53 protein-coding genes, 1 rRNA gene and 2 pseudogenes (2 of these 56 running past the window's edge) are annotated in these 57,671 nt (G+C 38.9%); 5 read left to right on the top strand and 51 right to left on the bottom strand.

Translation table 11 applies throughout. From position 1 onward, the window contains the following. The 34 genes from BPR_RS20100 to BPR_RS15470 form a co-directional block, all read right to left on the bottom strand. A protein-coding gene (locus BPR_RS20100; RefSeq protein ID WP_013282449.1) for an HNH endonuclease crosses the window boundary here: on the bottom strand, positions 1–1,160 show its 5' portion. It extends 619 nt beyond the left edge of the window; only the first 1,160 of its 1,779 coding nucleotides appear in the window; the start codon lies at positions 1,158–1,160; its stop codon lies off the left edge, out of view. Positions 1,161–1,622: 462 nt separating this feature from the next. Beyond that, positions 1,623–1,979, bottom strand: coding sequence for a response regulator (locus BPR_RS15630; protein ID WP_242662263.1), 357 nt, complete (start codon positions 1,977–1,979; stop codon positions 1,623–1,625). Between the two features lie 246 nt (positions 1,980–2,225). Further along, on the bottom strand, positions 2,226–3,110 hold the full coding sequence (locus BPR_RS15625; RefSeq protein ID WP_013282447.1) for a DnaB-like helicase C-terminal domain-containing protein: 885 nt from the start codon (positions 3,108–3,110) through the stop codon (positions 2,226–2,228). 122 nt (positions 3,111–3,232) lie between these two features. Further along, on the bottom strand, positions 3,233–4,069 hold the full coding sequence (locus BPR_RS15620) for a hypothetical protein (protein ID WP_013282446.1): 837 nt from the start codon (positions 4,067–4,069) through the stop codon (positions 3,233–3,235). A 26-nt stretch (positions 4,070–4,095) separates the two neighbouring features. Next, entirely contained in the window at positions 4,096–4,668 is a 573-nt protein-coding gene (locus tag BPR_RS15615; RefSeq protein WP_013282445.1) for a hypothetical protein, read from the bottom strand. A 55-nt stretch (positions 4,669–4,723) separates the two neighbouring features. Beyond that, positions 4,724–5,758, bottom strand: a complete 1,035-nt coding sequence (locus BPR_RS15610; protein WP_013282444.1) for a hypothetical protein — start codon at positions 5,756–5,758, stop codon at positions 4,724–4,726. Between the two features lie 22 nt (positions 5,759–5,780). Next, positions 5,781–7,853: an AAA family ATPase gene (locus tag BPR_RS20095; RefSeq protein ID WP_013282443.1), complete on the bottom strand. Its 2,073-nt coding sequence runs from the start codon at positions 7,851–7,853 to the stop codon at positions 5,781–5,783. Continuing rightward, entirely contained in the window at positions 7,853–7,990 is a 138-nt protein-coding gene (locus BPR_RS20775; protein ID WP_154649889.1) for a hypothetical protein, read from the bottom strand. Before BPR_RS20775 ends, BPR_RS20095 begins: the two co-directional genes overlap by 1 nt. Before the next feature lie 51 nt (positions 7,991–8,041). Then, positions 8,042–8,269 carry a hypothetical protein gene (locus tag BPR_RS15600; RefSeq protein WP_042258320.1) on the bottom strand — a complete coding sequence of 76 codons (228 nt, stop codon included), beginning with the start codon at positions 8,267–8,269 and terminating at the stop codon, positions 8,042–8,044. Between the two features lie 138 nt (positions 8,270–8,407). Continuing rightward, positions 8,408–9,409: a helix-turn-helix transcriptional regulator gene (locus BPR_RS15595; RefSeq protein WP_013282441.1), complete on the bottom strand. Its 1,002-nt coding sequence runs from the start codon at positions 9,407–9,409 to the stop codon at positions 8,408–8,410. A gap of 40 nt (positions 9,410–9,449) precedes the next feature. Continuing rightward, positions 9,450–10,004, bottom strand: coding sequence for a hypothetical protein (locus tag BPR_RS15590; protein WP_013282440.1), 555 nt, complete (start codon positions 10,002–10,004; stop codon positions 9,450–9,452). Between the two features lie 23 nt (positions 10,005–10,027). Beyond that, entirely contained in the window at positions 10,028–11,515 is a 1,488-nt protein-coding gene (locus BPR_RS15585; protein ID WP_013282439.1) for a DUF2779 domain-containing protein, read from the bottom strand. 1 nt (position 11,516) lies between these two features. Next, positions 11,517–13,244 carry a PD-(D/E)XK nuclease family protein gene (locus tag BPR_RS15580; RefSeq protein ID WP_013282438.1) on the bottom strand — a complete coding sequence of 576 codons (1,728 nt, stop codon included), beginning with the start codon at positions 13,242–13,244 and terminating at the stop codon, positions 11,517–11,519. 273 nt (positions 13,245–13,517) lie between these two features. Beyond that, positions 13,518–14,795, bottom strand: a complete 1,278-nt coding sequence (locus BPR_RS15575) for an AAA family ATPase (RefSeq protein ID WP_013282437.1) — start codon at positions 14,793–14,795, stop codon at positions 13,518–13,520. A gap of 112 nt (positions 14,796–14,907) precedes the next feature. Beyond that, complete coding sequence (locus tag BPR_RS15570) at positions 14,908–17,091, bottom strand: MBL fold hydrolase (RefSeq protein ID WP_013282436.1); 2,184 nt, start codon at positions 17,089–17,091, stop codon at positions 14,908–14,910. A gap of 22 nt (positions 17,092–17,113) precedes the next feature. Next, positions 17,114–18,154, bottom strand: a complete 1,041-nt coding sequence (locus BPR_RS15565) for a helix-turn-helix transcriptional regulator (RefSeq protein ID WP_242662259.1) — start codon at positions 18,152–18,154, stop codon at positions 17,114–17,116. A gap of 71 nt (positions 18,155–18,225) precedes the next feature. Beyond that, on the bottom strand, positions 18,226–18,627 hold the full coding sequence (locus BPR_RS15560; RefSeq protein ID WP_042258317.1) for a hypothetical protein: 402 nt from the start codon (positions 18,625–18,627) through the stop codon (positions 18,226–18,228). 173 nt (positions 18,628–18,800) lie between these two features. Then, entirely contained in the window at positions 18,801–19,646 is an 846-nt protein-coding gene (locus BPR_RS20090; RefSeq protein WP_081441817.1) for a tyrosine-type recombinase/integrase, read from the bottom strand. 122 nt (positions 19,647–19,768) lie between these two features. Next, positions 19,769–20,845, bottom strand: coding sequence for a hypothetical protein (locus BPR_RS15550; RefSeq protein ID WP_013282432.1), 1,077 nt, complete (start codon positions 20,843–20,845; stop codon positions 19,769–19,771). A 24-nt stretch (positions 20,846–20,869) separates the two neighbouring features. Beyond that, positions 20,870–22,999, bottom strand: coding sequence for a glycosyl hydrolase 53 family protein (locus BPR_RS15545; protein WP_013282431.1), 2,130 nt, complete (start codon positions 22,997–22,999; stop codon positions 20,870–20,872). 505 nt (positions 23,000–23,504) lie between these two features. Continuing rightward, positions 23,505–24,623: an IS110 family RNA-guided transposase gene (locus tag BPR_RS15540; protein WP_013280040.1), complete on the bottom strand. Its 1,119-nt coding sequence runs from the start codon at positions 24,621–24,623 to the stop codon at positions 23,505–23,507. Between the two features lie 167 nt (positions 24,624–24,790). After that, positions 24,791–25,828, bottom strand: coding sequence for an alpha/beta hydrolase (locus BPR_RS15535; RefSeq protein ID WP_242662257.1), 1,038 nt, complete (start codon positions 25,826–25,828; stop codon positions 24,791–24,793). Between the two features lie 164 nt (positions 25,829–25,992). Beyond that, a complete protein-coding gene (locus tag BPR_RS15530; RefSeq protein ID WP_013282429.1) occupies positions 25,993–26,610 on the bottom strand; it encodes an RpiB/LacA/LacB family sugar-phosphate isomerase in 618 nt (205 codons plus the stop codon). A 27-nt stretch (positions 26,611–26,637) separates the two neighbouring features. Beyond that, positions 26,638–26,985: an NUDIX hydrolase gene (locus tag BPR_RS15525; RefSeq protein WP_013282428.1), complete on the bottom strand. Its 348-nt coding sequence runs from the start codon at positions 26,983–26,985 to the stop codon at positions 26,638–26,640. 95 nt (positions 26,986–27,080) lie between these two features. Next, on the bottom strand, positions 27,081–27,956 hold the full coding sequence (locus BPR_RS15520) for a CPBP family intramembrane glutamic endopeptidase (protein WP_013282427.1): 876 nt from the start codon (positions 27,954–27,956) through the stop codon (positions 27,081–27,083). Between the two features lie 184 nt (positions 27,957–28,140). Next, on the bottom strand, positions 28,141–28,611 hold the full coding sequence (gene tnpA / locus BPR_RS15515; protein WP_013279565.1) for an IS200/IS605 family transposase: 471 nt from the start codon (positions 28,609–28,611) through the stop codon (positions 28,141–28,143). Between the two features lie 178 nt (positions 28,612–28,789). Beyond that, the gene (locus BPR_RS15510) at positions 28,790–28,984 is read right to left on the bottom strand and encodes a hypothetical protein (RefSeq protein WP_013282426.1); all 195 of its coding nucleotides are present in this window, start codon (positions 28,982–28,984) and stop codon (positions 28,790–28,792) included. A gap of 14 nt (positions 28,985–28,998) precedes the next feature. Continuing rightward, positions 28,999–29,313 (bottom strand): hypothetical protein, encoded by a 315-nt coding sequence (locus BPR_RS15505; protein ID WP_013282425.1) that lies wholly within the window; start codon positions 29,311–29,313, stop codon positions 28,999–29,001. A gap of 72 nt (positions 29,314–29,385) precedes the next feature. Further along, positions 29,386–29,697: a hypothetical protein gene (locus BPR_RS15500; protein ID WP_013282424.1), complete on the bottom strand. Its 312-nt coding sequence runs from the start codon at positions 29,695–29,697 to the stop codon at positions 29,386–29,388. Next, positions 29,687–30,307 carry an alpha/beta hydrolase gene (locus BPR_RS15495; RefSeq protein WP_042258315.1) on the bottom strand — a complete coding sequence of 207 codons (621 nt, stop codon included), beginning with the start codon at positions 30,305–30,307 and terminating at the stop codon, positions 29,687–29,689. The genes BPR_RS15500 and BPR_RS15495 overlap by 11 nt, the downstream gene beginning before the upstream one ends. Further along, a complete protein-coding gene (locus BPR_RS15490) occupies positions 30,297–31,082 on the bottom strand; it encodes a CPBP family intramembrane glutamic endopeptidase (RefSeq protein WP_013282422.1) in 786 nt (261 codons plus the stop codon). The genes BPR_RS15495 and BPR_RS15490 overlap by 11 nt, the downstream gene beginning before the upstream one ends. A 226-nt stretch (positions 31,083–31,308) precedes the next feature. Next, the gene (locus tag BPR_RS15485; protein ID WP_013282420.1) at positions 31,309–31,998 is read right to left on the bottom strand and encodes a Type 1 glutamine amidotransferase-like domain-containing protein; all 690 of its coding nucleotides are present in this window, start codon (positions 31,996–31,998) and stop codon (positions 31,309–31,311) included. Positions 31,999–32,065: 67 nt separating this feature from the next. Then, positions 32,066–32,689, bottom strand: coding sequence for a DUF998 domain-containing protein (locus BPR_RS20085; RefSeq protein WP_198408593.1), 624 nt, complete (start codon positions 32,687–32,689; stop codon positions 32,066–32,068). Between the two features lie 82 nt (positions 32,690–32,771). Further along, positions 32,772–34,172, bottom strand: coding sequence for an RNA-guided endonuclease InsQ/TnpB family protein (locus tag BPR_RS15470; protein WP_013282418.1), 1,401 nt, complete (start codon positions 34,170–34,172; stop codon positions 32,772–32,774). A gap of 229 nt (positions 34,173–34,401) precedes the next feature. Between BPR_RS15470 and BPR_RS21650 the strand changes: the two genes are divergently transcribed. Beyond that, positions 34,402–34,593, top strand: coding sequence for a transposase (locus BPR_RS21650; RefSeq protein ID WP_408606969.1), 192 nt, complete (start codon positions 34,402–34,404; stop codon positions 34,591–34,593). 212 nt (positions 34,594–34,805) lie between these two features. On the opposite strand, the pseudogene BPR_RS21120 reads toward BPR_RS21650, so the two are convergent. Both BPR_RS21120 and BPR_RS21115 read right to left on the bottom strand, forming a co-directional pair. Beyond that, positions 34,806–35,105, bottom strand: a pseudogene (locus BPR_RS21120) (DUF234 domain-containing protein); the annotation flags it as partial. 59 nt (positions 35,106–35,164) lie between these two features. Further along, the gene (locus BPR_RS21115) at positions 35,165–35,458 is read right to left on the bottom strand and encodes an ATP-binding protein (RefSeq protein WP_330367365.1); all 294 of its coding nucleotides are present in this window, start codon (positions 35,456–35,458) and stop codon (positions 35,165–35,167) included. A 117-nt stretch (positions 35,459–35,575) separates the two neighbouring features. Between BPR_RS21115 and BPR_RS15460 the strand changes: the two genes are divergently transcribed. Then, on the top strand, positions 35,576–36,460 hold the full coding sequence (locus BPR_RS15460) for a tetratricopeptide repeat protein (protein WP_013282414.1): 885 nt from the start codon (positions 35,576–35,578) through the stop codon (positions 36,458–36,460). A gap of 42 nt (positions 36,461–36,502) precedes the next feature. Here BPR_RS15460 and BPR_RS15455 read toward each other — a convergent pair whose 3' ends face one another. From BPR_RS15455 to BPR_RS15410, 11 genes and pseudogenes are all read right to left on the bottom strand, one after another. After that, on the bottom strand, positions 36,503–37,423 hold the full coding sequence (locus tag BPR_RS15455) for a DMT family transporter (RefSeq protein WP_013282413.1): 921 nt from the start codon (positions 37,421–37,423) through the stop codon (positions 36,503–36,505). Positions 37,424–37,439: 16 nt separating this feature from the next. Then, positions 37,440–39,080, bottom strand: a complete 1,641-nt coding sequence (locus BPR_RS15450; protein WP_013282412.1) for an RsiV family protein — start codon at positions 39,078–39,080, stop codon at positions 37,440–37,442. 151 nt (positions 39,081–39,231) lie between these two features. Continuing rightward, entirely contained in the window at positions 39,232–39,420 is a 189-nt protein-coding gene (locus BPR_RS15445; protein WP_013282411.1) for a hypothetical protein, read from the bottom strand. A 72-nt stretch (positions 39,421–39,492) separates the two neighbouring features. After that, positions 39,493–41,028, bottom strand: coding sequence for a glutamate/gamma-aminobutyrate family transporter YjeM (gene yjeM, locus BPR_RS15440; protein ID WP_013282410.1), 1,536 nt, complete (start codon positions 41,026–41,028; stop codon positions 39,493–39,495). A gap of 137 nt (positions 41,029–41,165) precedes the next feature. Beyond that, entirely contained in the window at positions 41,166–41,705 is a 540-nt protein-coding gene (locus BPR_RS15435; RefSeq protein WP_242662256.1) for a macro domain-containing protein, read from the bottom strand. Positions 41,706–41,800: 95 nt separating this feature from the next. Beyond that, positions 41,801–41,968: pseudogene (locus BPR_RS15430) on the bottom strand (6,7-dimethyl-8-ribityllumazine synthase); the annotation flags it as partial. Positions 41,969–42,089: 121 nt separating this feature from the next. Beyond that, positions 42,090–42,221 carry a hypothetical protein gene (locus BPR_RS21500; protein ID WP_275450183.1) on the bottom strand — a complete coding sequence of 44 codons (132 nt, stop codon included), beginning with the start codon at positions 42,219–42,221 and terminating at the stop codon, positions 42,090–42,092. 20 nt (positions 42,222–42,241) lie between these two features. Then, positions 42,242–42,952, bottom strand: coding sequence for a sulfite exporter TauE/SafE family protein (locus BPR_RS15425; protein WP_013282408.1), 711 nt, complete (start codon positions 42,950–42,952; stop codon positions 42,242–42,244). 57 nt (positions 42,953–43,009) lie between these two features. After that, on the bottom strand, positions 43,010–43,438 hold the full coding sequence (locus BPR_RS15420) for a zinc ribbon domain-containing protein (protein WP_013282407.1): 429 nt from the start codon (positions 43,436–43,438) through the stop codon (positions 43,010–43,012). Positions 43,439–43,702: 264 nt separating this feature from the next. Further along, on the bottom strand, positions 43,703–45,895 hold the full coding sequence (locus BPR_RS15415) for an alpha-galactosidase (protein WP_013282406.1): 2,193 nt from the start codon (positions 45,893–45,895) through the stop codon (positions 43,703–43,705). A 133-nt stretch (positions 45,896–46,028) separates the two neighbouring features. Continuing rightward, the gene (locus BPR_RS15410) at positions 46,029–48,038 is read right to left on the bottom strand and encodes a GGDEF domain-containing protein (RefSeq protein ID WP_013282405.1); all 2,010 of its coding nucleotides are present in this window, start codon (positions 48,036–48,038) and stop codon (positions 46,029–46,031) included. A 197-nt stretch (positions 48,039–48,235) separates the two neighbouring features. Here BPR_RS15410 and BPR_RS15405 point away from each other — a divergent pair, with 197 nt between their 5' ends. Further along, positions 48,236–49,993, top strand: coding sequence for a flavocytochrome c (locus BPR_RS15405; protein WP_013282404.1), 1,758 nt, complete (start codon positions 48,236–48,238; stop codon positions 49,991–49,993). Between the two features lie 73 nt (positions 49,994–50,066). Here the strand turns inward: BPR_RS15405 and BPR_RS15400 are convergent, their stop codons facing one another. Continuing rightward, the gene (locus BPR_RS15400) at positions 50,067–52,223 is read right to left on the bottom strand and encodes an ATP-dependent helicase (protein WP_013282403.1); all 2,157 of its coding nucleotides are present in this window, start codon (positions 52,221–52,223) and stop codon (positions 50,067–50,069) included. A 56-nt stretch (positions 52,224–52,279) separates the two neighbouring features. Beyond that, complete coding sequence (locus tag BPR_RS15395; RefSeq protein ID WP_013282402.1) at positions 52,280–54,133, bottom strand: ABC-F family ATP-binding cassette domain-containing protein; 1,854 nt, start codon at positions 54,131–54,133, stop codon at positions 52,280–52,282. A gap of 181 nt (positions 54,134–54,314) precedes the next feature. Between BPR_RS15395 and BPR_RS15390 the strand changes: the two genes are divergently transcribed. Further along, positions 54,315–54,497 (top strand): hypothetical protein, encoded by a 183-nt coding sequence (locus tag BPR_RS15390; protein WP_042258309.1) that lies wholly within the window; start codon positions 54,315–54,317, stop codon positions 54,495–54,497. 5 nt (positions 54,498–54,502) lie between these two features. Here the strand turns inward: BPR_RS15390 and BPR_RS15385 are convergent, their stop codons facing one another. Further along, positions 54,503–56,005 carry a GH39 family glycosyl hydrolase gene (locus tag BPR_RS15385; RefSeq protein WP_013282401.1) on the bottom strand — a complete coding sequence of 501 codons (1,503 nt, stop codon included), beginning with the start codon at positions 56,003–56,005 and terminating at the stop codon, positions 54,503–54,505. 350 nt (positions 56,006–56,355) lie between these two features. Here BPR_RS15385 and BPR_RS15380 point away from each other — a divergent pair, with 350 nt between their 5' ends. Then, entirely contained in the window at positions 56,356–56,763 is a 408-nt protein-coding gene (locus tag BPR_RS15380; protein WP_026663115.1) for a hypothetical protein, read from the top strand. 201 nt (positions 56,764–56,964) lie between these two features. On the opposite strand, the gene BPR_RS15375 is transcribed toward BPR_RS15380, so the two are convergent. Continuing rightward, positions 56,965–57,671 (bottom strand): 23S ribosomal RNA (locus BPR_RS15375) (it continues 2,154 nt past the right edge of the window).

Here is a 57,671-nt window from a genome sequence, read left to right as displayed (position 1 = left end):
CCAAAGACTGTAGATGATACTTCTGCAGTAAATGGGGTGATGCTCTTTTTATATGCTCTTACATAATTGTATTCATCATTTGTTTCTGTTTCGTTCCTTGATACTCTTGTACCGAACAGTTTTGAGATGGATTCCGCCTTTTCTTCAATATACTCATTAAAGTCTTTGCGGGATTGTGTCAGATTATCACATGTTTCCTTTATCTTCGCAAAATCATCTGACGCATAATAATCGCTGATCTTCTTATCATCTTCAACGAGTTTTGTTACCTGATCAGATATTGAGGAGATAAAATTACCAATCATCTCCCACTCTTCACTTTCAAGCTCTTTTATTTTCTGTATACTATTGATGGTTCTGTCAAACAGACTCTGTATGAGCGTGTCGAGCTCGTTTGCCTTTGATTTAACTACAAGCTCTTCCTTTGCGCTATTCGCAAAATCAATGATCGCATTTACTTTTTCATAATACGATTTTTTCTTTTCCTCAAGAGCTTCTTTTTCCTGCTGTTTTAAGAATTTGTTATATTCACCTTTTGACATAAGGTATTCAGGATGAGCTGCTATCTCATTTAACCTTCCAAGTGAAACAGTCATCATGTTGTTTGCGACGTTGTTCCCTGAAGCTGTCACATAAGAAACCAGAACTTTATACTCGCTGCGGATAATTTTGATGTATCTTTCAAGTTCTTCCGCTACATAATCATATAGCCTGTTCTCTTTATAATCATTATTTTGGAGAAAATGCGAAATGCATTTTGAAATACGCATTCTTGTTGTGGCTTTTTCTTTAGCATTATCAAGAACATTTGTTTCCTTGAAATATTTGAGGTCTGTATAACTGTCAAGTGCCTGGCGGCTCTTTACAACTACTCTGTCATCATACTCAGATATAAAAGCGTCGATGCTGCTGATATTAAGTGTATTTTGCAGTTTACCCTTTATCTCATTAAGAAGTTCGCCCTGTTCTTTTTTGATCTTCTTTTCTGTGATAGACATATAAGCGCTGAGTACCAGAACGCCTATGATACCAATCATGAACAGATAAGGATTAACAAGTGCAATGCTGAGCACAAAAGATAATGCTGTTACTACTGCGATTATTAACACTGTCTTCTTGGCTTTTTCGTCGTAATATTTTAGCTTTCCTGTTTTAGCCATTTTTATTTTTATTACTCCCTTCAGTTTGTTATTATTTCAGCCAAGAAATAATTCGTGGTTGAATTTGTACATATGGATTTTATCAAGAAAAGGACAACTTGTGAACTACCCATCACCCTTGGGTGTAGTGGGTTTTACGCTCACAAATCTAAATCATGTCCTGTATCAAGCGCTCCATATCTACAATAGGAGAAACAAAAAACGCCTTTTGGATCATCACACTTGCACCGGAAATCATCAGAAAATAAGCTCCCAAACTGGAAGCAAGAACAGTAATAGATGTGTATTTTTCAGATAACCTTATGAAATACTCTTTAAACTCACTTTCTGCTTCCCACGGATTATCTGATTTATAGTCAAAGCCGAATGTATCATAATCTGGAAAAAACGACTTAAACTGCTCTTGTAAACGGGATTATGATTGACTGAACTTGTCAATAACAATTTTCAGAAAATTCCTGTTCATACTGATTTATGCCTTTCAAAATAGTCTTTTATCTGGGAAACCAGTTCAGTTTTACCGGCGCTCTTTAATATATAGCCTTCAGGCTTTAAGGTAAGAACCTTGGTTACGCTCTCTTTATCACCTTTCCCTGTAAGGAAAAATACGGGAAGGTTTGAGGTTCCAACCTCGCTTCTTATCATTTCAAGTACCTGCGGTCCGCTTGTCACAGGCATTTCAAAGTCAAGAAGAATAAGGTCAGGCCTGTTCTTGGCAATATAAGTTATAGCCTGCATCCCGGAGCTTACGATGGTAACTCTGTAGTCATCTGAAAGCCAGTCCTTTACCATCTTAAGAAAAGACGCATCATCATCCACCAAAAGAATATTTTTCTTTAAAGCCTGCGCTTCTTGAACATCAAGCTTTCTAACATCAGCTTCTTTTATAAAATGAAAGCCCAGATAAGGATACAGAGCCTTCCTACAATATTTTGGTTATCGTTTGGTTATCTCTTGGCTATCATTTGGGTATCATTTTTGAAAAGTGCCATTATAATGGCATCTTACGAATTTCCGCCATTATCCATGCAATCACTTCGTCAGCTTACCTTAAAACCTCAATTCTCAGTACCCCTTTTCTAAGTTGCAATATTTCAAGTACTGCGGCAACCATAAAAGATCAATCTCTCCAGTATGTCCACTAATATTTTTCGCTATAGAAATCTCAGCAACACCCTTTTTCTCTGTATCTCGGTCATAATACTCATCATAGTGCAAAAGAACTATGGTATCAGCATATCTATCAATAGGCCCATATTCTCTTAAATCCGTTTCTCGCGGTTTCTTATCCTCTCTTTGTTCTAGAGTATCAGGGAGATTCGATACCAATACAATTGGTATTTCTAATAAAATAGCAGCATCTCTAAGTGTTTTTACTATTTCCAAATATCTATCCTTCGGATCAGAAGCTCCATCTACTTCTATAGATTGCAATGAATCAACAAAAATGACCTGTACACCATAGCAGATGGCAAACTGACAAAAACAATTGTAGAGATCATCAAGATTAAACTTGTCCAAATACATACATGGCGATTCATATAATATATCTGCATCGCTTAATAAATCAGCCGCTTCATTGACCCTTCCCATCTCTGTTGCGTTCAGTGGCTCAGTTTCTATATGCTTTATTTCAACATGAGCTTCCATGGCAAGTAACATGTTAACCAATTTCTCCGATCCTTCGCGTGCCATAAAAAGCCCCACCTTCATCTCATTAGCAAGAGCTATATGTTGAACACAATTTAAGATAAAAGAAGTTTTTCCCATTGCCGGGCGTCCTGCAATAATCGTTAATTCTGCAGGACGAAATCCTCCTGTTAGTTTATCAAAATCCCTAAAACCGGTTTTACAAGATCCCTCCTTGGCCCTTGTTATTCTGTTTTCCAAATTAAATTTAACATTATCTTTTAATGTGTACTCCTCATATACAAGGCGTGGCTCACTCATTTATTTGTCCTCCAAAAACGAACATAATATCTAGTTCCAAAGATATACTAATCTATATGCCCTACATTTTTTTGTACATAAAAAAGAAGAGCTCTTCACTCTTCTTTCTAGGATTATCAGCATTATTCTTTTGTTCTGACAAGAAGTCCATCTTTACTAATATCTGAAACATCAAATCTTGTTTTCAAAAAGCCTTTATCAAATTTATTGGGAATAATTGCAAAAGGCTCTACCGCCAATGCTTCTATTCCCCCTTTTAACTCATCAAATGTTTTAGGTATATCCGAGTACTCCAGGAAGGTCTGAACAACATCCACAAATGGCAACTCCCAGATTTTCTTTGCCAGTTCAATCAATGTGTTGATTTTAGATTCAACATAATGAATTTTACCGTTCTCATATGACAATAAATCTTCCTCCGGTATTATGATTTCGAATGTGAATACATCCTCTTCAGGGCTGTTGCAGATATAGGATCTTGTCTCCTGATTTCCGTCATAATCAAACAGCAGCTGAATATAATCATCCTTTAAATCATCTGTTCCGTACGGCCTAACATAACTTTCTTCAAGTTTTTTCTGATTGGTTTTTATTATATTTTCATATGATACATCGGTATAATCCCAAAACCCGCTCACAAACCTGAAACCCTGCGATGTAAGGAGCTCATAAAAATCTCTTACTATACTAGGGTAGATACTGCTTCTGCTACACTCAATGGTCATTGAAAAATAGTCATGCGCTCCACGATAGTCGGCCTCATCTTCAGTGATAACAAAAATGGAGTCCAGTTTTTTCAAAAAATCATCTTCCTCAATGTTGTATAGCAAATTATTATCATTGACTGTATTTAACACCAACTGACCAAACCTCAAATCTGGGCATTTTTCCCAGTGTTGAGCAATCTTTTCTAAAAATGGTCTTATCCTGTTGGGATCTCTAATTTCGTTTTCTCTCATATTGTTTGTTTTTATTTATGCTTTTCTTAATTCTCAAAAGGAACACATGGGATATTCTTTATAATTGCCTTTCTTTCCTTACCATCGGTATGCGGATATGCAATTACAAGATTCTTTATGATTATTGTACCTGCCTGTTCTAATAAATCTATTTTTTCTTGCGTTGTTAGTAGAATTACTTGTCCTGCCTTCTTATGGGGAATGTACAACTCTCGAAAAGCATCCCAATCTCCGCTATCATTTCCTGTTGTCTTTACGCTACCAAGATCGGTCTTTAACCCCTTTATGTTGCATAAGGCAGTTGGACCGTGTTCATGTATAACAGAAAAAGCTGATTCTCTCCAAATCATAACCTTGTACTTGGTCCTTTTGAAATTAGGGTCTTTTGAAAGATAATCTGATATTACTTCACACAACTGTTGGGACTGCTCCTCAGTAAGTGCATCATCAATAATTATTGCCCCTGTTTCATGTGCAGCGCTATCCTCACTCCTAACAAGAGCACCTTCTACACGTTTTGACCATCCATACTCCGTACTCTGAGGCAGCCTACGATCAAGAATCTTCTTAAGATTACTAGTAAATGTTCGTATTGACATAACTGCATCCCTCCTATAAGAAAATCTCTATAAATTATATCATTATCTCAATAATTCAGTCTGTCTGAGGCTTCAAACCTGCAAGAATTAGCCCCTCATCTGTATACCAGTTCTTTAGCATTACATCTTCCGCGAACTCATCAATAATCACTTTCCTATATGTCGTTAGTAGCAAATCGAGGCTTATCTTGTCCTTTTTATAATTACTAAGCGCTTTCAGCAAACGGCGTTTTCTATCAAATGGGCCCCTATATAACTCCAAATCCATGTAATTAAACATAACTTCACTATATATGCGTCCATCATCATCCTGAAACTGCCCCCATGCGTTCATGTCCGTTTCGTCACCACTACGCCCTTCTTTATATGACCTTTTCCCTTTCTCATCAAGCCCTGCAATAAACCAAGGAGTAATACCTTCAAGCACAAATGGTCCTTCTTCAAATCGCTGACCTGGATAAACATCTTCATCGAACCGAACAACAACATCTCCCTTTTCAAATGGTACAGGAAAATCAAACCACATTCCGTTGAAAAAAAAGTTCTCTATGTCCTGCTCCTGATCATCATAAGCCAAAGCAAATACATCCATTATTTTTTTGCGATTATTATAATGAATTGTCACAGAAGCCCCTGCATTATCGATAACATCCCGAGTGACTCTGACTTCAACAAGATTATCGATTTCATCATCTTCTAAATCGTCTTCAACACAAGCCCAACAGATATCTGCAGAAGAGTAAAGATGTTCTCCTACAGTCCAATCACTATCCTGTCCAAATAGGTATCTATATGAATATGCTACATTAGAGCCTTCTTCATTGAATCTAGCAATCCTACAATTCTCCATATCCATATATTCTTTTAGTGCCTCATGAAGACTAGATCTGTAACTGCAATTGCACCTCTCTGGAACCTCACAGTCATCCATGTTCTCAATAATCCAGTTCCAAGCTGCCATTTTTTCTTCCAAGGTATGCTTTCTACTCTGATAAACCAACCAGCTAGCTTCCAAAGGATTACACTCATAGCCAATCTTCTTGAGATACTCTTTAATATCTCGAGAATTAACATAATCAAGAACGTCCATCTTTTACCTCCAACTAATTGAATTAACAGTCCACCGAAAAGCCTATTTTCTTTGTTTCCTTAGTGCATTTGCTGGCATTCACTTCAAAGTCTTCTGCTTTCATTTCATTCAGCAGATCTCTTTTTATCTTTTTCCCTTTGTTCTCCTTGAGGATTCTGCTAGCTTGTGCCATCTCTGCCTGTTCAAGCAATGTTCTAACAAATCTTCCATTGCCAAATTCTGGTTTAGTACATACTTCCAAAAATATATCTTGGCATTTCTTCTTTGCATCATCACTCAATGAATATCCCTTTTGTTTTGCCATCAGCTCCAGAATCTCGCATAACTCATCAGCATTATAGTCGGGAAAATCTACATGAAATGCTATTCTGCTTCGCAGGCCCTCATTTTTATCAAGAAATGACTTCATTTTTTCAGGATATCCCGCAAAAATTACTATTGTTTCCTCTCTATTATTTTCCATCTCCTGAACAATAGTATTTATAGCCTCGTCACCAAAAGTATTGCTATCATCGACCAATGAATAAGCCTCATCTATGAATAATACTCCACCTTTCGCTTCTCGAAATTTGGCCCGCACAGTTCTCGCAGTCCATCCTACATATTTCCCAACCAGATCTGCTCTTCCACACTCTATAAATGTGTCACTCTCCGTCACGCCTTCTTTGTACAGAATTTCAGCCAAGAGCCTTGCTACAGTAGTTTTCGCTGATCCTGGATTCCCCGTAAATATCATGTGCATAGACTGCTTATTATTATCTATGCCCATCTGACTTCGCATTTTACGTATTTTTTCAGCATCAATGATATTCCCAATTATCTTTTTGACCTCAGAAAGGCCAACCATTTTCATTAGTTTCTCATAAGCTTCTTCATGGCATTCATCTGCTTCTATGGCAACACATGAAACTTTCTTATATGCCTTATACCAGGTATTCTTAAGACTGTCCTTATATAGCGTATTAACTGCAACATATGCTTCTCCAACAGTAAACAGGTCTCCCTCCGAAAGAGATTGCTCAACATCCTCGTCCTGTGTTTTAAGCCCACGCCTTTTGCATTCTTCCTTTATAAAATCCTTTACAACGTTTCTGCTAGCACTGCCCTCTCTTAGCTCAACTATGTCCATATTCTCCTGCATCTTGCTAAGAAGAGGCTTGGAGAATCCTGGGTGATTTGTTAATTCAACAAAGATAAATAAAGTGTTTAATTGATATTTTTCTGCCTGTGCCGTGAAATAATCTATCACTTCGTGGTAGGAAGATGCATAATTCCCGTGATCTTCTTCTGACCCAGACATATCTATTACTACTGCACCACCCCTGGCATTACTAAAAATGTTTTCCACATCTTCTTCGTCATAGCACAGATTGGTTATTTCACTTATTCTGCTGATTCGTTTCCCTAATAACCGCTTGTTTGACTTCAATGAAAGTGTAAGCACGTTAATAATGTCATCAGCTGCAGCCTTATTCGATGCGATTACCTCATAATGAACGGGGTTCCCATAATACTTTTTCGTGTTATCCTCTGAATAAATTCTTTCAATCTCATCCATCAAAGATTTATCAGCCAGTATCTTAGTAGCTTTCCTCCTAGCTTCTTTTAATGATATCTTTTTGTCCTCAAGCATTTCCTCTTTGATCTTGTATTGATTGTTTCCAAAGTAATCTAGTCCAAGCTCTTCAATTATTTCATGCGCGGGTTTAAGAAGATCTTTACGAGTGCCTCCGTACAGCAATTTGCAAAAATCTTCTACAGCAAACTCGTTTTGCTCAGAATATTTGATGTTTACGACATCAAAGTTCTTGTAAATATATTCAGATAAGTATTTCTTTGCCCCCTGCAAGGAACCATGTTCCAGGTCAATCGCAAAAGCAACACACAAGGTATTATTAGTAACACAATGAACAAAAATCGACGTTGACTTATTAGAGGTACACTTTATCCCAAGTTCTTCATTCAAAGCAGCAACCCTTCTATAACACGCTTCCTTTTCTCCCGGAGTAGAAGAATCATATGTTAGTTTGCGGTCTTCATTTACAAAAGGAATGCTCGTAGATTCGTATGTTACTAACACATTATAAAAGTTCATCAATCTACCTCCTCTGAAATAGAATCAAACTCGATGTCAGTTCTTGCATAGACTTTTAGGTCTTCGAGATTCCTCGGAGTATAACCGGTAACAGAAATCGAAAAAGCCACACCATCTATATCCATGTATAATTGCATCTTTATCCTCCTTCAAAACATATACGATGCTATTCCTGTTTCACATCGAATCTACAGCAGCCTCCAGCAATACTCCGCATACTCACGCCAATCCTGCATAGTAGTTTCCGCAGTTATTATGAATTCAGCTCCTGCCACAGTTGGAACCACTTTCCAGGGGTATACTATGTCTTCCTCGGATTTGATTTCGTTAAATTTCCAATGGATATGCTCAACACGGCTTTTTGTCGATCTAACAACTCCGTTATTGTCAATCAGTTTGAACTCATCAGTTAACATATGCGTCCTCCTCATGCATGAAACATCTACATCAACTCTTCTTTACACCCTTATATTAGCAAGAGGACTGTGCATTTTTTTGTACATAAAAAGAGCCCCTCTCGAGGCTCTAATATAAATCAATTCCAGTACTTATCACTATTTGCGGTATTTATCATTCATTTTGCTTATTTCCTCAGCAAGCTCTTCCCTAAGTTTTTGAGGCGACAGAATCTCTACATATGGTCCATATTGAAGCGCCCAATAGAAAATGGCATATTCATTGCACCGGACCATTACCTCCAGATTATCATCAGAACTATTAAGAATCTTAAAGTCTTTTCCAAACCAATCTACAAGCGTATCCATCATCGTCGGAGTGGTCCTAATTGTAACATTAAGGCTATCTCCACAGAACATATAGATATGTTCTGCCATGTGCTTGGAAAGGTTCAGCTGTCCTTCAAGGCCAACAACATCCTTCTGTGACTTAACCTTATCCGCTTGCATGACTACATCCATCATCTTATCAATTCTGTAGTAAACAATATCATCATATTTATCAAGGTTGCCTAAAAGGTAATATCTTCCGCCAGAAGCCACCATCTGATACGGATTTACAAGATAATCTTTCCCTTGATCGTGTAGTTTAAAATCTGTTCCATACTTACAGTATCGGAACCTTATTTTTCTCTTTTCATCGATTGCTTCATCTATTGCACTAACGTTATATAAAACCTGCTTATTTTCTGTCCTGTTCATGGTGGGAGTCGGTTTCACATGTGAAACTCTCATGTCAAAGTAGATGTTTCCAAATGACTTCAGCTTTTCTATAAGCCTCTTTGCATAAGCATCTGAAATAGTCTTTGAGAATAAGACAGAGTCTATTAGCAGCCTTAATTCTGCATCCTCGAACTCACGCCCCAAAAGATAGTATCCCTCTCCTTCTTCCATGGATATTTCATAACCCATATCGAGCAAAGACATTACATTTGCTTTTATGGATCTACGGTCTACTTTCTCAACACCATAATCAGACTTTAGTATCCTCATTATGGCTTGCTGTGTAAGCGGATGCTCTTCATCAGAGTATCTTTGCAGCACATCAAGAATCAGGATATTAAGCATCTTTTTTGTTTCAGTCCCATATACTTTCAACATAAAACAAATCCCCTTCCAAAGGATATATTCTTAAATCTAATCATTCTTCTATCCTTTGAAATTCTTTTATCAGCTTTTTGTATTTGGCCGCATATTTTTTATATCGCGCTACTACCTGCTTCTTTGTATCAGCATTAAATCTATCACTTACATATTTTCCAAACCATTCATTAGAATCATCAACAATAAATGGCGCAATGTTTTTTATATAATCGCTTAAAACCAGTACAAGCAACTCCTTTTTCTCTTCGTCATCATGAGAGTATATTTCCTGGTAAAAATGTCCACATTCCCAGATTTTTGAAGAAATGCCATATTTTTCTTTGTAACGTTCATACTTAAGAGTTTGATCACATACATCATCAAATATTTTACTGATGTCATTAATCCCTTCTATCTTGCGATTTAAAATGCCTATTGGATCACTTAAATACCCTTTTAATTCATCACAGAAACATTCCAGTAAAAGTTCTGTAACCCACGTCCAAACCATTCTGTATCCATCATCTTGGCCAATCAATAATTCAAGCAAACTCAACTCATTTTTATAATGTGCGCGGATACGCATAGTTTTGTTTTCTCTTAGATCTGACATATGCCCTCCTTCATGTATCAATACTAATCACTAACAGCTTCTTTCAATTTCCCTAATACCTTTACCATTGCATAAGTATCAAGTCCGCAATACTTTAGCAGGTTGTTTCGTATCTCCTTGATCTCTTCAGGAGTATGTGCGGTCATAGTTGCAAAAGCGGCAGAAGCTTCCGAACCATTATGCACTCCATCAAGGTTGTGGTAGTCAAGCTCTGGATCCCCTGGACATAAAGCCGGTAACACATATTTGATTGAATAAGAACCTTGCATAGCATCGCAATAATAATGTCCCTTACTGAATGGAATCATCAGATCATGCATGTTCTCTCTAATATTCAATAAGTGTTCTTCCAGATCCGGAAATAAGTCTGCCAGCTTTTGAATAACGGTTCTTTCAAAAGACATGTTGTATGCCAGGCTACAAACATTCATTGGCATATCTTTACATAAGCTCTCAGCTAAAGCCCTCCTGGGATCAGTCCCCTCTTTTGCTAGAAATTCTTTATGTTCTAGCGTTCCGTCTTCCTGTTCAATATGTAGAGAATACTGGAATGGAATCTGAGCATAAGGAATTCCTCCTTCAAACTGTGGAACAGCTTCCTGATATGTCTCAAAATCCAGGTGGTAAATTGGATATGACAAGGTATTCAAGAATGCCTTTATTTCAGCCTTGTCTATATGGTCCGGCAAATTCAATACACTCGTCTCTACCTGCAGTTCCTGTCTGGAATTAAGCTCCGATTTATCTTTTAAAAGATCCTCATATGACACAATTCCCTTGTGATAAAGCTCATATTTCTTCTGTAATTGCAATCTGCTGATGTTAAACACAGATTTCTCCGGAATATGTCTGCTGCAATACTTCCAATATGCACAGTCGTATGGAGTCTGGCAGCAAATATCAATGTCTTTCGGGCGTTCATTAGAATCCATCACATATTCCCTGATGGCGGCAACATTCTGTTCTACAGCATCAAACCTAGTCTGAGCACTATATGTAAAATCTTCTACTGTAAATAAACCCTTAAGATCTATTTCGCCGTGTCTTACATATGTGTTGTCTATGTGCATATTGAAGACCTTTTTCACATTTATCCCGCATTTTGTGAGGACATAGTTCTGAAAGGCCATATCTTCCTCATATATTGGAGATACATGCGTTGAACTCTTTACTTCAACAATGTCCCATCCATCTCCGTCCTTATGTAGGATATCAACTGCACAGTATAGTCCATCATACAGAAAGCTGGCCTCAGCAATGTTTTCATTCCCTTCATCCATGAACTTACGTGTCTGATCACACATGGCCTGCTTGTCATAGGTGAATTCAACGAGTTTATATTCACCATAATATCCACGTGCTAAATCTCCAACCATAGTTCCATTTGCAAGAACAGTCTCCGGAAGGACATCCTCACCGACTTCAGGCTTATACTTATCCAGCCAAAGGATTTTGGGGCACTGGAAGCCTTTGCAATATTTTGATTTACTTAAACCTATAGTTTGTGACATATCAAGTTATCTCTTTAAACCCTTCGACGATGTACCCTTGTTCTTTAAGATGACCTATTAATGCATATATTTCATCTACTTGCCAGAATCTCCATACAAAAGCTTTTGTTCCGTCAGCTAGCTTTATCGCTAAATCATCATCATCTAGACACTTGGGGTCCTTAATGTCATATTTATATTTAAAATTCCTTTTTTTATTCGTTCCATCTGGTCTAAGATATGAGAAATATGCATTAGCAAAGTCATCAATATAGTCAATTTGGGTAACAGAAGCTGGCATTTTCGAGTTTATACGCCTAGAGGGCAAGTCTTTCACCGCTTTCTCATACATAAACATATCGCACTTCCAGCTACCGTTTTCATGATAATAATCATTTAATTCCTTGATAGCATCTTCCTGCCTTTTGACATCCGAACCAAGCGACTGAATATAGTCATTTACGATATCTCTAAAGAGCAGGCCTAAAGAGGGATGTTTATATGAAATATACTCTATATCTTCGCCCTTATGGTTATAGATAAATTTCCGAATAATCCTTGCTCCATTATCAGTCCTTACTAATTCTAATAAATCTTGCTTTGAAGCAATTGCATCCAGGCTTTCATTATTGGGAATGTCTTCGCCAATAAATCTATACAAGTTAGCTAACGAGCCCCAAAATACTGTATCTCTTTTCCTAAGAGCAAATTCTTCGTTCTGATCAAAATACGAGTTTAATACTCCGTAAATAACTTCTCTATAATTGCTATTATTCCATAGAGACAGAGCCAGCTTTTTCTCTCTACTTGATACAGCCATTATTAAATACTCGTCATTCTTATTTGATGACGATTCATCTGATGGAGATATCTTTGCCTGCCCAAGACATCGTATATATTCATTCATCCGTTCTTTTTGCTTGCCATTTGATGTAATAGCTAAAGGATCAATTACACCGTCCAGAAGATATTGATAATTTAGTGTGATAAACTCCTCAGAGCCTGCAATCGGAATAATATTCTTCTTTAGAACCGCTTCTTCAGATGCAAGGTATCCTTTTATGTCACGTGTTGGAAACGCATTTAGATAAACCAAAAGCATAAGGAGATTTTTGTCTGCATCTATTTCTTTAGTTACCCAATCTTGCCCAGTCTTATTTTCAACTTTTTTAAGTATCTTATTAATATCTTTTGATTCTTTTAGACTATTCGCATAAGCCTTGGTTTGATCGGTGTGTTCCGTACTATGGACTTTGTTCTCTATAACAATAAGCAAATATAATGGTTTTTTCTCTTTAAAAGCGCTACCTTCGAGTTTTAGTATCGAAAAAATATCTGCTCTTCTTTGACCAGAAAGGACCTGTTCTGTGGCAATTATCTGCTTAGTTATTTCATATCTTCCGAACTTTATCTCATCTAGAAATACCTGCTCATTACAACTGTTTAATAAATTTTTCTTTTCTGACCACAATCCCTGTTTCCGTAATTCATGCGTATCTGGGTCCGTATAAACCTTTTCTTTAAATAGACAGACTGTTTCCAATAATTTGCGCATAGGCGCACTTCCATAACCATGATCCCCATTCATATCAAGAAGCCATCTTATGAAACTACTATGCGGGTTTTCTTGACGGTCAACGCCTAAAATACCCATAATAGTCTCACTTGAATAGTACTCATACAATTCCAAATATGCAGGATCTTTTATTAGATCTAAATAATTCTTGTACTCTATGGAAAAATCCGCCATATTGCCTCCATAAAAGCTTGTATCATTTATCAAATAACGTTACTAACGTCACATATATTATCTATCATTCGTCAAACAAAAGCCAATAAAAAGTGTATTAAGGAGTATCTTCAGAAGCATCATAAATCAAAATAATGTACAATAATTTGTACACACCTTAAGACACTTTTTCCATTTGCTTTCCTTTCTTTCCTTTCTTTCCTTTTGCCAACAAACAAATACCCATAGCATCCATGTGTCACGCCTTTGTTTGAGCGACAGTTATTTCCGAATTCATGCTGATTGCTTTTTATATGAACCGCATATAGCTTGAACATCTGAATATATCAGGGTAGTATTCTTTACCAGCGAATCAGCAATACTGTCTAATAATTCTCGATTTTCTACCAGAAGCTTTTTAACTTCCAAATAGTTTTTCTCCAATACCATAGCCATAGCACGGTTTCTGTTTTCAGCAGCAAAGCTTGAGCTAAAATCATCCTGGATCCAGTTGTCAAAACCATACATGCATCTGTTGTCAACAAGCTTTTCTGCCTTATCAAATGCATGGTGAATATCACTGGTTGCTCCCATGTCTGCTTCACCAAAAATAAGTTCTGTAGCGGCTTTTCCAGCTAATGATGTCTTGATAATGTTTTCGTTATAGTCACTATAAAAATCTTCTTTTTCTTCTGTCCGTAAATATCTGACAAAGCCATAATCACCACTTTCAGTTTGTCGTATTGAAATTATACTTACACTACCTGGGTCTAAAACTTCTGCTACAACCGCATGTCCAGATTCATGATAAGCAATTCTACGCTTAATCTCTTCTGGAAGCTGCTCTTCACTTTGTGGTGCTTCAAAGATTACATCTAAACAAGAATCAATTATGTTTTGCATATTTACCTTATTTTGTCTGTTAAATGCAGCTTTCATTGCTGCACTGTTAATTACATTCTCCAATGTAGCGCACGATTCACCATTCAACATCCTTGCGATTGAAACCTCGTCCAGATCATCGCAATTCTCAGTCTTGTCAAGGTAATGCTTAATAATCTTCACTGCTTCACCAACTTTAGGTATACGTACATGAATCCTCTTCCCCAGCCTTCCAGGTCTTTGCAACGAATCCGGGACTTTCCTCATATTATTGACTGTTGCAATAACAAAAACATCCATCCCTTTTATTTCATCCATGCAGGATTGAACAGCAACGAATTCTTCCGCATCGCAGTCTCTTTCTTTGTCTGAGAACTTATCAAGATCATCTAAAAGAACAATTGAGGGTATGTTTTCTTTTGCACTCTGAAAAATACCATTTATTGTTTTTATAAAATCCCCATCAGTGGACTTTTTTCTACATACATAAACAGATCTGTTAGTGGATTTTATAATGCAATTTGCCATGGTAGTCTTACCCGTACCCGGCTTTCCACTCAGAATCAAGCCTTCATTGATGCTTGCTCCAATTTTTTTATACACATCATCGTTATTCAACATGTCGCTGATAATACGCAATTCCTTTTTGATATCTTCATATCCAACTATTTCTTCAAAATAATCTTTCATTTTTCTTTTCCTTTCTCATGTATCACTTGTGTACCTTTACAATCACATAATAAGAAAAGCAATGTGCCATTTTTAGCACATTGCCTATCTGTAACAAAACAGCGTAATATTCTCAATTCTCTTTTTTAGATTTGATAATACTAAAATCCGTGATATGGTACATTGCTCTCATATACTTCAACTTAGCTTCATTATCATTCATAACATCTATCACTGACTGGTCAATATATGTATGGAATCCGTCTTCATCATCTGCTAACATTATTCCTACTACCTTTTTTATTTCTTCATTTTTAGTAGAATCATATAATTTTGAATAGCCCCTGTCGTCACTGTCTTGCGAATATTTTAATGGTTTAGCAAATTCAAATCTATATTGACTTCTTGGACTAATAAAATCATTCATGTAGTTTACATAAAAGAATATCTCCGTTATTATGCCAATCATTCTGTTCTTTGCTTTTAATTCCACAATACTAATGGTATCGTCTTTAATACTCCAAAGATCAATCGCTGAATGGCCACATGTAAAGATTGCGTTATCTTTACTTTTTTCATTGACAAACAATCCCACTGGTAACTGGCGATAAACGTCAGAATCTATAGTATCCCCTATGATTTCCCTTAGTTTTTGCTTTTCTGCTAACTTTGATTCAATAAGATTTTCCTTATTACTATTGTCCTCAGCATCCTTAGTTGGCGGATTATTCACAAAAGAAATATCCTTTTTACTTAGATAGTCATTAAAGTCTTTTACAATCCCTTTAAGATTCTCTGTAAGGGAAAACCACTTATATTGTTCTTGGAACTTAATAACTCTATATAAAAATCTACATATATGACCATTCCCAGCCGCTGTATATTCAGAATCATTTAGGCATATCTCACTTATTGTTTCCTTATCCACATCTAAAACAACCTCTTTGTTTTCTTTAGCCCTAATTGCGCATGCCCATCCTTCAAACGCATTTGAAGCCGTCTGCATATTGTCTTCTTTAATAGTTTTTCCGTTTAATTTTAAAATCACGCAATTGCCACTATCATCCCTAGTTATTTTTTTTGAAAGTCTTAGTTTATCCATATATCTTCCATCAAATTCCTTTGTTTCTCCATCTTCAATAGAAATCTGATTCTTAAGATTATCTAATCCCTCCGATTTTTCTGTATGTATTACAATCACCTTCTCTGATTCCACCATCTCAATAAAGCTTTCAAGATCATGTTTTGTTACGTGCCCAGAAGAATGGATTACCCTTAAGCATCCCTTAGTGCGAGCCATATCTGTTAGTTCTTTAAGCTTCCCTTTTTTCATATAGCCTGACCACATGGAATAAATAAGGACTGTTTTCTCTGGATATTCTTCTAGATATTTTCGTAGCAAAGCCTCATGATCTGCCTTACTTGCACGAATCATCATGATAAATCCCTTATCTTCCATGCCTGCATCAATGTTCTTACCATATGTAGTCTTGGTCCTAAATAAGTACCTATCCGGAAGCCTCTTCTCAGCTATCTCAAACAGAGATTTCTGAAATTCATCTATAACAAAGTATTTTCCTCTAGGATAGTTATCCATACGATACCTATCAACGCTATCTGAAATATCTTTAAATCTATCAAAGTTGGTTGATGAAAGAATGGTAAAGCAGTACTTATTCTCATAGACACAATTCCGCATAAATTCTTCCACTACTTCTTCTGTATACGCTTTGTTCGCATTTTCTTTTCTGGATAACGTAGTCCCTTCTGTGATCAAAAGGTCTATCTTCCCTAACTTTTTTACACTTGAAAGAAGTTCTTCTCTGTACAAGCCATGCAGCCTAAAATCTCCAGTATGAAGTATTTGAAAATTGTCAGCCTGTATAAGAAACATGAAGGACTCAGCAGCCGAATGATCTGATAATATAGGCATTATCCGCAATGATCCTATTGTTATTTCATTTCCAGCGACAAGTTCATCTATTCTGTCTATATCGACATCAGCAAAGAAATGTGGATTATACCCTTTATAAGCTGCTATAACATCTTTAGCAAAACCTCCCATATACACCGGTATATCAGAATTAATTCTTCCTATTTCTCCAACGTGATCACCATGATAATGAGTAAACAACACAGCATCAAATGCACTTTTCCCTTTAGTCAGCCCTATAACATCCAGTTCCTTAGCATCATCCTCTGGAAGTGGGCTACCAAAATCAATAGCTATACGAGTGTCTTTGTATGATATCTCTGTACAACATCCACCTATTTGTTCAGATCCTCGATAAACAGTTACTCTTATTTTATTATCCATATTACTTCCCTACACAAGCTTTTCAGCTATACTTCTTATAGATCTGATAAGCAGCTTTCTTTACACGTTCTCTCATACTATCTGGACTTAAAACTTCAGTATTCTGTCCATATTGCATAACCCAGTAGAAAAATGCATTCGGATTACATTTGAGATCAACTATAATATCATTGCCTTCTCCCAACGTTACCCGGAAATCTTTTCCAAAGTTATCAATGAGTGTGTCCATGAGGTACTCGTTGGCACGCAGTTTTATATGCTCACTTTTACCTGAAAACATATAAACATGCTCTGAAATATAATCTGAAATATTAAGTCCATTTTCTAAGCCTTTTACGTTCTTCATAGGCTTACGCGGATCAGCAAGTACCTCAACATCAACAATTCTGTCCAGTCTGTAGTGAGAGATATCATCATATACATCATAATTGCCAATAAGGAAATACTTTCCCTTGTTACTGATCATCTGATAAGGACTCACTACATATCTGATATCTCTTTTAAGATGCAGCTTAAAATCAATCCCATACTGAAGATAAGAAAAAGAAATCTTCTTTCCCTTGGATATAGCTGTATCAATGGCAGCTATAGAATCCATAACCTTCTGATTTTCAGTATTTTTCCCGCTTGAAACGCTATGAATATGTGAAACATGGGATTTGAAATACTTATTTGCATATTTTTCAAGTTTCTTTACAAGTAGGTGCGCTTCCCTATCAGAAATGGCATTTGATGAAAAAATACTATCTATCAGAAGTCTTAACTCTGCATCAGTAAAATCCCTGCTTTTTAGGAAATACCCTTTATCATAGCCAATTTCGTATTCCATCTCCTGAAGAGAAACAATATTGTTTTTTATCGCTCTCCGTTCACAACTTATCCCATAATTACTATCCAGAAGATCTATAATATCCTGCTGTAGCAATCTGTGATCGCTATCAGAATATTCCTTAAGAATATCCAGAATCAGCATATTTAACATTTTCTTAGATCCGGTACCGTACATAGAACTGTCCTCCGGGTGATTTCTATAATTATCCTTATTATTAGGTGCATTCTTCATGATAATTTTACAACCTCCAACACGCTATATTGCGCATTTTCAGCTTTTTTAATGCAATGTTTATAGTCCGTTTAGTCCTTTTCTTCAAAAGAATACCCCTCATTCTGAATGATGGTTATATACTGCCTATCTGGAATTGACGGTTCACTCGGAATCCTAAGTTCCCTAATATTGTCATATTTCTGAACATATTCCTGAAAATGAAATCCTTTCACGATATTTATAGCTTCAATCTCAGCAATTCCATACTTTTCCTGAAGTTCTATACGCAGCCTTCTTCTTTCACCAATGTCCTGGCATCCATTTGGAGGAAGTGCCTGTGCCCTGTTGTAATATTCTTGACAGGCTTCAATGGTAAGCCATTCTCCTTTATGGTTTTCGAGTTGGCTCTTTAACTTAGCAAGTTTCTTTTCGTAGCTATTCTTGGATTTCTTCTTGACGGGCTCTTCGTCTTCTTCATAATAATTTGCCATGTGTATTCTTCCTCTCATTAGGGCAATACAAAGTCACCCTATTTCTTAGGTTCAGAATACAGATGATAATGTGCCTTTTTTGGCACATTGCAATAATTCGTGTTCTAAATAAATAAAGTGCCTGTCGCAGTGAATACATCTTCACAGCGGCAGACACCTAGCTTTTTTCGTTTCTACGCTCCTAGTTTTCCGATTTGTAACGCATCAATAATTTTGTTCTTATATGCTTCATTTTCGAGTTCATCATACCAAATTTCGATGAGCTTATATCCTTTCCCCTCAGCAAAACTCTTCTTATACTCATCTTTTTTCTTCTGATACTCGAAACCTTCTTCAGTAACATGAAACCTTGGAATAAATGATCTATGCTGCTCTCCTTGAACCTCAATAAGTATTCTTTTTCCGATTATCTCAAAATCATATGGCATAACATAACCAGTATCAGGATTAATACATTGTAAAGTATCACGTTGCGTTTTAAATCTGATGGAATTCTTTTTTAAAAACGTCTCAACTATAATCTCCCCAGATAACTTGATACCATCACAATCATGTCCGGATTTTTCCAAATAATCATAGTATCTTGTTCCAATGTTCTCATATCCCAGATAATCGCAGATAGTTTTGAGCAGCTGTTGAACCTGCCTTTCGCATACATCAAACAGGATATCATCTTGTGTTTTTCCATTTTTGTCCGCATATCTCTGTAGGTATTTATAAATCGTTTTGGGAACTGTAAAAACTCGCTTCTTCCCTGTTTTCTTTTCCACAATATTGAATCTGTACCTGTTCCCATCCGCTATGATGTCGCCAAGTTTCAAGCTGAGGATATCTTCTATTCTGAGGCCCAGATTTGCCTCAATCACTAGTGCTGTTGCAATCCTTACATTAGGTCTAAAGCCGGTTCCACCTTCTCTCATGGTTTTAATGATCTCTTTGTACTGCCTTTTGCTTAATTCTACAGTCGTCTTATTCACATTATCCCTCCTACACAATACAAACAAAAATCCGGATACCATGGTCTTTTCAGTCCATTGATATCCGGATAATCCCTTAACTATTATGTATTTCGGATCATCTGCTTTATAGTATTATACATCAATATATCTTATTATCCAGCGGTAAGCGGTAAAAAATTCTTTTAACCGCTGATTAAAGCGATCCATATCACAAAATCCTTATAAACTTCTGAAAACTCTTTTCCATAGACCATTTCTGACATGGTCATGAGATTTTTATCAAGATTATCCATAACCGTGTCCAGGCCATAAGTCTCTACAAGATATGCTGTTATGCAGCCTGCCTCTTCGTATGAACAGTCATTTGCATGCATATACTGCTGCATTTCATCAGTTCTTTCAACAATGGCGAGTTCAACATTTTGGTACTCCTGACCAATATATGCTCCATTTGCATAGACTAAACCATTGTAAAGATAAATATCCTTAAGCTTAATGGCATCTTCCTCAGCATCCCAAAAGTCAGTATTTTTGAGTTTTTCCAAATATTCCTCCGGTGCTCCAAAATTTGCCTTTTTACACATTCTATTTTCGCAGACCAGCATTGATATATACTCAGCAATTCCTTCCGAGGCAAAATTAGAATCCGGCTTTTCCTTAGTATATATAAAAGTAAGGTAATGCACATATTCATGCAAGAGCGCATATTCAGCCTGTTTCCAGTCGCCGAACACTTTAATAAAATGGCTTACCGGGTGGCAATATGCTCCGGCAGTAGCGGAAATCTCCGCCTTGTTGCAAAAATCTGTATAGATTACGACCGGCTGAACTTCTTCGCTAATATAATCTTCCAAAGCTTTTCTGGCATCCGCATAGTCCTGATCAATCATTCCCAGGACTTCTTCTAATCCTGCAAAAAAGGCTTCTTCACCCATAAGTTCAATATCATCTGCTGCAAGATACCATACCGTAGACTCAGTCCTTACTACATAAGGATACATCTTCTTTTTTTGCGTATCTTTTGTATCATTCTCTTCTATAACAAAACCTGCCACAAGTCTGCCAGCTTCTGTAGCTTCTGTTACTTCTGTTGCCGCTGTAGCTTTTGATATTTCAGTAGCTTCTGGAGTTTCAGTAGGCCCGCTGACTTCTGCCTCGTTTGATAATGTCGTATCTACACTAGTAGTACGTGCACATCCGGCCATACTGATCGCAGCGGCCATAATAATTCCCCAAAATCTTAGTTTCTTAAACTTCATAGTCACTTTCCTTGTAGTCTGATATTATTTCTTTTCAAGCACGAAGTCGTCGACTGTTCCCCAGCTTCCTTTGTTGACCTTGTAGTGGACACCAATTTCTACAGAATCGCCATCTGCAATCTCTATGTCATCGATCACCGGATTCTTCCACTCTGCCCAATTAGTTACCATAAAGGACTCGGAATAAGTCTTGCCATTAACTAGCGCATAGAGAATAAGCTCGGAGTCGTCTGTCATGTCGCCGCCCTGAGCAAAGCACTGAAGGCTGTATGTTCCTGCAGATAATCCGTCTATCTTCTGGAATAACTTAAATTCTGACTTGCCATCTCCTGCCCAGAAATGTAGTGCCTTTGTTCCCGTGTGAGCATCGTCTGCTTTGTCCTGATAGTCGGTTATATCAGACCCTTCCGCTCTGACCTCCCACATGGATGTGTCGTCCTCTTCAAAGCTTGGGTTCAATACTGCATTTGGAAGATTGACTTCTATGTAGCAGGTGAGCGCACTGCCATCATCTACAGTGCCGCAAATCTCATATTTTCCTGCCACCGAATTGTCTATCTTGGAAGCAGCTTCTATGTCCCAATTAACTGCAACGTCTTTATTCTTGGAAGTATCGTTATATATTACGCTAACTGTCTCAGGAAGTTTAACTTCTTCTCCTGTGGTAAAAGACAAATATACATCAGGAACTGCATCGATTCTAAGCTCTGCATCATGTCCTGTCTTTACATACTTGAAGGTATTAAGTGATGGCAGTGGATGTCCGTCAAAGCTAAAGAGCGCCTGATTCTCCCAGGAGCATCCGCCGTAGTAAAGTCCTGCGTCATCTGGGTCATATTTTCCTGCGTAACTACTTGCCCAGCCGCTTCCGTAGGTCTCCCAGATTGAAGAGTTATCATCAGTAGCGGCACCAACAGGAAGCCATACACCTTCCCAGTAGAAAATTCCCAGCGCACCTGCGTCACTTGCCGCTGCCATGGTGTCGCGAAGCATGTTGGCCTGTCCCTGCACTGTTGCAGGATATCCGTCCACTATATCATCCGTTCCGGATACGCTATTTCCGCTTCCATCACCGTCCACAGCTGTATAGCAATAAGAAGTCTCCGCAAGAAATACCTCTTTTCCAAACTCATCTCTTATCATCTTCACTACGGACTGCATGTTTTCAAAATCGCCGTCCCAGAAAGGATAATAAGAAAGGCCGATATAATCATAGTCAACCCCGGCAAGCCCCAGGTTTGTTACCCTGTTTTTAACCTGCTCGTTATCCTCGATGTTTGTGTAATGAACAACAATCTTAATATCCTTGTCAAAAGAACTAGCGGCTTCTCTTACAGCCTTGCTTCCCTCACTAAGAAGCTTTGTCACATTCGCCTGTAGCGACTCTCCGCTCATTCCGTAGTTGATCTCGTTACCAATCTGCACCATTCCAACATCAACGCCGTTTTCAAGGAGCATGTTAAGGCACTCCAACGTATAATCGTGAAGTGCAACACTCTTTTCATTTACACTCATGCCTTCCCATGCCTTGGGAACAAGCTGCCTCTTAGGATCTGCCCAGAAATCGGAATAGTGGAAATCAATGCAGACTTTCATTCCATACTCTGTAGCTCTTTTTCCAAGGGCCAGCGCGGTCTCAATGTCATTGTTTCCGCCGCCGTAACCATAGCCTTCCTCGTTATAAGGGTCGTTCCACACTCTCAGTCTGATGTAGTTAACTCCTGCCTCAGAAAGAGTCTTGAATACATCACACTCTTTTCCCTCAAAATCATAGTAGCGAACTCCGCTGTTCTCAAGGACCTGCACAGATGATGCATCCATTCCGCAGATAAAATCATCAGATATTCCATCAATCTTTTTAACAAATACATCCTGCGTAAGATCAAGGTCATCCTGCGGTGTCACACTGTCGACTTTCTCCTTTGGAGCAGCATAAGCACGCTCAGACTTCTCAGTGCTTTCATCTGAATTTTCTTTTGCATTATCAACGGTCTCGCTGTCTGTAGTCTCATTTGCATTGGCATTATCAATGTTATCGGTATCTGTAGACTCATTTACTACAGGCGCTTCTGTACTCGTAGTATTTCCGCATCCTGCCATAGTGACTACAGCCGCCATGATAACTCCAATATATTTCAGTTTCTTAATCTTCATAGTCGTTCCTTTATCGTCTTCCTGTCTTTATGAACTGAATCAATTCCTCAATATCGTCAAAATCATCATAGTAACTCAAAAGCTGATATGTAATGACCTCCTGTCAAGCAAAAAATGACTGGAATCACCACAAACATATTTAATTGTTGCTGAAGGCACCTTGAAAGAGCCTCGGGGTATCAGTTCCCGGCATTGGCCACTCTGATATACGTGGATTGGTTACCGACAGGTCAATGGTCCGCCGTGAGCTCTACCGTCTAGTTGCGTGGATCACAAATTTCTCTGTGCCAACATAGTTTTATCGTAGATAGCTCTAACCTTGAAATGGCCGAAGCCCTTTCAAGATGTCTTCAGTTGGTACTTGTTGGTGGCCAGATGTAAATGGCGTAAGCCATCTTACATCTGCTTGATTACCCGCTATAACAGCGGGGTGAAGATGTCAAGGCTGCGAAGCACCGCCCACGGCGGCTTGGCCTTGATATCGGAGGCGCGATGTTATACCTGATCATGCTATATTATCGGTTATCATGCCCCACATGAAGCAGGCAAGTTCTCTTGCTATTGCAGTTTTAGCCACATTGTGTTTCTTGCTTTTACCAAGAACCATTTTGTAAAACTTGCGTCTTAGCCTTTCATTAGCTTTATCAGCATATGCAATGACTTGAGGTGAGTTGCCAATCTGACGGGATTTAAGTGCTTTTGATTTATGTCCGATTTGTCCTTTGCTGTATGACTGGGATGATTCTATAAGAAGCTGTCTAACATGACGATTTCCGGCTTTTGTGATTCCAAGCCTTGACTTTTCATCACCACTGGATTCTTCACCAGGCACAAGTCCAAGATATGCAGCAAACTGATTGGCTGATGCAAAACGTTTGAAATCACCTACTTCAACCAATACAGATAGTGCTGTGTGAGTTTGAACCCCGATGAAACAGCAGAGTTTTTTAACAGGCTCTCTGTATTCATCTTTTAAAGCAAGTTCTTCTATTCGCTTGTCTAAACGTTCAAGCTTATCTCTCAAGTTTATGTAGGTCAGCAGATATTCATCGAGTATTTCTTTATACAGTGCCTCAGGCTTTAATGATTTTAACCAGTTCACATGAGCTTCTGTCCAGTGACTTTTTCCTTCATAGCGATAGTCGTGGCGAAGACAAAACGAAAGTATTTGTTGCTTCACTTTCTTGAGTGCAAGCTTATGATCATCTCTCATACGGAGAAACTCTTTTGTTTCTTCATCTGTAGAAGTAGGAACATGAACAGGACTGTAATTGTGCTGAGCCAGACATTTGCCAATCAATTCAGCATCACGTTTATCAGTTTTAATTCTTTTGCCACTACGCGGTTCAAGCATAGTGGTTGGTGCAAGTATCACACAGTTAACGTTATGATTAGTTAACTGATGATATAAAGTATAGCCGAGACATCCGGCTTCATAACCGCATATAAAGTTTGTATCATTTCCGTAGATGGTTCTAAGGAATTCCAGATATTTTAGGACTTCCTTGTAATCAGCGTGGGTGCGCCTTGTATGAGACGCCTTCTCTGTTTCGATTAAATAATCGCAGAGAGTAAAACTTTCCTTATGTACATCCATTCCTACGTAAACTGTGATATTATTCATTTAGTGACCTCCCTTTGTATGCGGTAATCCCTGTTACCATTGACTCAACATCTTTAGTATACAGGTAAATCCACGTTGCTACATAGTGGAGGTCATTACATATTGTCTAGTTCTAATCTGATATTCCACTTCCCATAGTCAGTTATGTCGGAATATTAGATACTTCTCTATTTCTGCGTTTCCGCTATTTTGTGTACCATCTCCGAGAATTCTTTTGAACGTGATTCAAGCAGTCCATGAGTTGCATTTTTCATAACAAACATTTCTTTTTGGGGCGCGTTAACAGCATCGAAGTATTCGCTGGCAAGCTCAAAATTTGTCTGATAATCCATGTCTCCGTTTATATTGTAGTAGGGTACTTTGTAATCGTACCTGCCTAACAATGACAGCTTTGACAATTCGTTTTCCCAGAAAGCCAGATACGGCTTGAACCCTTTGCTGCCTTTTCTCAGATATCCGATATAATCCTTTATCGTATAGTTTGGATTGAACAGCACTGTAGTAAAGGTATTGTAATCCGTGCCATCTTTCATCATGCCATAGCCATATCTTTCCATAGTAGCATTTCTCGCATTCAAAGCTTCCATCGAGTATTCGTTGTCAGGAGACCATTTGGCAAGTATTGCCTTGCCCTCTTCATCGCCATTACTCCATTTCTGTGCCGCTTCGTAAAGTCTTTTTTCATTTTCCATAGGATCTATGAATTGTCCTGCTCCAATAAATGCTTCGTAGTATTCGGGATACTTTAATGCTAAGTTTGCGCCATACAGTGATCCCCATGAATGCCCAAGAAGAGTAATCCTTTCCTTGTCCATATATCCAAGCAGGAATTCAGTCATTTCCTTGCCATCCTGAATCATTAAATCTGCGGTTATAGTATCTGTCTTTGAACTGGCATAGCTTTTTCCACAGCCACGCTGATCCCATGTTACGACTGTATAAACATCACTCCACTTTCTAGTGAACGCATAATCTATGGTACTAGTAGCAGAACCCGGTCCACCATGAAGATACAGCAAAACAGGGTTATCCTTACTCTGTCCGTAGATATTTATCCACTGCTTCGTGCCGTTTATATCTACATACATTGATTCATTTATGCCGCCTTTGGGAGTCCTGCTATTGATCATTCTGCCAATGAAATGTGCTATTAAAACAATAGCGATAAAGGAAACAATAGCAATACCCGTTGCTTTCAAAAACATTTTTACTCTCCGCTTCATTTTGCTCTCTCTTGTCAATTATGTGTTCTAAAATGCTCATGATACGTTATCCCGACGTCCAATCTACTATAAAAGAATAACATGTTTCTAACTTGTAGGGAAAATCATTTGTCTTTCTATCATCTCCCCGACAAGCCTGAATTGGCTTATTTTATTAAATCAGCTATTTCTTTCTTCCCATATACCATTACGTTCTGAATTACATCCTTTTTCCTCTTGATTGATTCAAGCAATGATACATCCAGCACATTTATGAATTCTTCAAACTGAACCTGACCTATTCTTCTTATTTCTTTAAGCTTCTCAGTATCTTTTATCTTTCTCTCAGCCTCACTTATAGGATATCCTTGCCCAAATGGTTCTGAAAAAAGAGCTTCTATTGTTCTTTCAAGATTCTCAGTACCTGACCATGTATAATCTTCACCTAAGGGCAATGATATCGCATTTCCATTATTAATCTGAGCAAACAAATAGGCATCTTTCGGTGTAGGTGCGTATCCACAAATGACGCCTGGTATACTGTTACAAGCAAGCATCATCCCCTGTCCGGAAGAACAGCCCGTAACAATGAAATCCACAGCCTTACTTGCCAGCAATATCCCTACAAGAATAGAAATCTCTATATAAGAATAATTCTCATTTTCTTCCATCGTGCAGCCAAAATTTATAACCTCCGATTCCTTTGGAGCATATTTTGATACAGCATCATATATTATTTGATTTTTAGCCGCTTGTGAACTAGCTTGAATAACTCCGATTCTCATTATTTCCCCTACAAATACCGATTGTATTTAATAAAACTCAGTTAACTTTCTGTCCAGTTCTCTGATTTCACCAGAAGTAATTTCTCTTAATAGCTTTATTTCTTCAATCTCTTCTCTATCGATTCGCAATTCTTCTATTTGCGACAAATACTCTTTTCCTAAAGATAAGCCATAAATAGCTCCATACTCTTCTCGGATCTTATCACTAAAGTAATCTGGCTGTATTTCAAAGTGAGCAAGCCCCAACCATTCCGGATCACAATCTATCCCAAGTTCCTCTTTTGCTTCACGAATCATTGTGGTCCGTAAATCCTCGCCCGGCTCTGGACAACCGCCAAATATTTCCCAAGCTTTTCTCCAATGATTAAATCCCATGAGATAGTCATCCTCTATTTTTACAACAAGAAGACAAACTGTCCTACATTCTTTCAATCCCTATTATACATATACCCAATGTGTATCGAAAATCATTAGTTTTTTGCTACATCACGCTTCTTTTTTCTAATGAACAAAACATAAACCACTATAACCACTGCATAAGCCATAATAGCTATAATCGATGATTCTATTCCAAAATCTCCACCTGTAATGAGCATAGATTTTGTCTTAAGTACATAGGTATATAGAGCTTCACCACTAGGTGCAGTATCTATATGCATTATTCCAAAAGTTGTGGCATTCCAACACGCATGTACCAAAGCGTTGTTCCAGAAATTATCTGTATAAGCGCAGATAGATGAAAACATAACTCCTACAAAAGTTCCAGCAATCACGAGCTGAATAAAACTAACCAAACTCATGCCCTTAGAAAAATGGATCATACCAAAGATCACCGATGGAATCACAGCCGCTGCTACTGTATTAGTCTTTTTCTCAAGTAAGCCAAATATAACACCTCTAAAAGTCAACTCTTCAACTATTCCAGCCGCTATGCTCTGAAAAATGAGTGCTCCTACTACTATTCTGATCTTTTCACCGTTAGATAAAGTAAGCGTTGTCCATTCCCCTGGCATCATCATATATATTGCTATAACAATAGCCGGAAGTAACACAGCAGTAATAATACAAATCATCTTAATTCCAGGCTTCTTTATTCTTATACTATCTATGGATATCTTAAAAAACTTTTCAATCAAAAGCTTCTGCCCCAAAAAAGCTAATACCACATAAGCGACAGCCTGACAAACTATCGCAACTACTACAGGCAATTTTAAAAGATCTGCTGGTATTGCGGCAAATTGCGAAAATAGTTGTGCGGCAACCATAATTAAAAGTGCCACAAGAATCCCAACAACTAACTTCCACCATGGTAATTTACTATCTGTTTTCAAATTAACGTTCCCCATAAAACCTCCCCTAGAAGTATTAAATACAACTATAGCTTGTTTTTGCGCATAATCAGAACCACCGGCTTAGCCGGTGGTTTGTTCTGGCCCTATAAGGGCCTGTTGCCGGCACTGAGTCTAAAGACTCGCCGAATGGTTCGCCAGCCGCAACATCATTTTCCTACAGAGCCCCCTGGGCTCATTTTTATTTGTTTTGCTTTACCGGCTCACCCGTGAACGGGTCAATATACTCTTTTAGTGTCATTTGGTCGTACTCTAAATCCTCTTTTAACTGATTCTTTATGTACTCCTCAATTTTCTTTGCATTCTTACCTACAGTATCTACATAATAGCCTCTGCACCAGAAATGTCTATTGCCGTACTTATACTTGAGATTTGCATGCCTCTCAAATATCATAAGCGTACTTTTTCCTTTCAAGTAGCCTACGAAGCTTGATACACTCATACTCGGCGGGATCCTTACCAGCATATGTATGTGATCTGGGCATACTTCTGCCTCTATAATTTCTACACCTTTCCTCTTGCATAATGTACTGAGAATATTTGCTATATCCTGCTTGATCTGACCGTATGCAACCTTTCTCCTGAACTTAGGTGCAAATACTATGTGGTACTTACACTCCCATTTTGTGTGTGATAAACTATTCATGTCCATTTTGGACTACCTCCTGTGATTTTACTTTGGTTGGCGAACCGTAAGTAATTCTATCACGGGAGGTTTTTTACTGTAAGCTGAAGCAGCTGTTATCCCCCTGCAGAGCAGGGGGTTTATTAAAAGATGCTACACAAATAAAGGCATTTAGTGGCTTTTGGCCCACTAAATGCCAGTCCTTTTAAGCTTTTAGCCTTTTGGGATCCTTGGCATAAAGCTCTATATATCCGCATTCAGAGCATACATAGCAAATAACATCTGCCCTTTTTTCTGAATCAATGATACCGTTCCTCTTATTCTTCAGGAATAGTGGATATATATTGTTGCCAGTAAGTTCTGCCTGGATCATCTCACACTCACATTTAACACATTTCATTGCCTTCTCTCCATTTATCTTCTTCCAAAAAGTTTTAAAAAGATCCCTTTCTTTGGCTTTTCTTCATCAGAATACTCATCAATCTCTTCAGGAGCTATCTGTGGTATCTCTATGATAGTATCCTTATCCGGATATACATTAAACATATCGAAAAATCCAAGCCCGTGTTTAAAAGCAAGCTCTTTTACTTTATTTCCAGCTTCATCTGCAACTGACCAGGCAAAAGCCATATAGATAAGATCCTCATCTATGCAGTAATCCGTAAGTCTTTTCTCAAGATTCGGATCCGCTTCAAGAGATGCATCATCAGGAGCATACTTTCCATTCATCGGAGGAAACTCTTCCTTAAGCTCAAAATAGTTTTGGAGCCTTTTCTTTTTCAAAAACAAGTAAATTAGCACTCATATCCTATTCTCCCAATCATACTTAAATTCAAAGCCATCTTCCGGCTCTCCGATATCATATCCAAGAACATTGGTGAGCTTATCTTTAAGATTTTGATACCATTCTTCCCAGATGTCTTGTGGCATCTCGCCAGCAATCTGTATCCCGCTTGGTTCAACAGAAGCCCAAAGATCCACGCTTTCGCCTTTCCAACAAGGGCCATTATCATTTCCTACCCAGTATGGCATAGATTCATAAACTTTACCAATCTTATCCCAAACATAGTCTGGAGCTGTATAGTGAATGTTAAGATTTACATCAATATTCATTTTTACCTTTCCTCTTATCAAGCAGCCATCTATTTCTGAATTCTGTTTGTTCATCTGTATGAAACCAGTGCTCTCCATTGAGCATTACTGTTAAATCAGCACCTACTGCTTCTGCAAATGTCTGCATTGTTTCTAACGATTGCAAGTGATCTTTTTCACCATATAAAATAAAAGTAGGTACATTCCATACTATTGGATGATTTCTTACCCATACAAGATAATCCCATGAGAGGACTGCACCATCAGAAAGATGGATTGTGCTTTTAGCTTTTAAATCATCTTCTGATACATTTGCATACTTCATCATGTCCTGTATCAAGCGCTCCATATCTACAATAGGAGAAACAAAAAACGCCTTTTGGATCATCACACCTGCACCGGAAATCATCAGAAAATAAGCTCCCAAACTGGAAGCAAGAACAGTAATAGATGTGTATTTTTCAGATAACCTTATGAAATACTCTTTAAACTCACTTTCTGCTTCCCACGGATTATCTGATTTATAGTCAAAGCCGAATGTATCATGATCTGGAAAAAACGACTTAAACTGCTCTGAAGCAGAGGCTGTGCCGCCTTTCCCATGAATGTAAATTAATGCTTTATTTGCCATTGTATATCCTCGAATGTATGAAAAGCCCAATATATTGTTTAAGCTTCCTAATTGTTTTAGTAGCAAGCATAATAGCGATTACTATAATAACAACTTTACTGAAATAGCCTACATATTGATTACCTCCAGTTACAAGTTGTGAAAAAACATTAATCAGGGAATGCGTCATTACACATATCCAAAGGTTATTTGTTTTCACATATAACGCTGAAAGAATAAAGCTATTTACAAGTAAACCAATTAAAAATGGGATCACATCAGCATGTGTTCCATCAAGATAAAAAAACAAAAAATGCCATAATCCCCACGAGAAAAATGTGATTATCGTAGCTAAAATGTAGTGCAGCCTTTCCTGCAAAAGCGGTTGAAACAAGTATCTCCAGCCAATTTCTTCTATACCACCTAGTACTATATGCTTGAAAAACATTATGATCGGCAGATACCACACTCTTATTGATATCCTCCCTCCGAATACAACCGGAAGAAAATCCAAACATAAGAACAAAATCATCCAACTGTAATTTAGAGGGCTTTGTTTTATCCTGAAGAAATCACAGATTACGGTTTTAAAACCTGTATTTCGATATTTTATTGAAATAATGGCTCCCCATAACGCTGAAGAAATACCACCAATTGCAATGATGATCCATCCTAACGGTGTGGCATACCCCACCTCTACTCCATATCGTCTTAGTACAAAGGCAATTACGCATACGACGATAATTTGTCCTAATGCTCCGACCAAATAGAGCGTTAGTGCCTTTTTGTTATTCATACCATTTCTATATCCTTTTTATCTTCCGGTTTATCGTTCTTTCTTTCATTCTTTTCATACTCTTTAAGTGCGGTATAAGCTGCATCTGCTTAGGTGAAGTTTTTCTTATTCTCATAAAGAAATGCTCTTCATCTTCTCCTGCTCTATAGGCACCGTTTTTGATCATTACCTTCTGTGACGCTACATTATCTTTGTTAACGCGCAGATAAACTTGAATTTGCGCATATCATACAATACCACCATCGCTAATGACAAAATGCTCTCCCATTAATTCTTCCTTACCATCTTCAGAATATAGATAACTTCCGTCAGGGATTGCAATAAAAGTATACCCCATGCTATCCGGATACGTAATATCTTCAAAAAGTCTTTTACCATCTAAGCAACTGTCTTTTGTATCTTGGTAATGAGGAAGCAGCTTGGTTTTTGTAAGACCCAATCCAGGAATGAAACGCACATAATTAGGATCTAATGATTCGCCATCTAGTTCCGGCTGTGCATAAACTTCTTCCGCGCTATTCATGCTTCCGGCGCTAATTCCGAAAATCACGCCATCAAAATCCTCAAGGAGTTCCTTTAACCTTATCTCACCAAAGAATCGATTTTGTGTTGGAACATGGCCTCCTCCCAAGATAATAAAATTGCTACTCTTTACCAACTTCGCAGCATCGTTTTGATTCCGTCTATCTAAAACTGTATAAGACTCAAACTCCATTCCTGAAATCTCTGCCGTATATTTTATTCCAAATGAAAAACCATCTGTTTCATCATAATCATCCGGTGATGCAGTTATGAAAAGCCCCTTATTATACTTATGCATGGCCTTCTGCATTCGGTTGACAAATTCATTTTCCGTGTTAAAAGGAAGTCCCCGTCCTGTGAAAGGGCTGCTTGTCAAAAATAAAATTTTGCTCATATATACATCTCTCCTTAAATACCGATTGTCTTAGTCAATAAAAGTTATGAATTCATCTCATTTGTTCTTATTCCTCTTGTCTGTCAAACTTTCCAGACAATAAATACACTCCTAGCACAGCATTAAAGATAACTGCAGAAAATGTACTAAGTCTTTCAAAAATACCAAAGACAGCCTTTGGGAAAAGTCCTGTTCCTACAGGTCCGAGAACCATCGCACACAGACATGCAATTGCCCATATCCCCAGAGATTTCACGCCTTCATGCTTGGCACTAATAGAAATCATTATAAGTGCTGCAAGAGATAGAACAAAAACTAATACAGTAACAATTAGATGGCACAAATTCTGAGGATTAGTATTAGGTTCATCAGCAACCCAAGGAAACATTGTATACCCAACGCTGCAAATCCATTCCATACCAGCGAACGAATATATACCGAGCTTAAACAGTTTTGACTTGCTTCCGGAAATTGCTACACACACTGCCATAATGGAAACAACAGCGCAAGGTCCAAATAATGCGTTAAGTCTCGTTGCCAACTGTAATGAAGGAGCTCCCTCTGCCGTAAGATCACTGACTGCCATACTCATCCATTCATATCCGGGGTACGCTAAAGGCGAAAATACTACCATTGCTGTATATGAAAGTAAGCTAATCAATCCAAATATACCAAGTTTTCTAAGATTCATTTCATACCCCCTTCTTCCCATATACTCTGCAAAATTCTTCAATGAACTGCCCTCACCGACTCCACGTCGGAAAGGGTTTCTGTTATGCCGCATGGCGGCATGAACCTGTAGGATGCTCTATGCATCCTGCAGAACAGGGCATGTCCACTATGCCCCTATCCCATTGGCTTACCTTTGGGAATACTTTCCTTAAAATGTTTGCAGCTCCATTTATGTCTGCATTTGTTATTGTACCATCGTAGTGCCTGTAAAGTCCTCTCTGTATCCTCTTTCCTGAGAAAAAGTGGTTTCCTGAACTGTTTTTATACACAGGGATATAGTCTTTTGCAAGATAGTCTGCCTTTGATGTGTAGCTTTCTTCCGTGAGAACAAACTTTATACCATATTCAGCAAGTTTGTATCTGAGCATGTCTGCAAATATCAGCATTGGTATCTGCACAAAGTTCTGGTTATTGACATGTCCTATACCTATCTCCTGCTTCTGGTATGTATTATGTCCCATCACTACTACATCTACATGGTTATCCCTTGCATGGACTGCAAGCTGTCTGCTCACCTTATGAAACTGATCCTTTATCCTTCTGTTCCTCTTTTCAGTAAGAGCATTCATCTTTCTTGTCCTGTACCTGTTGTTACATGTCATGGCACAGGAAGAGAGTCTTTTCATCTCTTTGTTGTAAAACTGGTTGATTGACTTGATCACGCCTCCCTTTATCACAAATGGTCTTGCGCCAAAAGAGTTCGCTACAGCAGCTATGTTGTCTGTTCCTGGATCGATAGCCATCACCCTCAGGTCCTTCAGATCCGCTACCTCTGAAAGCTCAGTGAGGATATCCTCATCAGCCATGGGGATTATCCCTTTATCAGGCACTGAAAGGACTACATCCAGAACAAAGCTGTTTCCGCTGGGCTTTATACGTACTTCCTTAAGGCACACTTCTTCAGGGAGCTGGCCAAGAGACAGCCTATCCTTTGTCCCCGGTAACTTTAGATACCCATCCTTGATCCTGCATATCTGATTAGTCAGGACAGCTGTCTTGAATGATCCCTGTGACATATATCCCGGCATCTTGGAGCGACCAGTAAATGCCCCAGGATTCCTGCCATATACTTTTACAGCTTCAAAGAAAGACTTATAGTCTCTGAGAAGAAGTTTCAATATCTGCTGATTAGCCTGTGACGGAAGGGCATAGTATGCCTTATCCCTTGTAACCTTTAGCAGATGATCAAGGGCATTATATGAGAGCCATTTGCTGTCACCAAGATATTTGGTTCCCAAAAGGCTATCCCTAACGAGCCTGTAAACCATCATCTGATTTGGGAAAAGAGGCTTGAACAAAGCCATTGAATCTACTGCAGACGAATACTGCCTTAAGATGAAATTTGCCCTGTTGTACAGAATGGCTGATGATCTGCAGATATCCCTGCAATAATCATAGAGTATGTGGTTTTGGTTTATCCTGTATTGCCTTGTTCTGTACACGGTTGTAAATTCCTTAGCAGTATTCTATAGCTAGTATTATAGCACACTTTTCAGAAAAGTGCAAACATATGTTCTCTTTGCATAAGGAGTAAATTTATGCAGAGATCGATGCTGGAATCAGATATTCTGAACGAGTACAGAAGAGGCTCACATTCCGTATACAAACTCACATACCATGTAATTTTCGTGACTAAATACAGAAAAAAAGTAATCACAGCTGTCCAAAGAAGTGCGAAATACATATAGAACACACCTTGAGAAATACCTATGGGGAGATTCACCCTTCTGGAGTGCAAGTTACTTCTGTGTCACTACCGGAAGTGTTTCTCTTGATACTGTCAAGAAATACATTGAAGATCAACGAACAGAGGAACACAAACGCAAATACATTAAGACGGGGAAATACAAAAAGAAAAGCTAGTGCGATTCATCCCACAACCGACTTCATCGGAAGGGGTTTTCTCGCACGATATTTATAATCTTCATACAGGTCTCACTTTCAAAACTTACAATTTTTTTCTTTTTTGAAAGCAAGCAAAAAGCAGCTACCTCGATTGAGATAACTGCTATGTAACGTTCAATATTCAATTAGGTCTACAAATTTGAAGTTGTCGAGTTCTTTCACATATTCCTCTAGCTTATCTTAAACAAATCATCAAGTTCCAGCAATACTGCTCCATCTTCCGCTGCATGCCTAACCACAGACTTTTCATATCCTGATTTGCTAACAAAAAATATATACTTTTCTTCTATGTTAGGAAATGCCAACATTGCTGTTTTTAAATCTTCATACTCCGAATGTGGCATTTTGGAATTTGTGAATTTACACTCTACAAAGATTCCTTTCTTACCGGTCTTATCTATCATAAGTATGTCCACATCGTCCTGTGCTTTGATATGCGCATTATTCCCCCACCATTTTCCTATGATATGGTATGAAAGGGAGTTCCTTCTTTTTAGCCTTTCTCACAAAATATTCTGTGGATATTCCTTCAAAAGCATCCCCCCATGTAATCCGATATTCCCTCCATAATTTCTTTTGAAGCAGCATCAGCACCAAGCATTTCGTAATATGCATTATTAGTAAATTCATACCTGAACCAAAAACGGAAAAAGTTATCCGTCAGTTTATATATTCCTTTACGACTTCCAGCTCCTTCCCCACAAGGAACCTTCTTTTCTACAAGGCGCATTGTCTGCAAGGTTATTAAATACTTTGAAACTTTACTTTTGTCTTCACGAATATAATCAGATATTTCCTGTACCCTATTTCTCCCACTGGCTATGGCACTTAAAAGAAATAGTAAACCCTGCTAGCCACTCTAAGAGTTGCATCATTTTTGCTGATAGGAGTGTATACTATAGTAGTTTGATGAATTATTATGTGATCCCAAGGAGAAAAAATGACTGACAAATATAGGAACCTGTCCCCTGAAGAATGCGTGAAAGCCAGACGCGCTAGTATGAGAAAGTGTTTTCTTTTTTATATTTTGGCATTAGTTACTATCGCAATCTTGATCCTAAGAAGACAGATTACTCTAATTGACTGGCTATATGATTATTATATTACTGAAGAAGTCTACAACAAATTAGACGCACTATATTGGCATCTGCTCATATTGGGATTTGCTGTATGTGTAATAGTGCTGATAGTGGTAATTTATATTCATGAAGCTTTCTTTATCGGTATAATGAACACACTGTGCGATCCAGAAAAATATGTGAAGGCCGAGTTGATACGCTGCAAGAAAAGCATATTCAGAAGATTGTCTAAGCGCAATAGAATGAATATCGGTGTAGCTTATCTTGCTATGAAAGATTATGAAAATGCCTGGAATTACTATGAAGGCTTAGTTCCGGCAAACCCATATCAGTGCAGGAATAAAGCTCTTTTATGCCGATTGGCGGGCTATTTCCATGATATAGGAGATGATGAAAAAGCGGCTGTCTACAAAACATGTCTCGAGGGGCTAAGAGACTCCGGCAGGAGTAACTTTTTAGTTGAACTTACCTTAGATGATCTGAACATCGAGGATGCAATCAAGGATCAGCGGTATGAAGAGGCCAAAAATCTGATTGCAAAATATATTAAAAGCAGTCGGGTTTCCATGTATACCAAAACTGTATATCAGTATTATCTTGGAGTCATCGCCTACGAGACCAAGGACATTCCTGAAGCAATATTCCATCTCAAGGCTGCGCTTGAAATAGGAGAAAAATTACCGTTTGCAGAGGATGCAAAAGCTAAGCTTGATGATATGTTGCACATGATAAATTTATCTTTTTAATATACGTTGAAACTAAATCCTCTTAGTATTTTTTATCTGCACTTATGAATTTCCAAGGAACTGTGTAAGTACGATTGCTGCGAACATCAGAATACATCCGGCGGCTTCGCGAAGAGAAAGTTGCTGGCCCAATACTATCCATCCGGATAGAGTTCCGAATACACTCTCCAGGCACATGGCAATAGATGCGATGGCCGGATTTAAGTTCTTTTGCCCAAGAGCCTGAAGTGTATATGCTATTCCGCTACTGAATATTCCTGCGTAGAGGATGGCGGGCAGAGCGCTATAGATAGATGACAGGTCTGGTTTCTCTATTACAAACATTACTATTGTAGCCAGTATCGCTTCTATAATAAACTGAGCAAGTGTCAGTTTAACAGGATCAATTCTCTTGGAATACCTGGAAACTGCCAGAATCTGAATTGAGAATCCAAGGGCAGATAAAATCATCAGGGCATCTCCTATTTCCAGATAAAAGCTCCCCTTCATGCACAACAGATACATGCCTAAAACAGAGAGCGCAATGCTGATCCAGAGTTTATTATCGAATCTGCGTCCAAAGAATAGTGATATTATCGGAACAAATACAACGTAAAGTGTTGTAAGAAAACCTGCTTTGGCAACAGAAGTATAGGCAATTCCGTACTGCTGAGCAAAGCTGGCAAGGAAGATGAAAAGTCCTGCCAGCATGCCGCCCTTTATAAAGGCCTGTTTCTCTCTGCTGCGTTTATCCTGTAGCTCCTGCAGCCCGAGGCCTAAGTTATTAACTTCTTTTTTATCTCTGTACAATACAAATGGCAAAAGAAAAATAATTCCAATGTAGGTCCTGAGAGCAAGGTAAGTTCCTGCACCTACGTATTCTGCGCCAAGGCTCTGAGCTACAAAAGTAGTCCCCCAGAAAAAAGATGCTACGAGTAGCATCAAAGTATGCGTAAGTGTGTAGATTTTAGTGTTCTGTTTCATAATACCTGCCTGTAGATCAGTGTGTAATTGTAAATTCATAAGCTGTATTATAGGTTGCTACATATAAAGTGTCACCTTTAACCTGGAACTGGTCAGCTGCAGAATTTATCTTGATCGCGTCATATTTTTCTCCGGTAAATCTATCAAGAAGATAGATATAATCCGGCTCGGAAGTAAATCCATACCCGCATATGATCGTGTCATCTACGATTTTGAAGTTGCTTCCATTTGCTACAAGAGGTTCACTTCTAAATATTAGTTCATTTGTTTCAAGATTTATAGCTACAATATAGCTGGATTCAGGTTCCTCAGAGGCATAGCCAAGATGACCGATTTCTAAATATAGAATATTGTCAACTATTGTGGCATATCGAATGAACTGGTGAACAGCAGAGACTTTCTCCTGTTCATAGTCAGGGCCATCGCAGAGTTCAGACAAATCAAAGCTATAATACATTGTATCCATCTCAGTATCATAAATATCTATGCCCTGGAAGGAGTTGGCATATTCTACTTCGTTTGTTCCATTATAAAAATAGTTGTCATCCTCGTGGGTCAGCATTTCTGTCTGCAGATCATTTGCCTCAGCCCAGGCATAACTATCGAGATAGTCTGATTTTTCTTCATTGGTCTTGGTCAGCGTTAAGTGGTTGCCAGCTGGAACTATAGCATCCGCAGCTTTATAATATTTCCAGGTAGGGTTTGAAACAGACACGCTTTCCGGATCTGGTTCATCCTCACTCGGAGCAACTTCAGTTGTGTCAGCATCTGTGTGGTTTACGATAGAATCAAGATCCTGAGGCTGATCCAGCATATAATCAGCTTTTACAAGATCAGGATACTCTTTTGAGGATAAAACTACTTGAAGATCTCCTGTTGCATATGAAGCAATCTCATAGGGTGAAAAGAAAATGTTTAATCCCTTATCATCTATTGTCCAGGTATAAGTATCGTCCCTTAGTTTCTGAACAAACTGATCAGGATCCTGACCTTCTTCAGGAAAATAGAAACTGTCTACCTCTTCCATAATTCCGGGGTAATTCTTTTCAAGTTCTGTTCTGATGCCATCATAAAGCAGTGATGAATCATCTAAAACCTTATCAAGCCTTACAATATCACCGGTTGCAGGATCATAATTTGTGGCATATGAATAATGATTCGGATGAGCGCCTCCGGTAAAACTACTACTAATTTCAAATATAGTAAAAAGATGATCATCAAATCTTACAATATCGGCTGTTTTTGTATCAAAATAGCCTTCGGTATAGTATGTATCTTCCAGTGCCCATGCGGCATATTCGGAAATGTTACTAGTTGCTCCGAAACTATTGGTTTCATTGTAATTATTTATGTTTTCAGAGAGCTTTGGATATTTTTCTTTATACTCATCTGACAGGACTATTTCCGGATAGCTTCCAGTGCAAAGAACCTTACCGTCCTGAGACGAAGAAATAGGGTGATTAACAACAGTTACCGGGAATGTTGTAGCTGTATCACTGCCTGACTTGTTTTCTGCATTAGAGGTATCTGCAATTGCCTCAATAGAAACTCCCGATGCACCATCTTCATTTACTACATTTCCTGTGCTGGTGCAGGCACTCAGTAACATCACAGCAGCTGTAGATATAGCTGCCAGTCTGATAGATCTTTTTTTCATAAACGTACTCCTCTTATTACAGCTTGTAATTCTCCTAAATATTCGTTTTATACATCTTTTTATTATATGCAATAAAAGACTCTGATGCCATATTGATATGTATCATCAGAGTCTATATAAGGTAAATCCTCAAAATTATTAAGCTTTTCGCTCAAGTCATACTGGAAAACGCACACTGCTTAAGTAAAAACAAGGAACTTTTCCTTATGTTTGATACAGCAGACAAAGCGCCGATAGATTCAAGCGTTTTCTCAAGCGCTACACTATTGGTCTTTGTTGTAGTATCACCCAATTCAGAGTTTTTACTTTCATTTCTTAGTATGTTTTTTAAATTTTCCATTGGTATTAACCCCCTCGTTATCGTTTTATATTCTTTTATACGAACGAAAGGCAATAATGGAAAATAATTTTTTTAGCTGGCACGTTTATTTTCCAAGTCATTTTTCGTATCAGCTGCAAGCCGCTTTTCATAGTTTGTATATATGATCCAAGCAGCTAATCCGAATACTACAGGACCGCCAAGTGACCAAAATGTAGTCTTGAAATCGCCATCTAATGCCGGCTGGATGATAGCAAATGCATTTGCAAGGAAAAGAGTAAGTGTTACTACATATCCCCAGATATTTGCTGAAGCTTGCGATTTGAAAATAACAAAGCTTCTGTCAAGGCCCTTCATTTTTTTGAACTTAGGGAAAGCAAAAGAAATAAACATGTAAGGGACTGTCATTCCTACATTTACCATAGCCGTCAAAATAACAAAAAACTGCTGCATTGTGTTGCCACCAAAAGATACTAAAAGTACCATAATGCAGACAATTGTACACTGTAACCACATCGCATTCTTGGGCATGCCATCCTCTGAGATCTCGCCTATTTTTCCTGGCCAAAGCTCCTTGGGCGTACCCTCGATAAGCTGCTTTAATGGAGAATAAACCAGTGTAAACATAGCACCCATAAGCGCAAGGAGCATGATAAGTGCATATACTCTGGCAAAGCCGTGAGCAAGAGCAACCTGCGCAGCCTGTGATGCACCAAACGCTTTACCGAATGATGCAGCAAAATTGGACATGATCACATATGAAACATTACCAAGTGTGATGTCTTCCGATCCGAGAATATCACTATAATTTGTAAAAGAACCAACTAACATGATCAAAAGAGCATATCCAACAACTATAACAAGTGCTGCTGACACAATTCCCAAAGGGAAGTTCTTTTTGGGGTTTTCAGTCTTGTCTACAAAACCACCTACTGCTTCGATTCCGCCATATGCAAAAAGAGCATATACAATAAAGGACAAAATCATGATCGGACTACCCTGGTAAGATACATTGAGCGGAGTCTTAAGAGACTCAAGACCTGCGAATGGCTGCTCAAACTGTCCATGGCGTGCAATGATCATAACAATCGAACCAACAACTACTAAGATATTGATTGTAAGAACGGCTGTACCACCGATAGATGTTACAGTGCTGATCTTGTCAAGGCCCTTTGAATCAAAATAGGTAATAATGATGAAAAAAATAACAGCCATAAGTCCAAGCAATCTTGAACCGGATAAAAACTGTGAGCCAAAAAGTGACCAGCTTGCTGTATTATCCTCACCAAAAAGGATGTTTGATACAGGCACCCAGATACCGGATGATACGTTTACCATCCAAAGTACGTATGAGGTGTACCACATAAGTGTTCCAATAAATGCATATTTGGGACCTACGGATTTGCACATCCAAGAGTACATTCCACCTGTCTCATTTCTAAAAGCAGATCCAAATTCTGCAATCATAAAAGCAAAAGGTATAAAAAACAAAATACCTGCTATAACAAACCAAGGAATAGCTGCATAGCCCATCAAATAGTATGATCTTGGAATGTTATTAAAACCATAAACTGATGTAAAAATCATCAGTATCAGGGACATAAGTCCCAATTTCTTTTCTTCTTTCATTTCTGTTACTAAAGACTCCTCTAAATGAATTCTTTGAATAATTTACGACAGCGTCGTCAATTATACCACCTTTTATCGGTTATCTCCATAAACGAATCTTTAGTATAGATGAGAACGTAATTAAATCAAGTTTGCTCCTAATAATTCCATTTCCTATACTCTTTTTCATCCAGATAGCAAATGTATAGATCAGGCTCGCCTTCTCCGCCAAATAGCTTGTATAACATATCTCTTACAATTCGCCAATCACCTCCGGCAAGGCCGCATCCTATTAAGCCGGGCACCCCGACAGAGAGCATTGGATCGCTTCTTTTTGCGTAGTTTCGAACCTTGGCAATGCTATGCATAAGAGCGTCATAATCAGTATCTCTGCCTTTTCCGGTAGGAATATTTTCCCCAAAGCAGTTGGCTATAATCCGCCCGTCCGGTGCCTCGAGGAGCTGTGTCTTACCCAAAAGATCAGAGCCCTGTTCCTTGCATATTGACTTATATTTCTCATAAGCGTCAGAAGTAAGCAGCTGCTTTTTTATTGCAAGTGCGACTCCCGCTCCCATTTTACCCGCGCAATTCGTCTGATGGGCTACAATATCTACAGGCTGTCTTAAAAGATCTCCAACTATTTCTTTTACCATAAGTCCCTCTTTTCTTTCATAGCTATTGCTTATCAGGTTCAACATCTAAAAATTTATCTGCTATAGGATTTATGTTTCATTCATCCCATGCTATTCTACTCATTACATTTTACACTCATATTCAGGATGAGACAAAATCTTTAATGATTCATCTCCCTTATGAGATTAACCATTTCAATTGCTCCCTGAGCACATTCAAAGCCCTTGTTGCCGGCTTTTGTGCCTGCCCTCTCAACAGCCTGCTCTATTGTATCTGTAGTGAGGACGCCGAACATTACAGGTACTCCGGCATTCATACTGACCTGTGCCTTGAGATTTCTACCGTTAAGGTTTGGTACATAGTTCAGCCTCTTTGCAACCTCAAGTATTCTTTAATTGTTATTTTTTTATAGTTATCAGACAAAGTAGCATATCCCTTCATCTACACGCTTAACGCATGGATATTATAGTTACAGCAGATCTCTCAGCACTGTAGGAATCATAGTTCTCTGCAAATCCATCATAGATATTAACATTAGGAAACTTAGTCTTTTTTCCAAGAGCAACATACTTATCAAACATCTCCTAGAGTGCTTTTTATCTTAAACAGTCAGAATCAGTGCTATTCCTGATACTATGAGCATAATGATCACTATTCTTTTGACCATTTTTTCATCAATTATTTTGGCACTAAGCATTCCTGCGATCAGTCCTATCAGCATAAAAGGCGCAAGTGTAAGTGCCTGCCTCAGTGCAGATAAAGTAATGATCCCATAAAATCCATACAGAATTATCCTGAATGTATTCTCGATCATGAATACCGTGCAGATATTAGCCTTAAATTCATCGGCATTGGTGGTAGTCCTGCCTATATACGCCCCAAGCAGGGCACCTACGCCGTAGAGTCCGCACAGTACTCCCGAAACAATTCCTATTATTGTGAGCAGAAGTTTAGAGCTCTTCGCCTGCCTCTGAGGCAACTCTCTTACCAGCATTTCAGCACCAACAAGGGCCACCAGAACTCCGAAGATGATCTTTATAACAGAAACGTCAGCATTTTTCAGAAAAAAAACTCCTCCCAGGCTTCCAACTATTACCATAAGAGAAAGAGGAATACATATCTTAAGATCAATATGTCTCCTCTCTTTCCAGCTTATTATCAGGTTTGTTGGATATCCCAGCAGAAGCTCCACCGGAGAAATATTTATATTGGCTGTTCCAAAACTCAGTATTGATGTAAACACAAGTGTGTTTGCAAATCCGCATAACCCTTTTACATAAAAGGCGCAAAGTGTTGCTATAATCCAAAACATTTTTTACTGTTCTATAAACCCCTTGTTTTATTCAGTTTTTCTCTCTTCTAACAGGCCTCATGTCCTCTTTATAAAACGTTCCCCACATTTAGGACATCTGATCTCGATCCTGCCTTTTCCCTTAGGCACTCTGATCTGCTGATGACATTTTTTACAGATATAATATCTACTGACTTCTCTGTCTCTCCACTGCAGTCTCATGAGATTCGCATATCTTCTGGGGCTCTCAGTTATCTGTAAGAATTTCTGATTTTCTGCATATCTTTTGGTAATGTTCTTGGAGTATACCCTGAAAAGAGAATATCCAAAAAGAACAACCCAGATAAAATATACCACTACGCTCTGAGCAAATATATTTATCACAAGAAGTATAAGTGCAATTGCATTACATGTTCTTGCCAGGTTATCAAAACCATTTCTGCCATACAAAGCGCGTGAGAGCCAGCCCTGTATCAAAAAGCCTATCTGTCTAAGTCTGTTATTCATTAATGTGCCTCTTATTCCTATTCTGATCTTATAGATTTACAAACATGGCTATGTCTGCATGATTTTCATCATTCTACCATTATGTAAATGCCCTCGCAAGTAACATGTTTTATCATGTGATTTATTATATATTATAAATATGTTATATATCAGATTCGCATTATCAACACATTCATTCCAAGCAGATTCTGATAATCCAGTTTTCGGGTAATCCCGGCCATTTCCCCCATGCAAAAAGGAAGCAAAAAGAAAGGCAGTTTATATTTATTTCCTGGCTATCAAATGTATCAGTTCTGACCTGTAATCTCCATTTAGCGGATTCACAGACAGTCCCACTTTTTCAAGGGTAGCTCCAAGAATCTCTTCATCGCTTCCTTCAAGCTGATAACGTACATCTGCTAAAAGTCCAGGAACTTTGAGTAACTTCCTCGAAGAATTAGGCTTTGCAACCACCTGAACATAGGTTATCAGTGCTTCTTTTTTATCCTTACTAACTACTATATATGCGTCATATTCATGATTTCTCTGATAGGAGGCAATTCTATAGTAATCTCCGCCCCTTACAAGATGATTGTACTTATGATATACAGCAACCTGTCGAGGAATATCAGCCCTATCCTCTTCAGGAATCCTGGTAATATCAAGCTCATACCCGAATGTTCCCGCTAGAGCAACATCTCCGCGTGTCTTAAAAGGCGTAGTCCTTCCAACTGTGTGGTTAGGGCAGTCAGATACATGTGCTCCCATAGTACTAAGAGGGAAAATGAGGCTTGTTCCTTCCTGTATTACAAGCCTTTCAATTGCATCTGTATCATCCGAGCACCAAATCTGAGGACTGTAGTACAACATTCCTGCATCAAATCTTGCTCCTCCTCCGGAACAGTTCTCAAGAAGAAGGTCCGGAAACTCAGTTATCATGCGCTCCTGAAGCTCATATACTGCCAGCATATATCTATGGCTTAGCTCTCCCTGTGACTCTTTGTCCAGTCCCAGAGAACCCAGGTCACACAACTGCCTGTTCATATCCCACTTAACATATTCAATGTTGGCACTTGTAAGGATAGCTCTGATCCTTCCATATATATAATCGCGCACTTCCTGCCTGGTGATGTCAAGCACCAACTGATTTCTGCTCCTGCAAGGTGTTCTTCTAGGAATCTGTATAGCCCAATCCGGGTGCGCTTCAAAGAGCTTTGATCTGGGAGAAACCATCTCAGGCTCCATCCATATGCCGAATTTCATCCCTAGAGAATTTACTTCATCTACTAATTTTTTAAGTCCGCCCTTAAGCTTATCCTCGTTGACATACCAGTCTCCAAGGCTGGAATTATCATCATTTCGCTCTCCAAACCAGCCATCATCCATTACCAGCATTTCAATTCCGCTTTTCTTGGCTTCTCTGGCAATAGCGATGAGTTTGTCACTGTCAAAATCAAAATAAGTAGCTTCCCAGTTATTGATCAGGATAGGGCGCTCCATATCCTTGTACTTGCTTCTAATCAAGTGATTTCTGAAAAGATCATGGAAAGTCCTGGTCATCTTTCCAAGGCCACCAGCTGAATAAGTCATTACAACTTCAGGGGCATCAAATTTTTCACCCGGCCTTAATGTCCATCTAAAGTTTTTGGCTCCGATTCCCATGTATACTCTTAAACTGTTAAACTGGCTCTTTGTTACTCCAGCCTCAAAATTACCGGAATAGACAAAAGAAAAACCATAAACCTTACCTGTATCCTGCGAATCCTCTTTTTGTACCAATGCCATGAATGGCTGGAACTGGTGCGAGGACTCTCCTCTGAAGGATTCAATGGAAGTATCTCCAAATCCGATTTCCCTAAAATCCATCCAGCGCTCTCTTGCCCATGATCCATGAAGCGTCAGTAATTTATAATCCTCCTGATCCATATCCATGGTAAAAGACATTACTTTATCAATATAGACTGTGTTATCTGACAAGTTCTCGAGCCTTACCGATCTTGCGATCACATCAAGTCCGGCAAAAATGCTGTATGACAAAATACACCTGATCCCAACAACCTTATCTGCAAGTACTATTTCAAGGCTCATGGAATCATCTGCAGTTCCAAAAGTAGCCGGAAGTCCTGCTATAGCTCTTTTACCGCCAAATATCTCATGGGATTCATAGCATAGCAAAAGACTTGTATGTCCGTTACTATCAGTTATCTCTATGCTGCTCTTCCTGTAATCTCCAACGTTGTTAGAGGAATACTCAAAAGGAAATCTGTCAAGGAAAGAGCTCCTGTCCCTCATATCCACTGTCGGATTCACCTGAGGTTCGACAGTTTTCCACAGATATGCTACATCTGAGCTATCTATTTTATCCCCATAATATAGATGTCCTAAAAGCCCTTCTTCACCGGAAATCCCCATGACATAGCTAGTGTTCTCAGTGTCAATTACAAATACTTTTTCTTTTTCCAAAAATCTTATATCCATACCATATACTCCCGCCAAAATGTGATAAACACCTTATAGACATGATTATAGCCACTTTTGTGGACAATATATAGTAAAATGTAAAAACCACTGCTATACGATTTGTCTCCGTAAGCAGTGGTTCCAATATCATTTATTGTCCTTTCAGTTTTCTCTTATTCTCATACATCGCCTTATCCGCTCGTTCAAACACATCTGATACCACTGTGTCTGTCTTTGGATTATATTCCGACATTCCCGAAGCAAGCACAACTCCGTTTCCGGCTTTTTGATTCTCAAGCACCTGATTACGTAGTTTTTCCATGAGTTCTTCTCTAATATAATAATCGTCGCCCCTGAGAAAAACTGCAAATTCGTCCCCGCCAATCCTGAAAACAGGGCTATGCACAAAGGTATAGCACAAGAGCTTGGCAGCCGCTTTGAGGTATTCATCCCCGGCAACATGGCCCAAAGTATCATTGATCTTTTTGAGATCGTTAGCATCACATACAATAAGAGCATATGGCAAGTAATCGAGGCCGTGGTCCATATTTCCCTGTATTGACTCTTCCAGCTCTTTATATGCGTATTTATTCTTAATTCCCGTTAGCTCATCTCGCCTAGCAAGCTCTTTTTCAGTCTTCAGCTCTTTGAGGCGCTGCTTTTCTCGTCTGACCTCATCATCAATATTCTCTACGCAAATAATAAAGTGTGATCTATCACTACTCCTACGGGCTATCATCCTAAGATATTGGGAGGAACCATCTACCAGTAGTCGGTACTCAATAGAACTACTCCTGTGATTATCGAGAGCTGTGATCATTTTGTCTCTATCCAGAAACTCAACAACTCGGTTGCGATCCTGTTCATGAATGATCTTTGGAATATTACTATAACATTCCTCAAAGAACTCTTTGCCAAGCTGGCTAACCTGAAGCTGTCCAAAGATATCATTAGCTTCGAAACTGACATACGAGGAATCAACTGCATCAACATAGTAGATAGCATCATAGTTGGTAGCAAGACTTTCAGCAATACGGCTAAATGTAATGCTCTTTTCCTGATTCTCATGGATTTTTTTCTCAGCCATGAGCTCATCATCTATATCTTTTTCATAAAGGATAATGTGTTTATCATCTCCGGCGCCTCTGTATGTAAAGAGGAAATATCTGGGATATCCATCAACCATCAACCTGTATTTGTATGAAAAAGACCTTTTTCCTTCAAGATTCTTGATCATTGCTTCTTTATTAAATAGGCTTCTTGCATACTCCTTGTCATCAGGATGCACAGTTTTTTCAATATTATCAAGAGATTCCTTATAGAAGTCTTTTCCTATATATGTCACATCCAAAAAAGAATATTTCTGGCTTCTGGAAAACTCAATATACTCTCCTGTCTCTATATCAAAGTAATAAATCGCTTCATAGTCTTCCGCCATTATTGACGTAATATGGTCCTGAATTTCTTTTTCCTTTTTTTCTCCGGCTTCTACATAAGAATGGACAATACATATAGCAATCAGGAGGCCGATGACATACAGTGGAAGGAACGAGGTAAGGATCTGCAGAAACATAAAAATACCCAGAGCCATGCTAGTATAAGCCACTGCCATATATCTTATTTTTTGACTGCCCTTGGTTTTGTACGCTGCTATTAACATGTGCATTGAGAGTATGGCATAGAATGCAAGAACAAAAATAAACGTAGCAAGACTTCCTTTTTCCGGAATATATTCATGCGCCTCATTATAGGAAAAAATAAAATGATAAAACCGGTTGAGCATCAGAGAGCCGATACCGAGCAGGAACATAATCCACGCTCCAATAGTAAGTATCTTACTGCGAAAATTGCCTTTATTAAGGTAGGCCACTATATAACGTGCCCATGTCAACATAGTCAGCAGCATGAACAGGAAATAAAAAACTGTAATTGAATATACAATAGGAAATAGTTCCGGCACGTCATGATGATCATATATAATGCCCCAGCATATCTCCGTTAGAAAGAAACAATTAGCAGCAAGCAAAAAATGACCGTAACGGATTAGCGACAGTTTCTTGGTATCACGCGCATCTGTCTTTTTCCATGCGTTCTTAAAAGAATTCCAGTTCAATATTATATTTACTGTAAAAGCTAAAAAGGCAACCGCTGCATAATACATATACCGCTATAATCCTCCTCATTATATTAATGATAGTCGTTTTTTCGAGAATTTAAAAGACTATTTTGCGACTATACATAGAAAAAGATTGTTAACAAAACATTATTTTTAGATAAAAGATGTCACAAAATTATTGATTTGTATTATAGTAATTATATGTAGATGTTATTTCGTTTGTTTGTGAAAGGAAAAGATTCATGAGCACACTATCTAAAAGAATTATATCCTGTATAGCCTGTGTAGGACTGGTTGCTTTCTGTATCTGGGGCAGCACCTATGTTGTTGAACATGAAGGTCATCAATATGATGGAGCAGCCGATGGCTTCGCAGGAGAAATCAAGGTATCAGTATTTGTTGAAGATGGTACTATCACAGACATTACATATCAGACCGAAGGCGAAACTCCATCTATCGGCGGCAGTGCTATCAAAGCTCTTCGCACCAAAATACTCAAAACTCAGAACACCCAGATTGACGCAATTTCAGGCGCAACCTACAGTTCAAGAGGATTCCTTTCTGCTGTAAATACAGCTCTCGCTGAAGCTGGGATTGTTGCTGATGGTAGTCATAAGGGAAACGCTGCTTCTGAGGATTATGAGGCAACTGCTGATGTAGTAGTTGTTGGAGGCGGAGGCGCTGGAATGACAGCGGCCATCACTGTTGCTGAAAATGGCAAAAAGGTCATTCTTCTTGAAAAAAGCGATATCCTTGGCGGAAATACCAGCAGAGCAAGCTCCGGTATGAATGCTGCCGAGACTCACTACGAAAAAGAACAAGGTGTAGAAGATTCAGTTGATCTTTTCGTTGAAGATACAATGAAGAGCGGTAAAGAGATCAACGATCCGGAACTTGTCAGAACTCTGGCAGAGAACACGTCAGAAGCAATAGACTGGCTTGATAAAGAGAATGCTCCTCTATCCGGTCCTCTTGGAACCATGGGCGGTCTTAGTGCCAAGAGAACTCACAGACCAACAGATGCCGAAGGAAATGTTACTTCAGTAGGTAACTTCCTTGTATCTGCGCTGGGCGTTAGGCTCGATGAATTGGGCGTTGAAATAATAACAGGTGCTACTGTTAATAAGATTATAATGGAAGACGGTAAAGCCAGTGGTGTTAGTGGAATTGGCGAATACGGTGAAAACATTACCGTCCATGCCAATGCTGTCATCGTTGCAACCGGTGGTTTTGGCGGAAACATGGACAGAATAGTCGCTCTCCGTCCGGATCTTGCAGGCTATATCTCAACCAACGTTGCCACTGCAAGTGGTGACGCAATAGATTTCCTTGGGGAAGTAGGCGCAGACTTCGTTGATCTTGAACAGATACAGCTTCATCCTACTGTTATCCCGACCGATGGCGCGCTTGTAGGTGAAGCCCTTCGAGGCGATGGTGCCATCCTTGTCAACAGAGAAGGTGTTCGTTTCACAAATGAAACCGGTACTAGAGATGCAGTTTCTGCTGCAGAGGTTGCTCAGACCGGTGGAAATGTTTGGCTGATTGCCAATGAGGAAATGTATGAGGGCTCTGCTGTTATCAAGAAGCTGGATAAAAGCGGATATCTTGTAAAGGGCGATACTCTCGAAGATCTCGCTGCAGCTATGGAATTTGATTCAAATGCTACTTCTGCCCTTCTCAAAACTGTTGAAACCTGGTCCGGATACGTAGCTTCCGGAACAGATGCTGATTTTTCAAGGGATATAGGCACTCCGCTTACAGACCTGTCAAGCGGCCCATATTACGCAGTTAATGTAGGTCCCGGAATACACCACTGTATGGGTGGCGTTAAGATCAATACAGATGCGCAGGTCATTTCAACTGACGGAACCCCAATCCCTGGCCTGTATGCCTGCGGAGAAGTTACAGGCGGCATCCACGGCGCTAACAGACTTGGTGGAAACGCTGTTGCTGATATTGTAGTCTTTGGAAGAATCGCCGGAGAAAATGCATCTAAATAATTATTATTGTTTTTTAAAAGCCACTTTCAGCTTGCTGAAAGTGGCTTGTTTGCGTTTATATATATTAATAATCTCAGTCTTCTTTTGCCAGGTTAACCTTCATTGAAATCTGTCTCGGAGTATCCATTTCATCGAATTTGATCAGATAACTCTCCTCATCCAAATTTATATCAAGAACTGTCCCAATTCCCAGAATAGCATGTTTTACACGCTGCCCCTTTTCCAATAGGTTCAGCTTCTCTGCGCCCTTAAGGTGCCTACTGTCATTATCTATAAATTTCCTGACAGCTTTGATCATATTGTCATCAGGTTTCTCGGTAAATTCCAGCAATTCCGGATCTATATCCATGATAAATCTGGAGGGATACCTGGGAATTCCCTCAAATGTATTCCCACCAGCCTCAGTGATAAAGAGTCTCTTCTGGGCTCTTGTCATAGCAACAAATGCCAGCCTTCTCTCTTCTTCCATTCCCTCCAAAGTGCGAACTTTTCTGGAAGGGAATATACCCTCATTCATACCGCACAAGAAGACATAAGGAAACTCAAGTCCCTTAGCCGCATGCACAGTCATAAGTCTTACTTTGTCCTGATCTCCGGCATCTGAATCCGCGTTGGTAAAAAGCGCAATATGCTTGAGGTAATCTTCAAGACCAACTTCTTCTCCACAGGTAGTTTCATATTCAAATACAGACTGTTTGAGCTCCGCAAGATTATCAAGTCTGTCCTGAGCTCCCTCTGTTCTGAGCATTTCTTCATAACCACTGTTATTTAATATTTTGGCCAGAACTTCAGACACAGGAAGTCCTTCATAGCTCGCTGCAAAATGCTCGATGAGGTCAATGAACTTCCCAGCCTTAGTGCCTTTAAACAGCTCATTATCCAGATTTTCATGCAAAGCAGCATACAGAGAGCACTTGTTATCTGCAGCGTATTGTTCCAGAAAGCTCATCCTTCTTTTACCAAGATTCCTCTTGGGGACATTGGCAATACGGCGAAAAGAAATATCATCCCTGTAAACCAGCATTCTAAGGTAACACAGGGCATCCTTGATTTCTGTCCTTCCAAAAAACTGAACTCCAGAATATATCGTGTAAGGAATTTTCTCTTTCATGAGTCCTTCCTCTATAGTTCTGGTAACATAATGTGCTCTATATAAAATTGTAATATCCTTGTACTGAACGCCAAGACCCTTCAGAACAAGAATTTCACCGGTTATCCAGTCAGCCTCTTCTGTGGTATTAGGGGCAAGATGGCACAGGACACTCTCCCCTTCTGCAATAGTAGGCAACAGATCCTTTTTAATCCTATAGCGATTCTTGTCTATAAGAGAATTGACAGCATAAAGTATCTGTGGAGTTGACCTGTAATTATCATTCATCATGATAGTCTTAACACTAGGAAAGTTCTGATCAAAGTCCAAGAGATACTTAACATTGGCTCCGCGCCATGTATAGATAGTCTGATCCGGATCACCTACTATAAACAGGTTCTTGTGATAACCTGCCAAAACCTCCATCAACTCGTACTGCAGACTGTCAATATCCTGAAATTCGTCGATCATAATGTATTCAAGCCTTTTCTGCCATTTAAGCTTGATGTCCGGATTCTCCCTGAATATATAAAGAGTAAACTTGATAAGGTCGTTATAATCAAGTCCAAAGCACTTCTTCTCTTGATAGAGATAGCCATAAAACAAGATATCCTTAACTTCTGTCGCTTGATCATATTTATCCTTGAGCGTTTCAAGCGGCATTGTAAGCATATCTAAATAGTACTCAGGTTCCTCGAAGAGCTTCCTGATCTCAAACATATCTCGAGCTGAACTAAAGGTCATATCTCTAAGAGACAGCCCTCTCTCTTCATAGATGATCTTGAGCATATCATCAATATCGGAATTATCAAGAACCAGAAAATTCTTGGGATACTGCACTGCATGAGAATCTTCCTGAAGAACCGATACACAAAATCCATGAAAGGTATTGATATACCCAGTATCATTGTCTCCGGTAAGTGCATGTATTCGCTGTCTCATCTCGTTGGCAGATTTATTGGTAAATGTAACGCACAGAATATGCCCCGGCATAATGCCAAGGCCATTAACAAGATATGCAAAGCGCGTGGAAAGCGCTCTGGTCTTGCCACTTCCAGCACCTGCTATTACCCGAATATATCCTTCTGTACTAATTACAGCCTCTTTTTGAGCATGGTTGAGCTGTTCTAATAATTCCATATTGTACCTCACTACCTAACATTATAAGAACAGCTGTTCGAATTGGCAATAGTTATTTATTTAGAAAAACTATCAACCATATCCTGCAGCTCAACATATCTATCCATTTTACGCTCAATTTCGGCATCTACTTCTTCTTTTTCCTTACTGAGAGCTACCAGCCTTGGATAATCTGTGGCAGCTTCAGCTATCTGAGCTTCAAGTTCTTCACTCTTTTGCTCAAGTTTTTCAATCTCTTCTTCGATAGTGTCGTACTCTCTTTGCTCCTTATAGGAAAGCTTGGTCTTTTCACGCGGAGCTCGATATTTTCCATTGGACTTCACGTCTTGATCGTCACCGTTATTACTGCCGGCACTATTGTTCCCACTTGCATTTCCTGACTTTTTCCTATTACCGGAATCCGTGGCAGCATCTGCATCTTCCAGCCCATTTTTGTGAACCACATAATCTGAATAGCCGCCTTCGCTCTGATACAGGCTTCCATCAGGTTCAAAAGCAAAAATTCTTGTAACCACTCGGTCAAGAAAATATCTATCGTGACTGACAGTAATGATAATGCCTGCAAATCCGTCAAGATAATCCTCCAGGATCCTGAGTGTCTGAATATCAAGATCGTTAGTAGGCTCATCAAGAATAATAACATTAGGTTGTTCCATCAGAACCCTTAGCAGATACAGTCTTCTCTTTTCCCCTCCGGAGAGCTTAGCTATAGGCGCATACTGCATATCCGGTGTAAAAAGAAATCTCTCACACATTACAGATGCAGAAACAAGTCCTTCTGCAGTCCTGATAAACTCCGCAGTATCCTTGATATAGTCTATAACTCTTTTGCTCTCATCAAGGGCTTCATTTTCCTGTCCAAAATAGCCTATCTTGATGGTCTGGCCAATCTCTACCGTGCCTGTATCAGGTTCTACCATGCCAATAATACATTTTAAAAATGTAGATTTGCCACAGCCGTTAGGCCCGATTATTCCTATTCTGTCAAGCTTATTGAAGGTATAGGAAAAGTCTTTAAAAAGTTTCTTCCCTTCATAGGATTTAGATATATTCTCAAGGATAATTGTCTTATTCCCCATTCTGCTGGGAAGCGAACTGAGCTCTACAAATCTCTCCTCTTCTGGCTTTTGCCTGTCACGAAGCTCCTCAAATCTTTGAATATGAGCTTTCTGCTTGGTAGAACGGGCTCTTGCACCTCTGAGCATCCAGGCCAGATCCTTGCGATAAAGCGATTGGGCTTTTCTCTCCGCAGCCTGCTCATAATCAAGTCTCTGCTGCTTAAGCTCCAAGAAGCCTGAATAATTTGATTCATAGCGATAAACACTGCCTTTATCGATCTCCAGAATCTGATTGGTTACTTCGTCCAAAAAGTATCTGTCATGAGTGATCATCAGGAGTGCTCCTCTGAAATGCTGCAAGAAATCCTCAAGCCACTCTATCATACCGGAATCCAGATGGTTAGTAGGCTCATCCAGGATCAAAAGATCTGATGGTGTCATGATTGCCGCTACAAGCGCAGCTCTCTTTTTCTGTCCACCGGATAAAATAGATGGATTGCACTCCGGATCATCTATTCCAAACTTGGCGAGATTAGCCTTGATCTCGCCCATCTTGTCCCAATGATCGCCTCCTGCATAAATTGTGTCTGCTATATTTTCCAAAAGGCTCTTGTCCATGTCAAACACAGGGTTCTGCGGAAGATATGAAATTCTAAGCCCATTATTTGCAACTATCTGCCCACTATCAGGCTCTGTAACCCCTGCAACTATCGATAAAAGAGTTGATTTGCCTGTACCATTGGTTCCAACCACACCTATCTTGTCCGTATCGCTTATTCCCACCGATACATCACTGAGAACAGGCTTGGACATATATGTTTTTGATACATTTTCTACGTTTAAAATATTCATTGATCTATAACCATTCCCTAACTTTCATTCCTACTATTCTATCAGAAAAAGCAAGAAAGCCTCGTTCTTTAATTACTATTTCATATTTTTTTCACAATAATCTAATGCTCTAATTCTCGTATTATCGTAATAATTATTGTAGTATTTAATAAACCATCCTTATATTAACGGAGGAATAATCATGGATATGAACAATTTAATTAAGGATATCGAAAATTCAAAAAGTGCTGATGAAGCATTAAAAAAACTAAGTAGTTCCGGTATTAAGCTGACCGATGACGAACTTGAAATGATTTCAGGCAGTAATTATCTGGACACAATAATTAAAATACTAAAACATGTTAAACAAATTCCTTGTCGCTAAGTATATTAGTGGTAGGAAACTACCTTGTCATAATCATATCCGCGATCCGATGTAAGCTGCCTCTTTGTGAGAGTAAAATATACTACTCCATTTCTGTTTACAGTAATCTGACTACTCACAACTCCGTCTTTTGCTGATATAACTGTACTTTCTGTCAATGGCCACGCAGCGCTCTTAATTAGCTCAGTCTCTGCATGCGTTGGATAAGCCGGTTCGCCGATATCATGCCAGAGTTTCAATGGATTGCAACAGTTTTCATCAACTGTTTTTGTAATAAGCGTATAATCTGAACTATCTGTCACTTCCATCAAAAGTTCCCTGATTTCATCTTCCTCATCAATATTCCACAGGATTCCAGAGTAGCCATTGTCTTTTTTGACTATAACTGCGTTATCATCTCTATAAACACATTCATCGCTGAATAACTTGAGCTGTTTATAAAAATAGAAAGTCCAAAAGGTAGGCTTTGGTATATTACCTGCTGCTACCATTCCAAATCCTCCATGGAAAAGAGAATCCGGTACCCCCTGTTCCTCAAACACATCACCGAAAGTCCAGTAAGAATATGCTTCGTTGTCATCACCGAGTCTCGATAATTGTCGTGCAAGATAAGCTGCATTGATATTGGTATCGTGGATTACCCCTTTGGGTGTGTATGATGTGCTGAATTCTGTAAGGTGGATTGGAAGTCCCTTAAATTCATCGTAAGAATCCACAATATCCCTTGTAGACTTTAGGTTCGCAAAACGCATCTCAGAGTCTTCCAACTTGGAATAGTCATAATGTCCAATTCGCTCAGGGAATTCAACTGTGTAATGATGCCTTGTTATCCGATCAGGACGAAGTCCTTCCCTTTTACAAAAAGAAAGAAAAGCTTTAATCCACACGGCATCATTAACTCCGCAAATTGCTGGTCCACCTACCTTAAACCGTGAGTCATATTCTTTAATTGCCAGAAATGTTTCTTTGAACAGCTTAAAATATTCTTCCATATCCGCTTTGTACCAGAATCCAGGAAGATTTGGTTCATTCCAGACTTCGATAGGCCAGCTTGTAACCTCTTCTCCATAGCGCTTTTTGAGATGCACCAGAAGAGCAATCACCATGTCTGTCCACTTCTTGTAGTCCTTGGGCGGTGTGGTATTTCCCTTCCAATAAAAAATAGTCTGAGTTCCGCTTGCAAGCTGCCCGGGCATAAAACCAAGTTCCAAATACGGCCTTATACCAAGCTTTAGATAGCTATCAATAATTCTATCAATATAAGTATAGTTATATTCTACTTTTGTTTCTCCATTTTCTTCGTATTCATGATAAATAGAGACATCATCAGAAAAAAGACCATGGCCTCTTATATATGAGAAGCCTATCATCTTCTGAACAAATTCCAGCTCTTTTAAATATTCTTCAGTGAGCGCAAGCCCTAATCGACCTGTACCAACACAGTAGTCCACATTATTGTTAAACTTTATCCTGCAGTTTGGATCTACTGTAATTTTCCCCATTTTCATACCTTTTCTCCTTGTAATCAGCTACATTCTCAATATATTTAGCGCATATAATACGCACAGGATAAATATACATCTTTCTTATTTTCTCTTCTCTTCATGTAGTGCTCTTTACTTATCTATTTTAGAAAATTTTAAGTATTTTTCTTTTTCGTCTAACAATATATTAAATATAATATAATCGTCTTATATAATCGGACACTATTTAATTTTGTTTTATGAATAATTATACCGATTATTAATTGACACCATGTTTTTATGGGATTATCTTTTAAATGAGAGAATGTAATATTTTGGATTCTGTTAATCGGAACTTAAAAGATAGTTCTTAATAGCAAAGAGTAATAGATAATATGGAATTAAAAAACTGCGCGACTTGCCATAGAGTATTTCAGTACCCGGGCTACGGATATATCCTTTGCCCGGAATGTCGTCGTACAGATGAAGCTCAATTTCAACTTGTTAAAAAATTCCTTGATCAATATCCTGGTGCTGAAGGAAAAGAAGTTTTTCTGGCAACGGGCGTACCAATTAACACATTGATAAAATGGGTCCGCGAAGAAAGACTTATCTCATCCAATGCTGTTAATCTAGGGGCTGTTTGCGACAGATGCGGCAAACCCGTCTCGTCAGGAAAATTGTGTCCTGACTGTAGAAAGGATATTGTCGATAAATTCAAGGAAACAGAAGCTGAAGATATAGAGAAAGTTGAAAAAATTCTTCCAAAATCAAAAAATAATGGCATGAGATTTTTACAATAATCCCCAAAAATGATATAAGTATTTACAGCAATCAAGTATCAATAGTAGAGTATTTTACAATAATAAAAAAGTGTCGTAACAGAGAAATCATACATCTTTGCTACGACACTTATTATTTTAAACTTTTTAATTTATGCTTGTATCTTCAAAACCGAACACTGATAATCTAAATCCTAACCTCTTTCTTGTTCCTAACCTTCTTTGGATAAGCCCTCGACCTATTAGTACACATCAGCTGAACACGTTACCATGCTTACACCTTGTGCCTATCTAACCTCATACTCTCTAAGGGGTCTTACTGCCGAAGCAGGGATATCTCATCTTGAGGGGGGCTTCACGCTTAGATGCCTTCAGCGTTTATCCCTTCCGGACGTGGCTACCCAGCCTTATGCATCTGGCGATGCAGCTGATACACCAGCGGTCCGTCCATCCCGGTCCTCTCGTACTAAGGACAGCTCCTCTCAGATATCCTACGCCCGCGCCGGATAGGGACCGAACTGTCTCACGACGTTCTGAACCCAGCTCGCGTACCGCTTTAATGGGCGAACAGCCCAACCCTTGGGACCTGCTACAGCCCCAGGATGCGATGAGCCGACATCGAGGTGCCAAACCACTCCGTCGATGTGAACTCTTGGGAGTGATAAGCCTGTTATCCCCAGGGTAGCTTTTATCCGTTGAGCGATGGCAATCCCACTTTCATACCACCGGATCACTAAGTCCTACTTTCGTATCTGTTCCACCCGTCGGTGTCACAGTCAGGCTCCCTTATGCCTTTACACTCTTCGAATGGTTTCCGTCCATTCTGAAGGAACCTTTGAGCGCCTCCGATACCCTTTCGGAGGCGACCGCCCCAGTCAAACTCCCCGGCAGACATTGTCCCCGGACCTGTTTCAAGATCCTTGGTTAGA

Source organism: Butyrivibrio proteoclasticus B316, assembly GCF_000145035.1.
Taxonomy (GTDB): Bacteria; Bacillota; Clostridia; order Lachnospirales; family Lachnospiraceae; genus Butyrivibrio; species Butyrivibrio proteoclasticus.
This window is presented reverse-complemented; position numbering and strand designations above follow the sequence as displayed.

Excerpts from the sequence above, each read along its gene's own strand:
- BPR_RS15495 (WP_042258315.1), bottom strand. The coding sequence starts at position 30,307 with ATGGCAAATAAAGCATTAATTTACATTCATGGGAAAGGCGGCACAGCC.
- BPR_RS15435 (WP_242662256.1), bottom strand. The coding sequence starts at position 41,705 with ATGTTGAACCTGATAAGCAATAGCTATGAAAGAAAAGAGGGACTTATG.
- BPR_RS15625 (WP_013282447.1), bottom strand. The coding sequence starts at position 3,110 with ATGAGTGAGCCACGCCTTGTATATGAGGAGTACACATTAAAAGATAAT.
- BPR_RS15590 (WP_013282440.1), bottom strand. The coding sequence starts at position 10,004 with ATGTCAGATCTAAGAGAAAACAAAACTATGCGTATCCGCGCACATTAT.
- BPR_RS15505 (WP_013282425.1), bottom strand. The coding sequence starts at position 29,313 with ATGAATGGAAAGTATGCTCCTGATGATGCATCTCTTGAAGCGGATCCG.
- BPR_RS15415 (WP_013282406.1), bottom strand. The coding sequence starts at position 45,895 with ATGGATATAAGATTTTTGGAAAAAGAAAAAGTATTTGTAATTGACACT.
- BPR_RS15410 (WP_013282405.1), bottom strand. The coding sequence starts at position 48,038 with ATGTATTATGCAGCGGTTGCCTTTTTAGCTTTTACAGTAAATATAATA.
- BPR_RS15445 (WP_013282411.1), bottom strand. The coding sequence starts at position 39,420 with ATGGAAAATTTAAAAAACATACTAAGAAATGAAAGTAAAAACTCTGAA.
- BPR_RS20090 (WP_081441817.1), bottom strand. The coding sequence starts at position 19,646 with ATGGTATCCGGATTTTTGTTTGTATTGTGTAGGAGGGATAATGTGAAT.
- BPR_RS15385 (WP_013282401.1), bottom strand. The coding sequence starts at position 56,005 with ATGAAAATGGGGAAAATTACAGTAGATCCAAACTGCAGGATAAAGTTT.
- BPR_RS21500 (WP_275450183.1), bottom strand. The coding sequence starts at position 42,221 with ATGTTTGATAAGTATGTTGCTCTTGGAAAAAAGACTAAGTTTCCTAAT.
- BPR_RS15535 (WP_242662257.1), bottom strand. The coding sequence starts at position 25,828 with ATGTTTTTGAAAGCAACGGGTATTGCTATTGTTTCCTTTATCGCTATT.
- BPR_RS15405 (WP_013282404.1), top strand. The coding sequence starts at position 48,236 with ATGAGCACACTATCTAAAAGAATTATATCCTGTATAGCCTGTGTAGGA.
- BPR_RS15550 (WP_013282432.1), bottom strand. The coding sequence starts at position 20,845 with ATGAAGTTTAAGAAACTAAGATTTTGGGGAATTATTATGGCCGCTGCG.
- BPR_RS20085 (WP_198408593.1), bottom strand. The coding sequence starts at position 32,689 with ATGAATCTTAGAAAACTTGGTATATTTGGATTGATTAGCTTACTTTCA.
- BPR_RS15540 (WP_013280040.1), bottom strand. The coding sequence starts at position 24,623 with ATGAATAATATCACAGTTTACGTAGGAATGGATGTACATAAGGAAAGT.
- tnpA (WP_013279565.1), bottom strand. The coding sequence starts at position 28,611 with ATGGACATGAATAGTTTATCACACACAAAATGGGAGTGTAAGTACCAC.
- BPR_RS15585 (WP_013282439.1), bottom strand. The coding sequence starts at position 11,515 with ATGTCACAAACTATAGGTTTAAGTAAATCAAAATATTGCAAAGGCTTC.
- BPR_RS15580 (WP_013282438.1), bottom strand. The coding sequence starts at position 13,244 with ATGGCGGATTTTTCCATAGAGTACAAGAATTATTTAGATCTAATAAAA.
- BPR_RS15610 (WP_013282444.1), bottom strand. The coding sequence starts at position 5,758 with ATGGACGTTCTTGATTATGTTAATTCTCGAGATATTAAAGAGTATCTC.
- BPR_RS15565 (WP_242662259.1), bottom strand. The coding sequence starts at position 18,154 with ATGAAGAATGCACCTAATAATAAGGATAATTATAGAAATCACCCGGAG.
- BPR_RS15420 (WP_013282407.1), bottom strand. The coding sequence starts at position 43,438 with ATGAATAACAGACTTAGACAGATAGGCTTTTTGATACAGGGCTGGCTC.
- BPR_RS20775 (WP_154649889.1), bottom strand. The coding sequence starts at position 7,990 with ATGCAATTATACATGGATATAGATGGTGTGGCTTTTTCGATTTCTGTT.
- BPR_RS15460 (WP_013282414.1), top strand. The coding sequence starts at position 35,576 with ATGACTGACAAATATAGGAACCTGTCCCCTGAAGAATGCGTGAAAGCC.
- BPR_RS15570 (WP_013282436.1), bottom strand. The coding sequence starts at position 17,091 with ATGGATAATAAAATAAGAGTAACTGTTTATCGAGGATCTGAACAAATA.
- BPR_RS15400 (WP_013282403.1), bottom strand. The coding sequence starts at position 52,223 with ATGGAATTATTAGAACAGCTCAACCATGCTCAAAAAGAGGCTGTAATT.
- BPR_RS15600 (WP_042258320.1), bottom strand. The coding sequence starts at position 8,269 with ATGTTAACTGATGAGTTCAAACTGATTGACAATAACGGAGTTGTTAGA.
- BPR_RS15395 (WP_013282402.1), bottom strand. The coding sequence starts at position 54,133 with ATGAATATTTTAAACGTAGAAAATGTATCAAAAACATATATGTCCAAG.
- BPR_RS15485 (WP_013282420.1), bottom strand. The coding sequence starts at position 31,998 with ATGAGCAAAATTTTATTTTTGACAAGCAGCCCTTTCACAGGACGGGGA.
- BPR_RS15450 (WP_013282412.1), bottom strand. The coding sequence starts at position 39,080 with ATGAAAAAAAGATCTATCAGACTGGCAGCTATATCTACAGCTGCTGTG.
- BPR_RS15455 (WP_013282413.1), bottom strand. The coding sequence starts at position 37,423 with ATGAAACAGAACACTAAAATCTACACACTTACGCATACTTTGATGCTA.
- BPR_RS15490 (WP_013282422.1), bottom strand. The coding sequence starts at position 31,082 with ATGAATAACAAAAAGGCACTAACGCTCTATTTGGTCGGAGCATTAGGA.
- BPR_RS15425 (WP_013282408.1), bottom strand. The coding sequence starts at position 42,952 with ATGTTTTGGATTATAGCAACACTTTGCGCCTTTTATGTAAAAGGGTTA.
- BPR_RS15530 (WP_013282429.1), bottom strand. The coding sequence starts at position 26,610 with ATGAGAATCGGAGTTATTCAAGCTAGTTCACAAGCGGCTAAAAATCAA.
- BPR_RS15560 (WP_042258317.1), bottom strand. The coding sequence starts at position 18,627 with ATGGCAAATTATTATGAAGAAGACGAAGAGCCCGTCAAGAAGAAATCC.
- BPR_RS15510 (WP_013282426.1), bottom strand. The coding sequence starts at position 28,984 with ATGAAATGTGTTAAATGTGAGTGTGAGATGATCCAGGCAGAACTTACT.
- BPR_RS20095 (WP_013282443.1), bottom strand. The coding sequence starts at position 7,853 with ATGAACTTTTATAATGTGTTAGTAACATACGAATCTACGAGCATTCCT.
- BPR_RS15620 (WP_013282446.1), bottom strand. The coding sequence starts at position 4,069 with ATGAGAGAAAACGAAATTAGAGATCCCAACAGGATAAGACCATTTTTA.
- BPR_RS15380 (WP_026663115.1), top strand. The coding sequence starts at position 56,356 with ATGGAATTAAAAAACTGCGCGACTTGCCATAGAGTATTTCAGTACCCG.
- BPR_RS15575 (WP_013282437.1), bottom strand. The coding sequence starts at position 14,795 with ATGAAAGATTATTTTGAAGAAATAGTTGGATATGAAGATATCAAAAAG.
- BPR_RS15520 (WP_013282427.1), bottom strand. The coding sequence starts at position 27,956 with ATGGGGAACGTTAATTTGAAAACAGATAGTAAATTACCATGGTGGAAG.
- BPR_RS15390 (WP_042258309.1), top strand. The coding sequence starts at position 54,315 with ATGGATATGAACAATTTAATTAAGGATATCGAAAATTCAAAAAGTGCT.
- BPR_RS15615 (WP_013282445.1), bottom strand. The coding sequence starts at position 4,668 with ATGTCAATACGAACATTTACTAGTAATCTTAAGAAGATTCTTGATCGT.
- BPR_RS15595 (WP_013282441.1), bottom strand. The coding sequence starts at position 9,409 with ATGTTGAAAGTATATGGGACTGAAACAAAAAAGATGCTTAATATCCTG.
- BPR_RS15545 (WP_013282431.1), bottom strand. The coding sequence starts at position 22,999 with ATGAAGATTAAGAAACTGAAATATATTGGAGTTATCATGGCGGCTGTA.
- BPR_RS15500 (WP_013282424.1), bottom strand. The coding sequence starts at position 29,697 with ATGAATATTGATGTAAATCTTAACATTCACTATACAGCTCCAGACTAT.
- yjeM (WP_013282410.1), bottom strand. The coding sequence starts at position 41,028 with ATGAAAGAAGAAAAGAAATTGGGACTTATGTCCCTGATACTGATGATT.
- BPR_RS15525 (WP_013282428.1), bottom strand. The coding sequence starts at position 26,985 with ATGGGATTTAATCATTGGAGAAAAGCTTGGGAAATATTTGGCGGTTGT.